Below are 55,296 nucleotides of genomic sequence, written 5' to 3'. Positions count from 1 at the left end.
CCGGTGGCCGCCGACGCGAGGATCAGCGCGAGGACCGAGTCGACCAGGCCGAGCGTCGCGAAGCCGACGGTGCGCAGGACGCAGCCGGCGACGATGAGCGGCTTGTAGCCGAACCGGTCGGCGAGCGTGCCGCCGACCAGGAACATGCCCTGCTGGCTGAAGTTGCGCACGCCGAGGACGAGTCCGACGAGCCACCCGGCGAGGCCGAGGCCGCCGGACAGGTGCTGAGCCAGATAGGGCATCAGCATGTAGAAGCCGAGGTTGATGGTGAACTGGTTGGCCAGGAGCAGTTGGACGCTGCGCTCGTAGGAACGGAACTGTGTGAAGGTCGTCCTCATCGTGCCTCTCCCTCGGCGCCCCGGTCCGCCGTCGACGCGAGCAGCGGGTCGTGGACGGTGGCGCAGCGCGTCCAGCGGGTGACCTCCTTCTCGTCGGGTCGGCCCACGACATCCGGCTCCGGTGCCGGGGTGTGGCCCAACAGGCCGTGCGCGGCGCAGTATTCGTCGTCGTACACGGTCTCCAGATAGCGCTGGGGGCCGTCGGGGAAGACCGCGGCGACGCGGGTGTCGCGCGGCAGCGTCCGGACGAGCCAGCCGGCCACGAGGGCGACCGCGCCGACGCTCCAGCCGCCGGTCGCGTAGTGGGAGGCGGCCAGTTGGCGGCAGGCCCAGACGGATTCCGCGGGCGAGACCCAGTGGACCTCGCTGAAGTCGCCGTACGCGACGTTGCGCGGGTAGATGCTCGATCCGAGCCCGCGCATCAGGCGGGGCCGGGCGGGCTGGCCGAAGATGGTCGAGCCGACGGTGTCCACGCCGACCAGGCGCAGTTCGGGGTAGAGCTGGCGCAGGACGCGGGAGATGCCCGCGGAGTGCCCGCCGGTGCCGACACTGCACACGAGGACGTCGATGTGGCCCAGCTGCGCGGCCAGTTCGAGGGCGAGCGGGGTGTAGGCGGTGACGTTGTCGGGGTTGCCGTACTGGTCGGGGCACCACGATCCGGGGTGCTCGGCGAGGAGTTCGGCGACGCGGTCGCGCCGGGCCTGCTGCCAGCCGCCGTCGGGGTGCGGCTCGGGCACCATGTCGACGGTGGCGCCGTAGGCGGCCAGCAGGCGGGTCATGGAGGGTTCGAGTCCCGGGTCGGTGACGAGGGTGACCGGATGTCCGTGGACCATCCCGGCCAGCGCGAGGCCGAGGCCGAGGGTGCCGCTCGTCGACTCCACGATGCGTCGGCCGGGCCGCAAGTCGCCGCGGGCGCGGGCCCGTTCGACCATGTGCAGTCCGGGGCGGTCCTTGATGCCGCCGGGGTTGAAGCCCTCCAGCTTGGCCCAGAATCCCCGGCCGGAGGGGGTGAAGGGCCGGGAGACGTGCAGGACGGGGGTGTTGCCGACGAGGCCGGGAAGGGTGGACCCGGCGGGGGTGGGATCGTGCGCGGTCGGAGAGTTCATCTCTTCGTCTCTTCGCTCTCTTTCGGGGGCGGGAGGCGTGCGGAGCTCGTCCTGCACGCCGCCGCTTGGACAGCACGTGAGCGGCCGGCGCGGGGGCCGGACCGCGGGGCTGCCCTATATGCGCCACCGGCACAGGGAGTTCAGAGCGGATCTGCCGCCGCCCGGTACGCCCGCGGGCAGGGCGTCCGGGGTGCGGAGCGTGCGGCCGTCCGGGGCGTCCGCCGACGGCCGCGCGCAGACGCCGGGGGCCGCGACGGCAAGGACGCGGGCCGACGACTGCACGGCGGGGCCGGGGCCCGCTTCGTGACAGTGGTCCGGGGAGGCGGGCGCTTCGAGGACGACGCGTTGCGCGCCGTGGCGCTCCGACGGTGAGTGGAGTTGCCCGCTGAAGCACGCGAGCACCATGAACAACAGGGCGTACGACGTCGTACGCACCAACAGCCGAGGCAGCACAGATCCTCCGCGCGGTGACCGCCGTCGGGGGCGCACGGCGCACCGAGCACGGGCTCGGCACGTCGGCGGCCGGGGCGGAAGGGGGTGGGGGGGTGGGTGACGGTGCCGTCCACCCTCGCCGCGTCGCGCGAACGCGTCGTCGCGCGCGGGAGGCCGGACGCCGTGAACCAGCCGTCGGGCACGGGTCGGGACCCGGCCCGGCCAGGGGCCGAGGCGGTCAACCGCCGTGGTACGGAAGCTGGTTCGGAGGGGGCGTCGGCCTACACGCGCAGGATCGTGGTGTCCGCCGCATGCGCTATCGGGACCACGAAGTCCCGTCCGGCCAGATACGGGGCGCGGGTCAGCGCGGGAGCGCCGTCATTCCCTTCCGGGGCCAGCGGCGAGAGGCAGGGCCCGTCCACATCGGGCCCCTGCGGAGGCTGGCCGAGGGCGCATTCCTCGACGGTGTGCTGCCGGTGGTCGTGGTGGTGTTCGTCCGACGCGCCGGAGGCGGGCAGGGCACCCGGTACGGCGGCGTGCCGCTCAGAGGTGCTGTCGCCGTCGGTCCCGGTGAGACCGGATGCCGCGCTGTCGGCGACCAGGTGACGGCCTGTGACATCCGGGGCGGCCGCGTGGGAGAACACCAGGCAGAAGAGAAAAAGACCCAACCCCACAACCCGCCACAGAACCGCCGTAGAGCGGCTCCGTTGTGCACCGGGAGGAGACCAGGCCGTAATCACCCCGTGATCCTAACCCGATCTCCCGGGCCCCGACATCCCGACCCACACGAACACAGCGTGAACAAGCCAGCCTCACACGTCACTTCCCCCCACCCGCGGGGCAGTCACCCGAGAGCCGCACGCTCAGGCGGAGGCAGAGCCCCAGGATCTGCCGCAGGAGCACCACTTCGGCGGCGCCGACCCCGCAGACCCTGGAGCAGGGGCGCGAGGCCCCACCGAGAGCGATCTCCTTGCCGATGATTCCCATGCCCCACACTATACCCCCTAGGGGTATAGGAATCGCGAGGGAAACGAGAATCCCTAGGGGTACGCGTAGCCCGCACCCAGGCTGTCGTACGGGTCGAGGGTGAACACGTGCTCGCCGGTGCGGTGGGCGCTGCCCGTCACCTCGGTGACGAGACCGCCCGCCGCGTCGGCACCGGGAACGACCCTGCCGGTGAACACCGTTCCCATCACGGACTCATGAGTGAGTGTCAGCTCGCCGTCCACGCCCAGCCGGCCCTCGTCGGCGAGCAGCGCGAGCCGCGCGGACGTGCCCGAGCCGCAGGGGGAACGGTCGATCTGGCCGTCGGCGAACACGGTGACGTTGCGCTGGCGGAGGCCGTCGGGGATGTCCGGAAGCTCCTCGTGGAGGATCACGCCGTAGACCCCCGAGAGCAGAGGGCCGTCCGGGTGCCGGGTGGCGGGGTGACCCGCCAGCGCGGCACGGATCTCGCGCCCCGCCCGCAGCAGCGCGGGCAGCGCGTCCCGGTCCACGGTCAGCCCCAGGTCGCGGGCCGCCAGCGAGGCGTAGCAGGCACCGGCGTACGCGAGGTCGACCTCGACGGCGCCCAGGCTCGTGGTCACGGGCACCCTGCGGGCGGTGACCCGGGCGGGAACGTTGCGGAAGGTGACGCCGGTGGTGCGGCCCGCCGAGCGGTGCACCGTCGCGGTGACGCGCCCGGACGGCACGTCGACGCGGACCTGGACGTCACCCTCGTCGGGGGCGCCGACGAGGCCGGAGTCCACCGCCCAGGCGCCGAGGGCCATCGTGCCGTGGCCGCAGGCGGTCGAGTAGCCGTCCTTGTGCCAGAACAGGACGCCCAGGTGCGCCCCGTCGTCGTCCGGCGGCACGACGAACCCGCCGTACATGCCCGCGTGCCCCCGCGGCTCCTGGACGAGGAACCTGCGCACCTCGTCCAGGGGGCCGGGGCGCGGGGCGGTGGCGGAGCCCCGGGGGCCGATGACGGTGGCGCGCCGCTCGGCCACGCCGTCGCCGGGGACCGGCGGCAACCCGGCGTCGGACATGTCGACGATGCGGAAGGGCTCCCCCGCCGCGTGGTAGTCGGTGGTCCGCACGGTCGTGACGGCGGGCACGGTGGTGGCGCTGTTCACGGGACGGCTCGCGGGGCTGTTCACGGGACGGCTCGCGAGATTGTTCACGGGGCTGTTCACGGGGCTGTTCACGGCAGGAACCCTCCGGGACGGCGATCGCGTGACAGTAATATGTCACATTCTCCAGAGGGTTCCCGGCCGGACGGCACCGGTGGGCGGGGCCCGCTACGAGACGAAGCCCCGGGTGACGTGCGTGCCCGAACCGTCGTTCTCCGCGCGGTAGTTGGACTCCCCGACGCAGTCGCTGTACTCGTAGTTGGCGCGGGAGGTGCCGCTCAGACCGCCCCCGTCGGTGGACGTGGGTCCGCCGAAGACGACGTCGGACCTGGGCATGTCGGCGCAGCTGGGGATGCCCAGGTAGTACTCCACGAACCCGCCCTGGGAGCCTCGCAGACCGCCGCTGCCCGCCGGCAGCGTCCACGTCCCCAGATGGGTCTCCTTGCCGTTGACCGTGTCCCGGGCGGTGCCGGTCCAGGTGTCGCTCCCGGACTTCTGGACCCTGATGTCGTACCGGTGGCCGTAGACGGCGTCGAAGTCCACGGCGCAGGTCACGCCGGGGCCGCCGTCGGCGCCCTCGTGGCAGAGCGGGTCGGACGTCGTCGTGCCCGCGACGAAGCTGGAGAAGCGGGCGGAGAGTCTTTCCTTGCCGCCGCTGTTCGGGCGCGGCTGGAGGCCGGTGTAACCGACGTCGGGGGCGTTGCTGAAGCCGAACTGCTGGGCGAAGTAGATGCCGCTCTTGTGGGCCGTCGCGGTGTTCACGGTGATGGGGAAGGTGAGGTTGCTCAGCCCGGCCGCCGGGGCGCCGGACACCTGCCAGCTCACCGAGACGTTGCCGCCTCCGACGTCCGCGTGCGCGGACCCGGCCATGGCCATGAACAATCCCGTGGCCGCGGCGACCGCGGCGCAGCGGCGAAAGGCCTTGAAGGACATGTGCTGTTCCTCTCTGTGGGGGGGGGAACTGCTGCTCTGTGGAGGGAACTGCTGCCGAACAGGTTGTACGCACGCACGGCCCGCGCCGCCATGGACGATCGCGCGAACGGACTTGGACTCTTGACGGCCCCGCCGGTCGATGCTGGCCTGAGGTCCGCGACCGGCCCCGGTTCGCCACCGGTCCGCGGCCGCGGGCGGCCCGGGGTGCACGACCGGACCGCGCCCGTGCCCGGCCCGGGGCTTCGCACGTCTCCGCTCTTCGCAGGAGGTACCGATGAGGATGCTGATCAACGTCGCCGAGACCGTCGTCACCGACGCGCTGCGCGGGATGGCCGCCGCGCATCCCGAGCTCATCGTCGACGTCGAGAACCGCGTGATCGTACGCAGGGACGCACCCGTCGCCGGGAAGGTCGCCCTCGTCTCGGGCGGCGGGTCCGGGCACGAGCCGCTGCACGGCGGGTTCGTGGGACCCGGCATGCTGTCGGCCGCCTGCCCCGGCGAGGTCTTCACCTCACCGGTGCCGGACCAGATGGTGCGGGCCGCGGCCGCCGTGGACAGCGGCGAGGGCGTGCTGTTCGTCGTGAAGAACTACACCGGCGACGTGCTCAACTTCGACATGGCCGCCGAACTCGCCGAGGACGAGGGCATCCGGGTGGCCAAAGTGCTCGTCGACGACGACGTGGCCGTCAACGACAGCCTCTACACGGCCGGGCGACGCGGCACCGGCGGCACGCTCTTCGTGGAGAAGATCGCCGGGGCCGCCGCCGACGCGGGCATGCCGCTGGAGCGGGTCGAGTCCCTCGCGCGCCGGGTCAACGAGAACACCCGCAGCTTCGGCGTCGCGCTCAGCGCGTGCAGCACCCCGGCCAAGGGCAGCCCGACCTTTGAACTCCCTTCAGGAGAGCTGGAGTTGGGCATCGGCATTCATGGCGAGCCGGGGCGCGAGCGGCGCCCGATGATGACCTCCGGCGAGATCGCCGACTTCGCGGTGGACGCCGTCCTGGAGGATCTCGAACCGCGCGATCCGGTGCTCCTGCTCGTCAACGGCATGGGGGCCACTCCCCTGCTGGAGCTGTACGGCTTCAACGCCGAGGTCCAGCGCGTGCTCGTGGAGCGCGGTGTGCCCGTGGCCCGCACGCTCGTCGGCAACTACGTGACCTCGCTGGACATGTCCGGGGCCTCGGTGACGCTGTGTCAGATCGACGAGGATCTGCTGCGGCTGTGGGACGCGCCGGTCCGCACAGCGGGGCTGCGCTGGGGCATGTGACCGCCCGCTCCCCCTCGCACCGGGCCCGCGCCCACCCCTACGACGACGCTAGGAGAACCTGTGCTCGACGCCGACTTCTTCCGCCGCTGGCTGACGGCCACCGCCGCGGCCGTCGACCGCGAGGCGGACCGGCTCACCGAGTTGGACTCGCCCATCGGCGACGCCGACCACGGCAGCAATCTGCGGCGCGGCTTCACCGCCGTCGCGACCGCGCTGGAGAACGAGGGGCCCGACACGCCCGGGGCCGTACTGACCCTGGCGGGACGGCAGTTGATCTCGACGGTCGGCGGGGCAGCGGGCCCGCTCTACGGCACGCTGCTGCGCCGTACGGGCAAGGCGCTGGGCGAGGCCGCCGAGGTCGACGAGGCCGGATTCGCCGAGGCGCTGCGCACCGGCGTCGACGCGGTGGCCGCGCTCGGCGGTGCCGCGCCCGGCGACAAGACGATGCTGGACGCGCTCTACCCCGGCCTCGACGCTCTCACCGAGTCCTTCGGCGCGGCCCGGGCGGCGGCGCTCGACGGCGCTCTCGCCACGACCCCGCTGCGGGCCCGCAAGGGCCGCGCGAGCTATCTGGGCGAGCGCAGCGTCGGGCACCAGGACCCCGGCGCGACGTCCTCGGCGCTGCTCTTCGCGGCGCTCGCCGAGACCGCGCGGGACGGCGGGGCGGGCAACGGCGGGGCGCGGGAGGGCGGCCATGGCTGAGGGACGGCTGGTCGGCATCGTGCTCGTGTCGCACAGCGGTCCCGTCGCCGAGGCGGTCGTCGCGCTCGCCGCGGGCCTCGCGGGCGGCGGCGCCACCGCGCCCGTCGCCGCGGCGGGCGGTACGGCGGACGGCGGGCTCGGCACCAGCGCGGAGCTGATCGCGGCGGCCGCCGCGCAGGTCGACCGCGGCGCGGGCGTCGCGCTCCTGACCGACCTCGGCAGCGCGGTCCTCACCGTGAAGGCACTGCTTGCCGACGGCGACGAACTCCCGGACGGCGCGCGCCTGGTGGACGCCCCGTTCGTGGAGGGCGCGGTCGCGGCCGTGGTGACCGCGTCGGCCGGTGCCGACCTGGCCGCCGTGGAGGCGGCGGCCACGGAGGCGTACGCCTACCGGAAGGTGTGAGGCCGCAGGCGAGTCGCCGCTACTTCCGCCGGACGAACTGCCGGGCCAGCGCGTCGCCGCGTGCGACGGCGGCCCGGTGGCTCTCGATCGGGGTCGCCTTGGGCCCCTTGAACAGGATGTACGTGACGCCGGGGCCCGCGCCGCCCGTCCTCGGGTCGGGCCGGATGCCGAGCGCCTTGGCCGTCGCGTACGACGCCTCGCCGATCAGGTCGGTGGGGCCGGTGTCGCCGACGACGGCGTACTGGACCCGGTCGCGGTGGATCACGGCGGCGACGGTGCCGCCGGTGATGCCGTGCCCGGCATGGTTCCAGCGCCGGCTCGCGCCGGGCACGACGACGTAGGGCAGGCGTGCGGCGTCGAGCTGCCGGCCGTCGGACTGCTGGAAGGCCGTGGCGTGGAGGAAGAGCGGGTCGGTGCGGCGGTTGCAGGCCTTCGTCGGCCGCCCGTCGCAGTCGATGTCCATGTCGGCCTTCCAGAAGACCGCGCCGCGCGTCCCGCAGACGGGGACGTCCGCGCGGGCACCGTCGTCCGTGCGGAACTTGCCGTGCGAGATCTGCTTGCAGGACCGCGTCCTGGCCAGCAGGTCGGCGGCCCGCACGGAGCCCTCCTGGACGGCGGGGACAGCGGGGCCGGCGGGGTCGGCAGGTGCGGTGGAGTCGGCGGGCACCACGGGGGCGACCTGCGCGGCCGGAGCCCCCGGCCGTCCCGGGGCACCCGGAGCGCCCGGAGCGCCCGCAAGGCCTCCCGGCGCCTCCGCGCCGCCCCGCGCGTCCGAGCCACTCCACCCCGCCGCACCAGGCTGCCCGGCCGAAGCGCCCTGTCCCGCCGGACCGCCCGCCCCTTCCGAACCGCTCCCCGCCCCTGAACCATCCCTCGGATCAGGCGATCTGACGGCCGGTCCGGCCGACGGCGGCTGCGCCGCGGCGGGGCAGGAGGCGGGGGCCAGCAGGGCGGCTCCGGCAGCGACGGCCAGAGCCGCCGTTCTGGTACGCACGTGAAAGAACCCTTCGTGGGGGATGACTGACGGCTTGTAGGCCAGATATCCCGATCTGCGCCCAGACGTACCCCGACTGCGCCGTTCGGGGGATGGACCCTCCGCCACTAACCCCTTGATGTGCCCCCGTCAGCTGTGTCAAATAGGTCCGGACCAATGCCGACGAGTGGAAGGCAGCACCCCGTGCGACGGACCCCCCATCTGTCCACCCCACTGGCCCTGCTGACCGTCATGGCCGCGACCGCGGTCACGCTCGGCGGCTGCGGGTGGGGCGGCGAGGACACCAAGGACACCAGCCCTCCCGCCGCACCCCGGGGCCTGACCGTGCAGGCGGGCAGCGCCACCACCGCCCACGTCATGTGGAACCAGGCCACCGACAACACCGGCGTCACCGCCTACGAGGTCTACCGCGACGCCAAGAAGGTCAAGGAGGTGCCGAGCAGCCGCCACATGGTGGACGTCGTCGGACTCAAGGCCTCCACCACGTACACCTTCACCGTCCGCGCCCGCGACGCCGAGGGGAACGTCAGCGAGGACAGCAGGAAGCTCACCGTCACGACGCCCAAGGCCGCCGCCGCGGACCGCGAGGCACCGACCCGCCCCGCGCACCTGAAGGGCGAGGCCGAGGGCAGTCGCGCGGCGATGCTCTCCTGGGGCAGGTCGACGGACGACAAGGCCGTGGCCTCGTACGAGATCTACCAGGGCGGTTCGAAGATCCACAGCGTGGGCGGCGGGCAGACCGCGACGCTGGTCACCGGATTGCGGCCCGGCACCGACTACACCTTCACGGTCAAGGCGCGCGACGCCGCCGACAACTTCTCGCCCGCGAGCGCCGAGGTCCGGCTCACGACAGCGCCGGGCAAGGACTCGGGGCGCGCCACGGCGCCCACCGGCTTCCGCGCGGCGACGCACCGCAAGGACGGCGCGTACTACATCGACCTGACGTGGACGCCGCCGCGCACCGGCGGCGCCGTGGCGGAGTATCAGATCCAACTGGACGGCCGCACCGTCACCTCGCTCGTCTTCGGCGGCACCGCGCCCGAGGACAAGGCCGAGCACAGCTTCTACATCGGCAGGCAGGACGGGGAGCGGCACCGCGTCCGGATCCGCCCCAAGCTGCCGGACGGGACCTGGGGCAGCTACTCCCCCGAGCGGACGGTCACCACGGGCGAGTGACCGGGGCTCCTCCCGCGCTCATCCGCTTCCCCGCGCGGCGGCCGCCCGTTCACTCAGCAGGGCCGCCGCGCGCCGGCACCAGTCGCGGGTCTCCCGTTCGAAGGAGAGCCCGCGCAGACAGGTCAGATAGGGGCCGACGCGCTCGCCGGTGCGCAGGAACTCCGCCTCGTCGGCGCCGCCCCGCAGCTTCACGAGGAGCTTGTCCAGGACCTCGATCTTCGCGTCGGCGACCGCGGCCCGCTCCGTGAGCTGCTCGATCACCGGCGCCGCGGCGACGCCGTCGACCGCCTGCACCTTGACCAGCAGGTCGTCGCGGATGAACGACGGCTTCGCGGCGCGGGCGGCGAACCGCTCCATCTCGGCGAGGCCCGCGTCGGTGACCCGGAACAGCCGCTTGTTCGGACGCCCCTCCTGGACCACCTCCCGGCCCGCGACCAGGCCCTCCGTCTCCAGCTTGGCCAGCTCGGCGTAGAGCTGCTGGGGCAGCGCGTGCCAGAAGTTGGCCACGCCGATGTCGAAGCCCTTGGCCAGCTGATAGCCGCTGTACTCGCCGTCCAGCAGCGCCGCGAGCACCGCGTGCCGCAGAGCCATCGCCGGACCCCCTTCCCTTTCGCCGTCGCGTACCCCCATCATAGTCATCAATCTGAGTAGTCAGATTGATGACTATGAAAACCCGGCCACGAGCGGCGGCGCGCCCCTCGTGCCGCCGACCGTCCGGGAGGACCCATGACGCACCCCACCGCCGCCCGCTTCCGCGACATCGTCGAGAAGCGCGACCTCTCCGCCCTTGCGGAACTGTTCACTCCGGACGTGCGGTTCTACAGCCCGGTGAAGTTCACCCCGTTCGAGGGCCGGCCGATGGTGCTCGGACTCTTCGGCGTACTGCTGCGCACGTTCGAGGACTTCCGGTACGTCGGCTCCTACACCGGCGAGGCGCAGACGAGCGCCGACGGCGGCGAGGCCGAGTCGGACGTCCTGCTCTTCCGTACGACCGTGAACGGCAAGGAGATCCACGGCATCGACCTGCTGCACTTCGACGAGGAGGGCCGGATCAAGGAGTTCACCGTGATGGTCCGCCCGCAGTCGGCGGTCCAGACGCTCGGACAGGCGGTGTACGAGGGCCTGGTCGCCGACGGCCTCGTCCCCGCGCCGTGAGGAGCCGGGGCGCGGCCCCGTACGCCGGGTGACGGTCCGGCAGGTCCGGCTGACGGTCCGACAGGTCCCGTGAGCGCCCGCGGCACCCGCCCGAAGTGACGGCCGATCAGGTAGCGGTCTGAGCCGGACGAAGGATTCCGTCACCTGCCCGGCGGCCCTCCGCATGCGGCGCGCGGTCGCGGCGCGTTGGCTCTTCGTCAGGTAGCACGGGCGTTTCCCCGACATGCGGCGGCGCATGGGTTGTTCCGCCTCCCGTGCCACCGGAGGGCAGTCTCATGCGTACTACTCAGATATGTGTCCGGGCCGGCCTGACCGTCTCCGCCGCGGCACTGCCGCTGATCCTCGGTGCACCTTCGGCTTCCGCGGGCGGCGGGATCAATGTGACCGCCACCGGATCCACCGTGCAGGTCACCACCTCCGCCTGTGTCAACGGCGGCACGGCCTCGCTCATGGGCGGCGCCAACGCCAGCTTCGCCGGCGGCCAACAGGTGGACGTGACCAATGGGAGCGGTACCTGGCGGAATGTCAGCGCCGGCACCTACACGGTGCTCGTCACCTGCAAGGACGGCTCGTCCGTCGGGCCTCGGACCGTCACCGTCGGCACCACGCCGACGGCCTCCTCGACCACCGCGCCCGCGCGCGGCGTGCGGGGTGGACTCGGGGGCGGTACCGAGGACCGGGGCACGCTCACGCTCGTCACGGGCGGGGCCCTGGTGGCCGCGGCCGCCGGCGGGGGCTTCTGGTACCTGCGGCGCCGAGGAGCCGCGGGCCGGACCTGAACACGGGCACGGCGACAAGAGCACCACCGACCGCCGCCCCGCCGCCGACACGGCGGCCGGGCGGCGGTTCTCTGCGCTCCCGCACCACCCCGCACGACCACCCCACCCTCCCCGGGCACCCTTGCCCGCCCCACCGAACCGACTTACGGTCCTCCCAGCCGACAGGGAGGGCGCGTCCATGACACGACCGCTCAGCGTTCAGCTCTACAGCGTGCGCGACCAGCTCGCCGCCGACCGGGAGGGGACGCTGCGCCGCCTCGCCTCCCTCGGGTACGGCGCGGTGGAGGCGTACGACGTCCTCGACGACGCCAAGGGGCTGCGGCGGATCGTCGACGCTCTCGGCCTCACCGTGTCCGGCGCGCACGTGATGCAGCTGCTCGGCCCCGAGCCGGGTCCCGTCCTCGACGCGGTGGCCACGCTCGGCACCGACCTCGCGATCGTCCCTGCGGGCGTCCCGCACGAGGAGTTCACCTCGCGCGACGGCCTCGCGCGGACCGCCGAGCGGCTCAACTCCCTCGCCAAGAAGGCGGAACGGCACGGACTGCGCGTCGGCTACCACAACCACTGGTGGGAGATCGAGCCCCGCTTCGACGCCGCGGACGGAGCGGCCGACGAAGCCCGGCCGCACGCCGTCGAGATCCTCGCCGGACTCCTCGACCCCGCCGTGTTCCTGGAGGTCGACACCTACTGGGCGGCCGTCGGCGGCGCCGAGGTGCCGGGGCTGCTGCGCCGCCTCGGCGACCGCGTACGGGCCCTGCACCTCAAGGACGGGCCCGGCACCAAGGAGGACCCGAACGTGGCGGTCGGCGGCGGCACCATGCCGGTGCCGGAGATCCTCGCCGCCGCGCCCCACGCCTGGCGGATCGTCGAGTTCGACTCCTGCGCGGGCTCCGCGGACACCCTCTTCGACGAGCTGAAGGCCAGCCACACCTATCTCACCTCCTTGGAGGCGGCGTGAGTTCACCCTCCACGGGCTCGGGTCCCGTCGGCGTCGCCGTCGTCGGCGCGGGCGTCATCAGCGCCCAGTACCTGCGTACGCTCGGCCGGTTCCCGGACGTCCGGGTGGTGGCCGTCGCCGACCTCGACGAGGAGCGGGCCGCCACCGTGGCCCGCGCCCACGGCATACCGGTGTCGGGCGACGTGGCGACGGTGCTCGCCCTGCCGGAGGTCGAACTCGTCGTCAACCTCACCGTGCCCGCCGCGCACGCGCAGGTGGCGACGGCCGCGCTGCGCGCCGACAAGCACGTCTACGGCGAGAAGCCGATCACGCTCGCGCCCGCCGAGGCCGAGAAGCTGCTCGCCGAGGCGGCCGAGCGGGGACTGCTCGTGGGCAACGCCCCGGACACCTTCCTCGGCGCGGGCCTGCAGTCGGCGCTGCGGGCCGTGGCGGCCGGACACATCGGCGTGCCCGTGGCGGCGACGACCGTGACGCAGAGTCTGGGACCGGAGGGCTGGCACCCCGATCCGGCGTTCTTCTACCAGCCGGGCGCGGGACCGCTCTTCGACCTCGGCCCCTACTATCTGACCTCGCTCGTCGCCCTGTTCGGCGGCGTGTCGCGGGTCGCGGCGACGGCGGCACGCGCGCGCACGGAGCGCACCGTCGGGTCGGGCCCGAAGGCCGGGCAGGTCTTCCCCGTCGACGTGCCGACGCACGTGTCGGCGCTCGTCGAGTTCGCGTCCGGGGTACGGGCCGCCTCGACGTTCAGCTTCGACTCGGCGCTGCCCCGCATCCGCTTCGAGGTGACCGGGACCGAGGGCACGCTCGCGGTGCCCGACCCGAACACGTTCGGCGGCCCGCTGCGGCTGCTGCCCAACGGAGCCGAGGAGTGGCGCGAACTGCCCGTGCGGGGGCGGACGGACGGCCGCGGCCTCGGTGTGGTCGACATGGCGCGCGCCGTGCGCGGCGGCACCGCCCACCGCGCCTCCGGCGCGCTCGCCCTGCACGTCCTGCAGACCATGACGGCGATCACGCGCGCGGCCGAGCGTTCGGAGTTCACCGCACCGGCGACGCGAGTCGTACCGCCGGAGCCGCTGCCCACCGACTGGGATCCCGGGGCAGCCACCCTCGGCTGAGCCGCCTGCCGGGCCACCGGAACGGAAGGGCCGCACATCGGTCAGCTCGACGCGTCGGGTTCCCCCGTGGCCCCGACACCGGCGGTCTTGCCGGTCCTGTCGGTCTTGCCGGTCCCGTCGGTCTTGCCGGTCTTGTCGGTCCCGGCCGTCTCGTCGGTCCCGTCGATCTCCTCGATCGCCCGCGCGAGCCACTGCGTCCAGAAGGTCTCCAGGTCGATGCCCGCGCGCAGCACCACGTGCCGCAGCCGGTCCTCGACGGCATCCTTCCCGGGCGGGAAGTCCCGCCGCTCGATCTCCTCGTACTCCGCCAACTGCCCTTGGTGCAGCTCCAGATGGCGGCGCAGGTCCGCCAGGATGCCGTCCGTGCCGACGACGGCGGCGGCACGCAGGCGCAGCAGGAGGGTGTCGCGCAGGGGCTTGGGGTCCTGGCTCGCGGCCGTCCAGCGGGCCAGTTCGGCGCGGCCCGCCGGCAGGACCTCGTACTCCTTCTTCTGTCCGCGCGTCGCCCCCTGCCGGGGCAGCGCGCGGATCGCCCCCTCGCGCTCCAGCCTGCCCAGCTCGCGGTAGATCTGCTGGTGCGTGGCCGACCAGAAGTAGCCGATCGACTTGTCGAACCTGCGCGTCAGCTCCAGGCCCGACGACGGCTTCTCCAGCAGGGCGGTGAGGATGGCGTGCGGGAGTGACATGCGGGCCATCCTAAGGACACCTCACCCGGGGCGCCGTCGCCCCGGGCGGGCGGGTCACAGGGCGGCGGCCAGCTCCGTGCCCTGCTTGATCGCGCGCTTGGCATCCAGCTCGGCGGCGATGTCCGCGCCGCCGATCAGGTGGGCCTCCACACCCGCCGCGGTGAGCTCCTCGTACAGGCCGCGGCGGGGTTCCTGCCCCGAGCAGACGACGACCGTGTCGACCGGGATGACGGAGGACTCGCCGTCGACGGTGATGTGCAGGCCCGCGTCGTCGATCAGGTCGTACTGGACGCCCGCGACCATGGCGACGCCCCGGTGGCGCAGTTCGGTGCGGTGGATCCAGCCCGTCGTCTTGCCGAGGTTCTGGCCGACCTTGGACGTCTTGCGCTGGAGGAGGTGGACGGTGCGCGGCGGCGCCGGGCGCTCGGGCGCGGTCAGGCCGCCGCGCTCGCGGTAGTCCATGTCGACGCCCCACTGCCGGAAGTACGTCGCCGGGTCCAGACTCGCCTTCTCGCCGCCGTCGGTGAGGTACTCGGCGACGTCGAAGCCGATGCCGCCCGCGCCGATGATCGCGACCCGCTCCCCCACGGGCGCGCCGTCGCGCAGCACGTCGAGGTAGCCGACGACGCTGGGGTGGTCGATGCCGGGGATCTCGGGGGTGCGGGGCGTGACGCCGGTGGCGAGCACCACCTCGTCGTACGCCGCCTCCGTGAGCTGCTCGGCCGTGACGACCGTGTCCAACCGCACGTCCACGCCGTGCAGTTCGAGCTGGGTGCGGTAGTAGCGCAGCGTCTCGTCGAACTCCTCCTTGCCCGGGACCTTGCGGGCGACGTTGAGCTGGCCGCCGATCTCGGGGGCGGCGTCGAAGAGCGTGACGTCGTGGCCGCGCTCGGCCGCGGAGACGGCGAAGGCGAGCCCGGCGGGGCCCGCGCCGACGACGGCCAGGCGCTTCTTGGTGCGGGTCGGCGAGAGGACCAGCTCGGTCTCGTGGCAGGCGCGCGGGTTCACCAGGCAGGAGGTGATCTGCAGGTTGAAGGTGTGGTCCAGGCAGGCCTGGTTGCAGCCGATACAGGTGTTGATCGCCTCGGACCGCTCCGCCTGCGCCTTGGCGACGAAGTCGGGGTCGGCGAGCAGCGGGCGGGCGAGCGACACCATGTCGGCCGCGCCGTCGGCGAGCAACTGCTCGGCGATCTCGGGGGTGTTGATGCGGTTGGTGGTGACGAGCGGGACGGAGACCTCGCCCATGACCTTCTTGGTGACGAAGGTGTACGCACCGCGCGGCACCGACGTCGCGATGGTGGGGATGCGTGCCTCGTGCCAGCCGATGCCGGTGTTGATGATGGTCGCGCCCGCCGCCTCGATCTCCTTGGCGAGGTGGACGACCTCCTCCAGGGTGGAGCCGCCGGGGACGAGGTCCAGCATGGACAGGCGGTAGATGATGATGAAGTCCGCGCCGACGCGCTCGCGGGTGCGGCGGACGATCTCGACGGGGAACCGGATGCGGTTCTCGTAGGCGCCGCCCCAGCGGTCGGTGCGCTGGTTGGTGGGGGCCGCGATGAACTCGTTGATCAGGTAGCCCTCGGAGCCCATGACCTCGACGCCGTCGTACCCGGCGAGCTTGGCGAGCTCGGCGGCGCGCACGAAGTCCTCGATGGTCTGCTCGACCTCGTCGTCGGTGAGCTCGCGCGGCACGAAGGGGCTGATCGGCGCCTGGAGCGGGCTCGGGGCGACCAGCTTGTCGTGGTAGGCGTACCGCCCGAAGTGCAGGATCTGCATCGCGATCCGGCCGCCCTCGGCGTGCACGGCCGCGGTCACCCCGGCGTGCTTCTCGGCCTCCGCCTCCGTGGTCAGCTTGGCGCCGCCGTCCCAGGGGCGGCCGACCTCGTTCGGTGCGATGCCGCCGGTGACGATGAGGCCGACGCCGCCGCGCGCGCGGGTCGCGTAGAACTCGGCCATCCGCTCGAAGCCGTTCGGCGCCTCTTCGAGGCCCACGTGCATGGAACCCATCAGGACCCGGTTGGGCAGGGTGGTGAATCCCAGGTCGAGCGGGTTGAGCAGGTTCGGGTATCGGCTCATGCGGCCCCTCCGTACGCGATGTCCACAGGACAGTTGTAGACCAGGCGCGAACCCTTGTGCAACTAGTTGCATAAGGCGTGACCGGGGTCTCTCCCGAGTGTCGGCACGGTCCCTGCAGGTTCAGCGCGATGTCCGAATCCCGCCAGCCGCGCTCACGCGCGCGACGCAGACTTGACCTCGTCAAGCTCGCGACCGAGGCCTCCGGCCCCGGGGACCACGCACCATCGAGGAGAGTCCGATGACCGTCTACACGACGACCGACAGCCCGCTGGGCGAGCTGCTGCTGGTGGGCGAGGCCTCGGCCACCGCCAAGGGCGGCACCGCGCTGGCCTCGCTGTCCATGCCCGGCCAGAAGGGCGGCGCCGTCGTCCGGGACGGCTGGGTCCGCGACGACGAGGCGTTCGACGCCATCACCGCGCAGCTGCGCGCGTACTTCGCCGGGAGCCTGACCCACTTCGACATCGAGTACGCGACCGGGGCGGGCACGGAGTTCCAGCGCAAGGTCTGGGACGCCCTGGACTCGGTGCCCTACGGCACCACGACCACCTACGGGCGGCTCGCCGAGGGGCTCGGCCTCTCCCGCGCCGCGGTCCGCGCCCTGGGCACCGCCATCGGCCGCAATCCGCTGCTCGTCGTCCGCCCCTGCCACCGCGTGATCGGCGCCGACGGGTCCCTGACCGGGTACGCGGGCGGCCTGGAGCGCAAGCAGCGGCTCCTCGACCTGGAGGCGGCATGACCACCACCAGGACCCCGGCCGCGGCGGTCGACGCGGCCGACTGGCCGGCGCTGGCCGCCGAACTCGACGCGCACGGCTGCGCGCTCACGCCCCGGCTCCTCGGCCCGGACGAGTGCCGAGCGATCGCGGCCCTCTACGACGACCTCACGCTGTTCCGCTCCACGGTCGACATGGCACGGCACCGCTTCGGCTCCGGGCGGTACCGCTACTTCACGCACGACCTGCCGGAGCCCGTCGCGCGGCTGCGGGCGGCGCTCTATCCGCACCTGCTGACCGTCGCCCGCGACTGGGCGGCCCGGCTGGGCCGCCCGGCACCGTGGCCCGACTCCCTGGAGGAGTGGCTCGACCAGTGCCACGCGGCGGGCCAGACCCGGTCGGCGCAGATCCTCCTGCGCTACGAGGAGGGCGACTGGAACGCCCTGCACCGCGACCTCTTCGGGGACATGGTCTTCCCGCTCCAGGTCGTCATCGGTCTCGACGAGCCGGGCACCGACTACACGGGCGGCGAGTTCCTCCTGGTCGAACAGCGGCCGCGGGCGCAGTCGCGCGGCACGTCGACGGTCCTGGAGCAGGGGCACGGCCTGGTCTTCACCACCCGCGACCGTCCCGTCCGCTCGACCCGCGGCTGGTCGGCGGGGCCGGTGCGGCACGGCGTGAGCACGGTGCGCTCAGGACTGCGGAGGTCACTGGGGCTGGTGTTCCACGACGCGTCCTGAGGGGTGCTCTCCGCCGGGCGTCCTGGGGCGCGCCCTGAGGGGCGTCCTGAGGGGCGTTCTCCGCCACGCGCCCCGAGAGGTGTCCCCCGGCCACCGAAAAGCCGTTGATCGGGCCCGGCCGCCGGCGCTACGCTCACCGCACTCTAAAGATCACGCTCTCTCGAACCACGCCGCAGAACGGGAGCGAGCCCGCGCACAACAGCGCGGAGCCACGGAGGGGCGGCACCTGTATTCGGTATGCCCTCCGGAGGAATTCCCATGAAGATCGGTCTCGGTCTCCCCGTCGACGATCCCGCCCTGCTGCTGACCTGGGCCCGGCGCGCCGACGCCGGCCCCTTCACCACGCTCGGTCTGCTCGACCGGCTCGTCTACGACAACCCCGAACCGCTCGTCGCCCTCGCGGCGCTGGCCGGTGCCACCTCCCGCATCCGCCTCCAGACCGAGGTGCTGATCGCGCCCGTGCACGGCACGGCGCTGCTCGCCAAGCAGGCCGCGACGCTCGACCGCATGTCGGGCGGCCGGTTCACGCTCGGCATCGGCGTCGGCGGCCGCGAGGACGACTGCCTGGCCGCCGGCATCGACCTCCACCGCCGGGGCCGCCGCCTCGACGAACAGCTGCCCCTGCTGCGCCGGACCTGGCGGGGCGAGTCGTACGGCGCAGGCGTCGGGCCCATCGGTCCCGCGCCCACGACGCCCGGCGGCCCGGAGGTGCTGTTCGGCGGCTTCGCCCCGGCGGCGCTCGAACGGGTCGGCCGGTTCGGCGACGGCTTCCTCGGCGCCGCGCTGCCCGCCCCGCTCATGGACGGACTGTTCCGCGACGTCGAGGCGGCCTGGGAGAAGCACGACCGCCCCGGCAGGCCGCGCCTGGTCGCCCAGGTGAACACGGCCCTCGGCCCGCCGGCCACCGTCGAGCGGGCCCGCCGCAACCTCCTGGACTACTACGCGTTCAGCGGTCGCGCCGACCACATGGCGGACGGTCTCCTCACCACGCCCGACACGCTCCGCCGTGCGGTCCACGACTTCATCGGCATCGGCGCCGACGAGGTCATGCTCTACTGCTGGTCCTCGGACGTCGACCAGATCGACCGCCTCGCCGACGCACTGTTCTGAGCGGTCCGGCGAACGGGCCCCGCCCTCACGCCGCGTCGGTCAGTCCGCTCACCCGCAGCGTGATGTTCAGCCGCCCGGTCAGCCCCAGACCGGGCGGCGCGGTGCCGGGGAGCACGCGCGGCACCCCGTGGTAGGCGAGGCGGGACGGCCCGCCGAAGACGACCAGGTCGCCGCTGCGCAGCTCGACGTCCGTGTACGGCTTCGCGCGCGTGCTCGTGTTGCCGAAGCGGAAGACGCACGTGTCGCCGAGGCTCAGCGACACCACCGGGGCGTCGGACTTCTCGTCGCTGTCGCGGTGCATGCCCATGCGCGCGTCGGAATCGTAGAAATTGACGAGCGCGATGTCGTACACCTCCTCGCCCCCGTGACCGGCCGCCTCGGCCGCCGCGCGCCCCAGGTCGGCGAGCCACGACGGCATCGGCTTCACCGGGGCACCGTCGCCGTCGACCGCGCTGCGCGCGTACCCGTACGGATACCAGTGCCAGCCGAGGCCGAACTGCCGGGCCGTCATGGTCCCGCCGCCCGGCGTCCTGACCAGGCGCAGCCCGGCGGGCGGCCTGGCCCACGCGCGGCACGCGTCCAGCAGCCGCCGCTGCGCCCGGGGCGGGAGCCAGTCCGGAAGGTGCACGGCCCCCGGCCCCAGGGTGGTGCGGGTCCGGGGGAAGAGCTCGTCAGCCGTCGGCATGCGCGTCCTCACGGGTCCCCTGCCAGTAGGTGACCTCGGCGTCGGACTCCTCGTACTCGGTGGCGCGGGGCAGCGCGACCGTCACCCACGGCCCCGCGGCGGCGCGTCCCCGGGCGTCGGCGGCGAAGGACAGGGAGACGCGCCGCACGGTGACGAAGTCGTCGGGCTCCCAGGCGGTGAGGATCCCCGCGTAGGCGGACCGGCCGGGGGCGAGCGTCACCGGTGCGTCCGGCCTGGTGGCGGTCACCGGAGTGGTGACCGTCCGCGAGCTCCCGAACCTCAGCCGGGGTGCCCCGAGGGCGACGCAGGGCTCCTTGCCCGTGTTGGTGACCGTCAGCATGAGGTCTCCTTCCGGGTCCTCGCCGACGCTCGCCCGCGTGCCGGCGGTCGTGCAGGGGGCGAAGTCGCCCGTGGGAGCAGGCGCGGGGGTGCCGGACGGGGAGGGAGCGGGGGAGCCGCCCGGGGACCCGGTCGGTGACGGCGAAGGGCGCGGCTCGCCCTTCGCCGTGGCGTCGCCGCCGCTCCCCGAGCAGCCCGTCGTGGTCAGCACTGCCGCGAGAGCCAGCCCCACGGCACCCCGCACCGCCCGCCGCACATGCCCCGTACGCATCGCGCCCCCCTGCCGCACCGTCGTCACGCACAGCGCGTGATCCTTCTCCTCACACCGTGCCACAGGGGTCCGACAACGGCCTCAGTACGGCCACGCCCACGCGGCGACCTCGGGCAGGTCCGTGCCGTGTTCGCGGATCCAGGCGTGGTGACGGGTCCGGGCGTCGGCCATCGCCTGCCGGACGGCCGTGGCGCGCACGGCGAGGCCCGGGACGCGGTCGATGACGTCCATGACGAGCCGGTACCGGTCCAGGTCGTTGCGGACGACCATGTCGAACGGCGTGGTCGTCGTGCCCGCCTCCTTGTAGCCGCGCACGTGGAGATGGGGGTGGCCGGTGCGGCGGTACGCGAGACGGTGGATCAGCCACGGATAGCCGTGATAGGCGAAGATCACCGGCTGGTCGCGGGTGAACAGCGCGTCATACTCGAAGTCGGCCATGCCGTGCGGGTGTTCCTCGCGCGGCAGCAGCCGGGCGATGTCCACGACGTTGACCACCCGGACGGCGAGTTCTGGCAGGTGGTCGCGCAACAGGCCCGCCGCGGCGAGGACTTCCTGGGTCGGCACGTCGCCCGCGCAGGCCAGGACCACGTCGGGGTCGCGGGTGCCGTCGTCCGTCCCGGCCCACTCCCAGATGCCCGCCCCGCGCGCGCAGTGGGCACGGGCCTCGTCCAGACCGAGCCAGTCGAAGCAGGGCTGCTTGCCCGCGACGACGACGTTGACGTAGTCACGGCTGTGCAGGACGTGCTCGGCCACGGACAGCAGCGTGTTGGCGTCCGGCGGCAGATAGACGCGTACGACGTCGGGGCTCTTGTTGAGCACGTGGTCCACGAAGCCGGGATCCTGGTGCGAGAAGCCGTTGTGGTCCTGGCGCCACACGTGCGAGGTCAGCAGGTAGTTGAGCGACGGCACAGGTGCGCGCCAGGGCAGTGCGCGCGCGGTCCGCAGCCACTTGATGTGCTGGTTGACCATCGAGTCGACGATGTGGACGAACGCCTCGTAGCAGGAGAACAGGCCGTGCCTGCCGGTGAGGGTGTAGCCCTCCAGCCAGCCCTGGCAGAGGTGTTCGGAGAGGACCTCCATGACGCGCCCGCCGGGGGAAAGGTGCTCGTCCGATTCGAGGGTGCGGTCCTGCCAGGCCTTCCCGGTGGCGCCGAAGAGCGCGGCGAGCCGGTTCGACTCGGTCTCGTCCGGCCCCATGACACGGAAGTCGCGCCTGCGGGCCGTGTCGGCCATGACCTGGGCGAGCAGCCCGCCGGCCACCCTGGTCGGCTCGTGCAGGGTCGTGCCCGGCTTGTCGACGGTGACGGCGAACCGCTCCAGCTGCGGCACGGGCAGCGGGCGCGTGAGCAGCCCGCCGTTGGCGTACGGACTCGCACCCAGCCGGTGCGCTCCCTCGGGGACGCAGGAGAGCACCTGCGCGGTGGGCCGGCCGTGCGCGTCGAACAGCTCGTGGGGGCGGTAGGAGCGCAGCCAGTTCTCCAGCTGCGCCAGATGGTCGGGGTTCTCGCGCACTCCGGCGAGCGGCACCTGGTGTGCGCGCCACGTGCCCTCGACCGGCAGACCGTCCACGACCGCGGGGCCGGTCCATCCCTTGGGCGTGCGCAGCACGATCAAGGGCCAGCGGGGGCGGACGTGTGTGCCGCCGCGCCGCGCGGACTGCCGGACGGCGGCGATGCGGTCGAGGGCGTGGTCCAGCGCGCGTGCCATCGCCTGGTGCACCTTGCGCGGATCGTCGCCGCTCACGTACAGCGGCTCGTGGCCGAACCCCGTGAGCAGCGCGTCGAGTTCGTCCTCGGGCAGCCGGGCGAGCACCGTCGGGTTGGCGATCTTGTAGCCGTTGAGGTGGAGGATCGGCAGGACCGCGCCGTCGTGCACGGGGTCGAGGAACTTGTTGGCGTGCCAGGAACCGGCCAGCGGGCCGGTCTCGGCCTCGCCGTCACCCACCACACAGGCGACCAGGAGGTCGGGACGGTCGAAGGCGGCGCCGTAGGCGTGCGCGAGGGAGTAGCCGAGCTCGCCGCCCTCGTGGATCGAGCCCGGTGTCTCCGGGGCGACGTGGCTGGGCACTCCGCCCGGGAAGGAGAACTGCCGGAACAGCTTCGCCATGCCCTCCGCGTCACGGGTGACATCGGGGTAGATCTCGCTGTACGAGCCCTCCAGCCAGGAGTTGGCGAGCACGGCGGGCCCGCCGTGCCCCGGGCCCCACACGCAGAGGGCCTCCTGTCCGCGTTCCTTGACGACGCGGTCGAGGTGGGTGTGGACGAGGTTGAGGCCGGGCGAGGTGCCCCAGTGGCCGAGCAGGCGCGGCTTGATGTGCTCGGGCCGCAGCGGCTCGGTCAGCAACGGGTTGTCCATCAGGTAGATCTGGCCGACGGCCAGATAGTTGGCGGCGCGCCAGTGGGCGTCGAGTGCCGCCAGGTGATCCTTCGCCAGGGGTGCCATGGAGGTCTCCTCCGTCTCCTCGCAAGGGTCGGGGCGTACGACAGGGTGCCGCGCGGGTTCCACGGGCGCGGCACGTCAGTCGTGAGGTGGCCGTGCGTCAGTCGTACGGTCGGTCGTGCGGTCGGACGTGCGGTTCCCGCGGCCGTGGGGCCCATGGCGGACGCGGGGTCGTCCGTGCGGGGCGAGCGCCACCGGGCAGGCATGTGCGGCCGGCCGCCACGTACAGGACCCGCGGCGCGGGCCCCGGGCAGTCTCTGTCGACGCTGCCATCGCACGCGTACGTACGGGAGTGCCGAACAGGCCCTTGGAGAGGGCCACTTGGCCCCTGCCCGTGAGGGGCTCTTGGCCCGATCCTGTCCATGGCACACGCGTTGACCACGACCGGACGGCAGGCTGGGGGAGGCTCGCGCGGGGCGGTGTCCGCCAGGAGCACCGGAGGGGAGTCTTCCTGTCCGCCACCGCCCGTCCCGAGCCGCCGTCCGCCCCGCCCGCCCGTCAGCGATCCACCGTCAGGAGGCCGTCATGCCGGACCAGCGCGAACCGTCGGCCGACGACCCCATCCGGGTCTTCCTCCTCGACGACCACGAAGTCGTCCGCCGGGGACTGCGCGACCTGCTGGACGCCGAGCCCGACATCGTGGTGTCCGGGGAGGCCGCGACCGGCGAGGAGGCGCTGATCCGCGGGCCCGCGCTCCGTCCGGACGTGGCCGTCCTGGACGTACGGCTGCCGGACGGCGACGGCATCACGGTCTGCCGTGAACTGCGCTCGCGCGTCCCCGAGGTGGCCTGTCTGATGCTGACGTCGTTCGACGACGACGACGCCCTGCTCGACGCGATCATGGCGGGGGCGGCCGGCTATGTACTGAAGCAGATCAAGGGATCGGACCTCGTCTCGGCCGTCCGCACGGTCGCCGCCGGACGGTCGATGCTCGATCCCGCGACGACGGCGAGACTGATGTCCACGCTGCGCGGACCGGAGGTGCCCGAGGACGGCGGCCCCGGGGAGCGACGGCTCGCCGCGCTGTCCGCGCGCGAGCACGAGATCCTCGCCCTCATCGGCGAGGGCCGCACCAACCGGCAGATCGGCCGCACCCTCTATCTCTCCGAGAAGACCGTCAAGAACGCCATCTCCCGGCTGCTCGCCAAGCTCGGCGTGGAGCGCCGGATCCAGGCCGCCGTGATGGCCGCGCAGTTCACCCCGCCGGGAAAGGACCCCCACTGAGTGGCGGCAGCCGATCCCCTCACCCCGCGCCGCCCGGAAGAAGGGCCCCTTCCCGACACTCCCGCGATGGGAAGGGGCCCTCAGCGGCCCGAAGGACCCGAAAGCTCCGAGAAGCCCTGAGAGCCCGACAGCCCCGACAGCCCCGACAGCCCCGACAGCCCCGACGAGAGCACACCTCAGGAGACGCACCTCAGGAGACGCACCTCAGGAAGCGCCCCTCAGGAAAGCGGCACCTTCCACTCCAGAAGCGTGCCGCCCTCCTCCCGTGTCCGTACGAGGAGTTCGCCGCCCAGGCGCTCGGCCCGCTCCGCGAGGTTCCGCAGCCCGCTGCGCCGCCCTTCGTCGATGCCGATGCCGATCCCGTCGTCCGCCACGGACACCGTCAGCCGGCCCTTCCGGACGACCAGGGCGACCTCCACCGACGACGCACGCGCGTGCCGCCCCACGTTCGCCAGGCCCTCGCCGAGGACGGCCACCACGTCGTCGGCGACGGCGGCCGGCACATCGACGTCGATCAGCCCCTCCATGCGCAGGGCGGGCGTGAAGCCGAGCACCGGCACCGCGTCCTCCACGGACCGCACCGCCCGCACCCGCAGGCCGGGCCCGGCGGGCATCGCCTCGTGGGCGCGCAGGCCGAAGATGGTCGACCGAATGATCTTGATGGTGCTGTCGAGGTCGTCGACGGCCCGGCCCAGCCGCTCGGCGGCCTGCGGGTGCGTGACGAACCGCTGGGCGCTCTGCAGCGTCATGCCCGTCGCGAACAGCCGCTGTATCGCCAGGTCGTGCAGGTCACGGGCGATGCGGTCGCGGTCCTCCAGCACGGTCATCTGCTCGGCGTCCCGTCGGCGGTCCGCGAGTTCGAGCGCGACCGCCGCCTGCGCGGCGAAGCCGGGCAACGGCGCCGTCTCCACCGCGCTGAACGGCACCCGGCCCTCCTTGCGCGCCAGGAGCAGCACGCCGCGCAGCCCGCCGCTGGTGCCCAAGGGCACGGCGACGGCGGGCCCGAGGCCCGCCCAGCGCTCGGGCACGTACGTCACCCGCGGGTCCTTGCGCACGTCCGCCGTGGACACCAGCCTCCCCGCGCGCAGGGCCGCCCCCACGAACGTGCCGTCCCTGGGCAGCACGACCCCCTGGTGCTTCTCGGCGCCCTGCCCCTGGGCCAGCGCCCCGCGCAGCTCCTTGCCGCCCTCGGCGAGGAGGTCCACCACGCCGAGGTCGGCGGAGGTGATCTCGCGGGCCCGCGCCACCATCACGTCCAGGACCTGCGATTCGGGGACCCCCGACAGCAGACCACTGGTGACCTCGGCACTCGCCGCCAGCCAGCGCTCGCGCAACCGGACCTCTTCGAAGAGCCTGGCGTTCTCGACGGCGACCCCGGCGGCCACGGCGAGGGTCGACAGCACCGACTCGTCCTCGGAGTCGAAGGTGCCCCCGCCCCGCTTCTCCGTCATGTACAGGTTCCCGAAGACCTCGTCGCGCACCCTGATCGGCACCCCGAGGAAGGAGTGCATCGGAGGGTGGTGGGCGGGGAACCCGGACGAGGCCGGGTGGGTGGACAGGTCCGCGAGGCGCAGCGGCTCCGGGTGCCGGATCAGCTCGCCCAGCAGACCGTGCCCTGAGGGCAGGTCGCCGATCCGCGCCCGGAGTTCGTCGCTGATGCCGACCGGCAGGAACTCGTCGAGGCGCTGCCCCTGCCCGATCACCCCGAGCGCGCCGTACTCGGCGTCGACGAGCACCACCGCGGCCTCGACGATGCGCCGCAGTACCTGGGGGAGGTCCAGTTCCCGGCCCACCGAGAGCACGGCTTCGAGCAGCCCGTGCAGCCGGTCCCTGGTGCCGCGGACCGCGGCGATGCGCACCTGGAGCTCGTCGAGCAGTTCGTCGAGGCGCAGCTTGGGCAGTTGCCCCGCGCTCCCGGTTCCGTCCTCGCTCATGCAGAACCTCCGCCCGGAGAGCCGACCGCGGCGTTCCCGTGCGCTCCACGGTAGCCGCGCGGCGCGGCGCCCGGACCGGCCTTCGCGCAGGCGGGCTCAGCGGCCGACCTTCACCGCCCGCAGCACCACGAACTTCGGGTCGGCGGCGACGACCTGGGAGTTGCCGAAGAGCTTGCGGAGCTTCACGTGGTAGCCGAGGTGGCGGTTGCCGACGACCCACAGCTCGCCGCCGGGGCGCAGGGCCGATCTGGCGCCGGAGAACATCCGCCACGCGGTCGCGCCGGTGGTGGCCTGGTGGCTGTGGAAGGGCGGGTTGTTCAGGACGAGGTCCACCGTCCCCGGCGGCACGGCCGCGAGCGCGTCACCGGCCACGAAGTGCGCCTTGGCGCCGTCGGCGGCGTTGGCGCGGAAGGTGGCCTCGGCGGAGGCGACGGCCTGGAACGACTCGTCGATGAAGGTGACCGTGGCGTCGGGGTCGGCGACGGAGGCGGCGGTGCCGAGCACGCCGTTGCCGCAGCCCAGGTCGACGACGTGGGCGCCGTCGCGGGCGCGCGGCAGGTGTTTGAGGAAGAAGCGGGTGCCGATGTCGAGGCGGTCGGCGCAGAAGATGCCCGCGTGGTTGACGACGGTCAGGCCCGCACCGGCCCCGGAGTCGGCGGGCAGGACGTAACTGCCGGGCCAGGGGCTCGGTCCGGCCGCGCGCGCCGGGTCCGGGGTGCAGTGGACGAGCCGTGCCTTCTGCCGGGCCAGCGAGGTCCTGGTCGGGCCGATGATCCGCTCGAAGAGCTCCAGCGTGGAGGTGTGGATCTCGGTGACCATGCCGGTGCCGACGACGACCGTGCCCTCGTGCAGGGCGGGCGCGACGCGGTGGAGCTGGTCCTCCAGGAGCGCGAGGCTCTTAGGTACGCGGATCAGCAGGACGTCGACGCGCGCGGGCGGAGCGTCCCGGGTCGTCAGGAGCCGTGCCGCGTCCGGCGCGTGGCCCGCGCGCGCGAGGTTGGCCCGGGTCGCCTGCTGCCCGAGGAAGGAGTCGGTGATCTGCACCGGCACGCGCGCGTGCCCGGCGAGCGAGGTGGTCAGCGCGCCCCACCGGTCGCCGACGACGGCCACGGTGCCGGAGAGGTCGACGGCGTCCGCCTCTTCCTCCCCCGCCAGGTGCCGCAGCAGATAGGCGTCGGCCGCCGACCAGGCGCGCAGCTGGTCGCGGGGGTCCTCCGGGAAGCGGGTGAGGTCGTACGCACCCCATGACGTGCTCAAACGGTTCATCGTGCCCTCAGGCTAACGGAGAGCGGGCGGGGCGCGGGGCTCAGCCCACGAGCCGCACCGCGGCCGTCAGGAGCGCCGCGAGCACGACGCCCGTCACAAGCACGTGGGCGCCGGCCGGCAGCCCGCGCGCGGGCCCCTCGGCGGTGTGCGCCGCCGTGTCGTCGAGCCGCTGCGCGCGGGCGAGCCACACTCGCGGCGGATCGTTCGGGACGACGACCCGCCAGGGCTGTTCCGGGTCGTACTCGACGACGGCCCTGTTCCTGTGCAGCAGTCCCTGTACGTCCAGGGGGTGGCGCACCACGACGCGGTAGGCGGGGGCGTCCTCGGGCACGACGGTGAGGTCGAAGGCGAAGACGCTGCTCTGTGCCCGGCCGTCCGCGACGGCGGCCCCGCTCCGCTTGTGCACGGCGCGCACCGAGTGGACGACGGCGGGCGCGTGGGCGCGCGGCCCGCCGGAGCGCAGGCCGGACGCCGTGCCGGGGCCGTGCCCGGTGTCGGCGAAATCGCCCAGGACGGCGAGGACGAGGGCGGTGCCGGTGAGGCCGACGAACAGGACCCACGTGGTGCCGCCGAGGATGCCCTGCGCCAGCGTGGCGAGCGCGGCGGCCACGACCACCGCGCCCAGGAGGACGGGCGGCGCGAGGAACCGGCGGACGAGCCGGCGCGGCGGACGTGTCGAGGTGGTCATGAGAGGCGAAGCAGTCTCTTCCGGGGAACGGCGACCCGGGTGCGGTCGGGGTCGCCGGGGCGGGCCGCGTCGTACACGGCGAGGACGGGGCGGTCCAGGGCGATGCGCTCGACCACGGCCGGCACCCGGTGCCGTACGCCCCTGATGTCCTGGAAGGCGACGACGACTTCGCCGCGGGAGCGGCCGACCGCCCGCCATCCCTCCAGGGTGGCCTCGGCGGTGGCGTACCGCCGGGAGATCCTGCGCAGCACGGCGGTGCGGCGGACGCTGACCGCGGCGCCCCAGCACGCGGCGAGGAATCCGGCGCCCGCCACGGCCCACAGGACGATCAGCCAGTCCGCCACGGACAGGCCCTGGATCGGCACGACCAGATGGAAGTCGGTGACGGTGCCCTGGCCGACGCGGCCCGCGGCGACGGCGTCGTACCAGCCGACGGCGGCGGCCACGGCGCTGAGCATGACCACCGCGCCGGCCGTCGCGCGCTGGAGGTAGCGCGCGCACAGGAAGCCGAGCAGCACCGTGGAGGGGATGCCGACGAACGGCGCCAGGCCCGCGAACTGTTCGGTGCCGCAGCCGTCGTCGCCGTAGCAGCTCCACCGCACCGTCGACGCGTCGTAGGTGCTGGTGTGCCACACCAGCCAGACCTGCCAGGCCATCAGGGCGCAGGCGAGCCCACGCAGGGTCTGTGCGTGGACCCGGTGCGTCATCTGCCGGCCTCGGCCGGCTCGAACCAGGTGGGTCCGTCCGCGAGCGCCTGCTTGATCCGGGACTTCGAGAACTCGTGCAGATCGGGCAGGGCGTCCACGGCGAACCAGGCGACCTCCAGCGACTCGTCGTCGTTGACGCGCGCCTCGCCGCCGACGGCGCGGCACCGCAGGGTGACGTCCATGTACTGGCACGTATCACCGTTGGGGTACGTGACCGGTTCGAGCGCCTGCACCAGGACCACGCGTTCGACGACGCAGCGCACCGCCGTCTCCTCGTACACCTCGCGCACCGCGCACTCGGCGGGCTGCTCCCCCGGGTCCGGGATTCCCCCGATCACCGACCACCTGCCGTTGTCGGAGCGGCGCCCGAGGAGCACCCTGCTCTCGTCGTCGAAGACGACGGCGGTGACTCCCGGGAGCCAGAGCAGCTGCTGGCCGGCGTCGGCCCGGATCGCGCGGATGAAATCAGGAGTAGCCATGACCCGACCCTAACGGTGCCGGGTCATCGCCCTTGTCCAGGTGGGGTGTTACTGCCCGGCCGTCCGCCGCGCCCGCGTGGCCGACGTCACGGCCCAGCCGAGTCCGCCGGCGGCGATCAGCACCAGGATGCCCTCGGGCAGGACGCCGAGGCGGGTGGCGGGCGTCCGTGACGAGCGCAGCGGCACCTCCTCGACGAGCGAGTCGGCGGTGAACCACGTGGTCTTCGCGACCACCTCGCCGTCCGGCATGATCACGGCACTGACCCCGCTGGTGACCGGGACGGCGACGGCGCGGCTGTGCTCGACGGCGCGGATCCGGGACATCGCGAGCTGCTGGTACGTCATCTCGCTGCGGTCGAAGGTGGCGTTGTTGCTGGGCACCGAGAGGATCTGCGCGCCGTTGGTGACGGTGTCGCGCACCGCCCAGTCGAAGGCGGCCTCGTAGCAGGTCGCGATGCCCACCTTGGTGCCCGCCATGGTGAAGACGCCGGGCTCGCTGCCGCGGCTGAAGTCCTGGCGGACCTTCTCGATGTCGCTGCTGAGCATCCCGATGAAGCCCCGCAACGGGATGTACTCGCCGAACGGCTGGATCTGCCGCTTGTCGTAGGTGTCCGTGGGTCCCTTCTTCGGGTCCCAGAGGATCTGCTCGTTGTAGAGCTTGCCGTTCCTCTTCTCGACGACGCCACCGACCGAGACGGGTACGCCGATGGCCTTGACCGCCTCCTCGATCTCCTGGCGGGCGTCGGGGTTGGTGAACGGGTCGATGTCGGAGGAGTTCTCCGGCCACAGGACCAGGTCGGGCCGCTCGACCTTGCCGGCCTTCACCTCGGCGGCCAGGCGCTTGGTCTCGCGCACGTGGTGGTCGAGGACGGCGCGGCGCTGCGCGTTGAAGCCGAGTCCCGCGCGCGGGACGTTGCCCTGGATCGCGGCGACCGTCGTGGTGCCGTCCTCCGCCGCGTCGCTGACGAGCGGGCGCGCCGCGAAGGCGGCGGTCAGGGGTGCGACGACGGCGAGCACCGCGACGGCCGCGGCCCCCCGGCGCACCGTCCCCGTCACCCGGGCGGCGCGGATCTGCCGGACGGCCTCGTAGAGCCCGAAGCCGCACAGCACGACCGCGAAGCCGAGCACAGGGGTGCCGCCGAGCGCGGCGAGCGGCAGGAACACGCCGTCCGCCTGGCCGAAGGCGACCTTGCCCCAGGGGAATCCGTTGAACGGCACGCGCGCGCGTGCCGCCTCGCCCGCGACCCACAGGGCCGCCGCCCACAGGGGGAATCCGGGCAGTCTCGAGACGGCCGCGATGCCCGCGCCCACCAGCGCGACGAAGAGCGCCTCGACGGCGGCCAGCGCCAGCCAGGGGCCGGGGCCGACCTCGACGCCGGTCCACACGAGGAGCGGCAGCAGGAAACCGAGGCCGAACAGGTAGCCGAGGCCGAGCCCGGCCTTCCAGGTGCGGCCGTGCAGACACCAGGCGAGTCCCGCGAACGCGGGCAGCGCGAGCCACCAGAGGGTGCGGGGCGGGAAGCTGACGTAGAGCAGCACTCCGAAGAGGGCCGCCGCGGCGGCGGGCACGAGCCGGCGCAGCACGCGCGTGGCCCGGGAGGCCTGCGCGGGCTGCGGATCGAGCTGTTCCGGCTCGTCCACGGGAGTGGTGGTGGCGGTCACTCGGGGAGTGTACGGCGCGTCTTCAGGCCACCGACAGCGTGGTCGGCCGGGCGCCCGGGGCCCGGCGCGAGGGCCTGCGCCGTATCGTTCCTGCACAACGGGTCCCCCAGCACGGTGCCAGCGGTTAGCGTGTGCCCGAGTCCCCGACGCACGACCGGTTCCACCACAAGGAACCGGCCGGTGCCGTCCGGGGCCCGTCATGTATCGGGGGGCGACGGGTGGGGTCAACGGGTACGGCCGCGGCGGCCGGTCCGGCGGGAGCGCACGAGCGACGCAGTGCGGCCGACGCGACCGGCGGCGCACTCCTTGGCGCGTGCGCCCTGTGGGCACTGATCACCGCCGCGGTGCACGGCGGACACCCCGAGGGCGCTCTCCTCGCGGTCCTCGCCCTGGCCGCCGGCTACGCGGGCGGACGGATCTGCGGGGCGCTGCTCCCGGTCGCCGCCCCGTGCACCGGCGCCCTCGCGGGGCTCGGCCTCGCCGCGGCGGCACCACGTCTGGCGCCCGGACCCGCCTCCGCGCTGGGCCACACCGGCGCCACGGCGGCGCTGCTGATCCTGGCGACGGGCGCGGCCTGCTGCGCGGCCTGGGCGGCCCGGACCCCGGCGGCCCGTCTCGCCCTGCGCCTGCTCGCCGCGGGGATCGCGGCGGCCGCCGCGGCGCTCGGGTCGGCGGCGGGCTTCGCGGGGTGCGCCCTGGTGCTGCTCTGCTCCCTCGCGGTGGCCCGGATGCGCGGCAGGGTGCCGGGCCTCGCGGGGCTCGCGGCCACGGCCGTGCTGGTGACCGGGGTGTCCCTGGCGATCGCCGACGACGCCCTGCCGGACGGTCTGACGGCGCCCCTGGAGGGCCAGCTGGGCCGGCAGCGCGTACTGCTGTGGCGGGACGCGCTGGGCCTCGCCGGGCAGGAGCCCGCGCTGGGCGTGGGCCCGGGGCGGTTCGCGGAGGTCAGCCCGGTGGTCGCCGCGGACTTCCTGTCGGACGGCAAGCCCCACTCGGCGCCGTTGCAGCAGGTCTCGGAGCAGGGCCTCGTGGGGGCGGTGCTGCTGGCCGCGGTGTTCTGCTGGCTGCTGTTCGCGCTCTGGCGCTCGCCGCGCTCCACTCAGGTCGTCCTGTCGGCGGGCGCGGCCCTGACGGCGCTGACGGCCGTGGCGGCGGTGGGCAACGCGCTCAGCGTGACGACGGTGACGACGGGGGTGGGAATCCTGGCGGGGATCGCGACGGCCCGGCCGCTCGGCGACGGTCCGCCGGGGGGTGGGGTACGGCACGGGCAGTGGTGAGGCCGGACGTGCGCCGCACACACCGTGACGGCATCCGGGGCCGAGACCCGTCGGCCCGTGCCCGTGCCCGTCAGACCGTGTTGCCCGAAAGGCCCAGCCGGTGCCGGATCGCGCGGACCGCCGACTCGGCGTCGTCCACCGTCACCGTGAAGACGTGGCCGTCGCCCAGGCGCAGCACCAGGCCCTCGCCGCGCCGGACCACGACGGCGGTGCCCTTCTCGGGCCGCCAGCGATAGCCCCAGCCGCCCCACTGACGGGGAGTGACGGCGGGCGCGAAGTCCGCGCCGACAACGTGGGAGAGCGGAATGTGGCGGCGCGGCAGCCCCAGATGGCCGCAGCGCACCTCCAGGGAGTCCTTGTCGACCTTCACGGCCACATGGACGAAGGCGAGCGTCCCGAAGAGCATCAGGAGGCCGACGGCGATGCACCCCACGACCGACATGGCCAGGGGCGCGATGCCCGAGGTCCACATGGAGTCCACCGCGAGCTCGATGCCGAGCGCCATGCAGGCGGCACCGGCGCACGCCAGCAGCCACTGCACGCGGTTGGTCGCGCGGCCGGTCCAGACGTCGGGCACGCCGTCGTTCGCGGCCCGCTCCTCGGGGGCTTGGTCCGTCATGCCTTCGAGACTACTCAGATTCCGCTGCGAGGGCACCGCGTCGCGGAGCGTCACCACCTGTCCGGGCAACGACGGCCCGCGCATCCCCCGCGGGGGATGCGCGCCGGTGGCTCAGAGCGCCGGGCTGACCGCCGCGAGCATGCGCCCCTCGGCGTACGTGAGGGCCGCCCGCGGCAGCTCCTCCTGGCGCCCGCTGAGCAGGACGGTGAGGCCGGGGGCGACGGCCGCGGCGTCCGCGCCGGGGCGCGTGCCGGTCCTGCGCAGCGCCTGGGCCGCCACCGCACCGGCCGAGCCGTGCAGGACGAGGGGCGGCAGCTCCGGCTGCTGGAGGGCGGCGCGGATGCGCTCGGCGACCAGCTCGTAATGGGTGCAGCCCAGGACGACGGCCCTTACATCGGGCGGGGTGAGGGCCGCGGCGGCGGCGATCGTCTCGTCGATGGCCTTCTCGTCCGCGTACTGCACGGCGTCGGCGAGCCCCGGGCAGGGCACCTCGGTGACGGCGACGCCGTTCGCGAACTCCTCGATGAGGGACCGCTGGTAGGGGCTTCCGGTGGTGGCGGGGGTGGCCCAGATCGCCACGGGTCCGCCGCCCGCGGCGGCGGGCTTGATGGCGGGCACCGTGCCGATGACCGGGATGCCGGGTTCGAGTCGGGCCCGCAGCGTGGGCAGCGCGTGCACGGACGCGGTGTTGCACGCCACGATCAGCGCGTCGGGACGGTGGGCCGCGGCGGCCTCGGCGACGGCGACGGCCCGCTCGGTGAGGTCCTGCGTGGTGCGCGGCCCCCACGGCATGCCGTCCGGGTCGGAGGAGAGCACGAGATCGGCGTCGGGTCGCAGGCGGCGTACCGCGGCCGCCGCGGCGAGCAGTCCGATGCCGGAGTCCATGAGCGCGATCTTCACCCGGTCACCATAGTCGATGGGCCCCACAGGCACTCTCCCGTGGGGCAGACTTCGGCGGATGAGCGCCGTAGCGTGGATCGCCACCGGATCGCTTGCCGCGTGGCTGTGGCTTCTGCTGGGACAGGGCTTCTTCTGGCGTACGGACGTACGCCTGCCACCGCGCCGGGAGCCCGACGCGTGGCCTTCGGTCTGTGTCGTCGTCCCCGCGCGCGACGAGGCGGAGGTGCTGCCCCACAGCCTTCCCTCGCTGCTCGCGCAGGACTATCCGGGGCGGGCCGAGATCTTCCTTGTCGACGACGGCAGTTCGGACGGCACGGGCGACCTGGCCCGCGCCCTGGCCGAGGAGCACGGCGGCCTGCCGCTGACGGTCGGCTCCCCCGGCGAGCCGCCCCCGGGGTGGACGGGCAAGCTCTGGGCGGTGCGGCACGGCGTCGCGCGGGCACGCGCGCGTGAACCCGAGTTCCTGCTCCTGACCGACGCGGACATCGCGCATGAGCCGGACAGCCTGCGGCGGTTGGTGGCGGCCGCGGACGCCGGGGGCTTCGACCTCGTCTCCCAGATGGCCCGGCTGCGGGTGGAGAGCGTGTGGGAGCGCCTGGTGGTCCCGGCGTTCGTCTACTTCTTCGCGCAGCTCTATCCCTTCCGCTGGATCGCCCGGAGGAACGGCCGCACGGCCGCCGCGGCGGGCGGCTGTGTCCTGCTGCGCGCAGAGGCCGCCGAGCGGGCGCGGATTCCCGACGCCATCCGGCACGCGGTGATCGACGACGTGGCGCTCGCGCGGGCGGTGAAGCGCGCCGGGGGCCACATCTGGCTGGGTCTCGCCGAGCGCGTCGACAGCGTACGGCCCTATCCGCGCCTCGCCGACCTGTGGCGGATGGTCTCGCGCAGCGCGTACGCGCAACTGCGGCACAACCCGCTGCTGCTCGTCGGCACGGTCGCCGGACTCGCGCTGGTGTACCTCGCTCCCCCGGTGGCGCTGGTCGTGGGCGTGGTGACGGGCGACGTGGCGGCGACGGCGGCCGGCGGGCTCGCGTGGCTGGTGATGACGGCGACGTATCTGCCGATGCTCCGCCACTACCGCCAGCCGCCGTGGCTCGCCCCGCTGCTGCCGGGCACCGCGTTCCTGTACCTGCTGATGACGGTCGACTCGGCCGTCCAGCACTACCGCGGGCGCGGCGCGGCGTGGAAGGGGCGTACGTACGCCCGTCCCGACACCGCCGCCGAGCCCGCGCCCGAGCGGCGCTGAACCGTCACTTCCTGCCGGGCGTCCAGTTCATGCCCCAGCCGTAGGCGTAGTCGATGGTGCGCTGCGGGCTCACACCGCGTTCCGGCACGAGATAGCGGGCCTCGCGCTGGACGACGAGGTCGCCGCCGTTGTTGGTGATCAGGGCGAGCGCGCACACGGTCGAGGGGACCGTGCACTCGTCGAGCGAGAAGTCCACCGGGGCGCCGTGCTGCGGCTGGAGGGTGACCGTGGCGTTGAGGTCGGCGAAGCTGCGCGCGCCTTCGTAGATCGTCACGAAGATGACGATGCGCCGGAAGTCCTTGATGTGGTCGAGGTTGACGGTGAGGTTCTCGCCGGTGGCCACGGCGCCGGTGCGGTCGTCGCCGTCGAGCAGGATGTACGGCGGCTGGTTCAGCGCGCCGAAGGCGTTGCCGAGCGCCTGGACGACGCCCTTGCGGCCGTCGGAGAGTTCGTAGAGCGCGCAGAGGTCGAGGTCGAGGTCGGCGTGCATGGCGACGGCCCGGCCGAGCTTGGCGCCCCAGCCCTTGAACTGCTTGCGCACCTCCCAGTTGAGGTTCACGCGCATGCCGCCGGATGTGCCGCCCTGCTTCGTCAGGGAGACGGACGGCGCGTCCTTGGTCAAGGTGACCTTGGTGAGCCGTACGGGCGCGGCGGGGGTGGCGGCAGGCGGGGGCGGCGGCGCGGCGGGCGCGGGAGCCATGGGGGCGGGCGGCGCGGGGGCGGCGACGGGCGCGGGCGGGGCCGCCGAGGGCGCCGCCTGCTGCGGCTCGTCGACCGAGATGCCGTAGTCCGTCGCGAGGCCTTCGAGGCCGCTGCCGTAGCCCTGGCCGACGGCCCGGAACTTCCACGCGCCCTGGCGGCGGTAGAGCTCGCCGAGCACGAAGGCGGTCTCCACGGTCGCGTCCGCGCTGTCGTAGCGCGCCAGTTCGGCGCCGCTCGCCGCGTCGAGCACGCGGACGTACAGACCGGGCACCTGTCCGAAGGTGCCGCCGTCGGCCGACGCCGCGAGCACCACGGTCTCGATGTCGGGCTCCACGCGCGCGAGGTCGACGGTCAGCACATCGGTGACACCGGCGCCGGCGCTCTGCTTGCCCTCGTGCCGTACCGCTCCGGAGGAGTGCGCCGGCTGGTTGTAAAAGACGAAGTCCGCGTCCGAGCGGACCTTTCCGGAAGATCCCAACAACAGTGCGGACGCGTCGGCGTCCGGCACCCCGGCCCCCGAACCCCATCCCAATTCGACCCGTACCGCAGGTGCGGGTACGGGAACATTCGATCCTTTAGACATTGTCATGTCCGCCCCCATCGCAAGTCGCCGCGTCCGGCAGGGCCGCCGTTTCCGTTCACGGCCAACCTATTACCCGGACCGCGAAGAGGCCCACGGGCGTGCCCCACGGGCCCCACGGTCAACCCCGGGTAACCCGCCAGGAACGCGGCCTTTACACGATCCGAACACCGTCCGGCGACCGATTTTCCCACGTTCGCTCGGATTGGGGATCCGCAGTCACTGCCGACGCGCAAAACAACCCTCTTATCGGTCTCCCCAACCAGCACATCAAGGGCTTAACTTATGGAGCATGACCTCCCCCCGCTCCACCTATGGCGGCGGTTACTACTCCGCGCCGTCCTTCCCGGACACTCCGATCTACGACTCGCTCGTCGCCGAGCGGGGCACGCCCCAGATCGCCCCGATTCGGGTTCCCTCCGCGTACGACACGGGCAGCCACAGCCATCTGCCCGCGCTGCCGTCGGCCCTGCCCGCGCTGCCGGCCGCCCCGTCCCACCCCAACCCGGCGTACGGCTACCAGGCCCCGCAGCCCGCACCGCTGCAGCAGGCCCCCGCGCCGTACATCCCCCAGCAGACCGCGGGCCCGCGCGGCTACCCGGGCGCCCAGCCCCAGCGGCCGGCCCCCGGCACGGGGTACGAGGCGATGCGCCCGGCCACCCCGCGCCCCGCTCCGGCGACGTACGAGGATCCGTACAACCGCCAGTACCGCGGGTACTGATCCGGCGGCGGGCGGCCCGGGGTCCGACGGCCGCCCGCGCGCACGGCGCCGCGTCGCCGCCGGCCCGCCGCCCGGCGGCGTCTTCGTATGTCCGCGCCCGGCGCACGCCCCTGCCGCCCCGGCGCCCACGCCCCGCGGAATCATTCACATCGGTGATGCCTCCGCCGTCCTCGAATGATCCGTGCCCGACCGGGGAACTCGTTGGCGGGTAACGGACGTTGAGGCTCGTGGACGCGAAGGGTGATTTCGCTCTCTCTTCTCGCCACCCGCTCGTGGGCCGGTCCGTTCCCGGTTAAGACGGACGCGGAAGGGGGTGCAGGGCAGTGCGAGCAATCGTCGGGCTGTGGCGGTGGCGGCACAATCCACTGCGCCGCGGGACCGACCTCGCCGAGGCCTGGCTTGCCCTGGCCGCCCTGGTGTTGATCCTCGTGGCCGTCCCCGTCCTCGGCGCGCTCACCGCGAGCCTGTCCCGGGACGCCCTCCTCGACTCGGTCCGCCAGCAGCGGCAGGAGCGCCACGCGGTCACGGGCACCGTCGTGCGCCAGGTCGCCTCGCCTCCCGTCGACCCCGACCCCGAGACCTCCTCGGCGCGCGACGCCCACACCCGCGTACACGCGCGCTGGACGGCGCCCGACGGCAGCGAGCACTCCGGTGTCGTCATGTCCGACCTCAAGTCCCCCGACCCCGGCGACCACTTCAGGCTCTGGACCGACGAGCGGGGCCGGCTCGTGGGCCGCCCGCTGGACGGCGCCACCGCGACGACCCACGCGGTCCTGGCCGGATTCGGCGCGGCCGCGGCGGGTGCCGGGCTCATCGAGGGCACCCGCAGGCTCCTCCTGTGGCGCATCGTGCGGGGGCGGCACGCCCGGCTGGACCAGGCCTGGGACCGGGTGGGACCCGACTGGGGCAAGGCCGGCACCGGTTCCTGACCGGTCCGCCGTCCGGCCCCGCAGGTGGGAGCCTGGCCATCGGGTCAACTCCCCGAGCCCGCGCGCGCTACGGTGGTCCGGCCGAACTCTTCGGCTCCTTGCGCATCGACACGGCACATCGACGCAAGATCCCGCGTACGACGAGGTGGGGGCAGAGCAACTCCATGGCACAGGGCACGGTCCAGGTGACGCACACCGGCACGTCGCGGTGGCGGCGCCGCACCGGCGAATACGCATCGCTCGCCGCCGCCTTGGAGGCCGCGGGCGACGGAGACATACTGACCGTCGCCGCGGGGACCTACCGCGAGAACCTCGTCGTCCAGCGCGCGGTGACGCTGCGCGGGCCCGAGGGTTCCCCCGGCTCCGTGCGCATCGCGCCGTCCGACGGTGTGCCGCTCACCGTCCGCGCCTCCGCCGTCGTACAGGACCTGCACATCGAGGGCCAGGACTCCTCCGCGCCCGCGCTGCTCGTCGAGGACGGTGCCCCCGAGCTCGCCGACATCCGTGTCGTGACGCGGTCGGCGGCCGGCATCGAGGTGCGCGGCGGCGCGCGCCCGACCGTCCGCCGCTGCACCGTCGACAACCCTGGCGGCATCGGCATCGCGGTCCTCGACGGCGGCGGCGGTGTCTACGAGGAATGCGAGATCGTCGCGGCGGGCCAGTCCGGCGTCGCGGTGCGCGGCGGCGCGCACCCCCGCCTGGAGCGCTGCCGGGTCCACCACGCCTCGGGCGCCGGGCTCGCGGTGGCCGGTGAGCACACCGGCCTCGAGGCCATCGGCTGCGAGGTGTACGAGGTCAAGGGCTCGGGCGTGCAGGTCACCGGGCGGGCCGCGGCGCATCTGACCGACTGCGACGTGCACCGCACCACCTCCGACGGCGTCACGCTCGACACGGACGCCGTGCTCACGCTCGCCGACTGCCGGATCCACGACATCCCGGAGAACGCGATCGACCTGCGCTCGCGCTCCGTGCTCACGCTGACCCGCTCCACGGTCAGCCGGTTCGGGCGCAACGGCCTGTCGGTGTGGGACCCGGGCACGCGCGTGGACGCCAACCAGTGCGAGATCCACGACAGCACGGGCGACTACCCGGCGGTCTGGGTCAGCGACGGCGCGACCGCCGTCCTGGAGTCGTGCCGGGTGCACGACGTGCCGGACGCGCTGTTCGTCCTGGACCGGGGCTCGCGCGTCGACGTCGTCGACAGCGATCTCTCGCAGGTGCGCAACACCGCGGTGTCGGTGAGCGACGGCGCGACCGCCCAGCTCGACGACTGCCGCATCCGCGAGGTCGCCACGGGCGCGTGGTTCCGCGACCACGGCAGCGGCGGCACCCTGGCGAGCTGCACGGTCGACACCGTGCAGACGGGCGTGATCGTCACCAAGGGCGCGGACCCCACCATCGAGCGCTGCACGGTCACTTCGCCCGCCGAGGCCGGTTTCTACGTCTCCGCGGGCGGCCGCGGCAGCTTCCACGGCTGCCGGGTCACCGGCAGCGGCGGTTACGGCTTCCACGTCATCGACGGCTGTCGTACGACGCTCAAGAAGTGCCGTACCGAGCGGTGCGCGCGCGGCGGCTTCGAGTTCGCGGAGGAGGGGCCGCTCGTCGAGGACTGCGCGAGCGACGAGAGCGGCGGCCTGCGCACGCCCTCGCCCGCGCCGCAGGAGACGCCCGCCCCGCAGACGGCCACGCAGACCGTCGGGCTGCTCGGCGCCGTGCCCGCCCAGCCTGCCCAGCAGCCCTCCGCGCCCGCCCCGGCGCCCGCGGCCGAGAAGTCCGCCCGCGCCTCCCAGGAGGTACTCGGCGAACTCGACGCCCTGGTCGGCCTCGACAGCGTCAAGCGCGAGGTGCGGGCCCTCACCGACATGATCGAGGTGGGCCGCCGCAGGCAGCAGGCCGGCCTCAAGGCCGCCTCCGTCCGTCGCCACCTGGTCTTCACCGGCTCCCCCGGCACCGGCAAGACGACCGTCGCCCGGCTCTACGGCGAGATCCTCGCCTCCCTCGGCGTCCTGGAGAGCGGCCACCTCGTCGAGGTGTCCCGCGTCGACCTGGTCGGCGAGCACATCGGCTCGACGGCGATCCGCACCCAGGAGGCCTTCGACCGGGCGCGCGGCGGTGTGCTGTTCATCGACGAGGCGTACGCCCTCTCGCCCGAGGACTCCGGGCGCGACTTCGGCCGTGAGGCCATCGACACGCTCGTGAAGCTGATGGAGGACCACCGCGAGGCCGTCGTGGTGATCGTCGCGGGCTACACCGCGGAGATGCAGCGCTTCCTGTCCGTCAACCCCGGTGTGGCGTCCCGCTTCTCACGGACCATCACCTTCAGCGACTACGTGCCGGAGGAGCTGCTGCACATCGTGGAGCAGCAGGCCGACGAGCACGAGTACCGCCTCGGCACGGGCACCTCCGAGGCGCTCCTGAAGTACTTCACGGTCCTGCCCAAGGGGCCCGCGTTCGGCAACGGCCGCACCGCGCGCCAGACGTTCGAGGCGATGGTGGAGCGGCACGCGGGCCGGGTCGCCCAGTTCGGCGAGCCGAGCACGGACGACCTCACGCTGCTGTATCCGGAGGATCTGCCGGACCTGGTGTGACCGGCTCCGCCGCCGAGGGGCGCGGGGAGGGCACGCCCGGCTTCAGACGGGCGAGGAGCCGTGCGCGCTCCTCGGCGAAGGCCGGGTCGGCCTGGTAGTCGCTGTGCCCGAGGATCGGGGCGGGCAGCGGGTGCTCCTCCGTACGCCCGTAGGCGAGGGGGTCCTTGAGGGCGGGGCGGTCGACCTGCGGGCCGCAGTCGCCGGGCAGCTGGATGGGGCCGCCGATCGGGTCGGTGACGCGGTACAGATTGCGCCAGCAGTCGACCTCGCGGTGCAGGGACATCAGGGCCGCCGGGCCGAAGTGCGCGGGGAACCAGCGGCCGTAGAGACGTTCCAGGGGCGAGCCGTAGGTGAGCAGGGCGACGCGCCTGCGGACCGAGGGGCGCAGCTGCCAGGCGGCGGCCGCCGCGAGGACGCTGCCCTGCGAGTGGCCGGAGAGGACGAGGCGGCCGCCGGTGGCCTGTGTCGCGCGCGTCCAGGCGGCCATGCGCCAGGTCAGGTCGGGCACCGCGCGCTCGGCGTAGCAGGGCGGGGCGAAGGGGTGGGCGGCGCGCGGCCAGAACGTGCCGACGTCCCAGAGGATGCCGATGGTGCGGCGGGCCGAGGGGTCCTTGTAGGCGCGGCGGCCCCAGGTGACGAACAGTATGAAGCCGAAGCCGATCAGCCAGGAGCCGAGCGCCTGCGCGGTCTCCGCGGCGCCTTCCACGACGTCGGGGGTGCCCTGGGCGGTCTGCTCCGGCGTCCGGCCCGTCAGCCACGCGCCGGTGAGGGCCGCGGCGCCGAGCAGCAGCGTCACAGCGGAGATGATGCCGACGAGCAGGGGCGCGCGGTCGGTCAGGGCGGCACGCGCGCGGGTGCCGGCGATGCGGCGGGTGCGTGTGGAGTCCGTGGGCTCGTCGGGGTAGTCCAGCGGGATCCGTGTCATCTCGCGGCGCTTGCGGCGCACCGTCTGCACCCCGAACCAGGCGCAGAGCACCGCGACGACCACCAGGAGCGGCGGGATCACGGATGCCTGCCAGGTGAGCAGCACGGGCGGCCCGTCGATCGAGCCCTGGGTGCCGTCCAGCCAGTCGGCGACGCGCTGGGCGCCCCCGCCGGACATCACTCCGCCGAGCGCGCAGGACAGCATGGCGACGGCGGGGCCGCCGAAGCCGCGGATGGCGGTGCGGGCGTCGGGCGAGGTGCGGTGCAGGAGGTGGGCGACCACCGCGAGGCCGACGACCAGCAGGCCCTGGACGAGCGCGATGCCGCCGAACGTGGCGTCGCCCGGCAGCCTGCCCTCGGAGCGCCACTCGGGGCGTGACCAGCCCGCGTACAGCAGGGTGAGCACGAGCACGACGAGCGCGCCCAGCGGGAGCAGGCGCACCAGCGTCCGGTCCAGCCTGCGGTCGAGCCTGTTCTCGCTGCGCCCCCTGCGGCACACCACCCAGACGACCACGGCGCCGCCCAGGACGAGCGTCGCGTCCAGGGCCCAGCCGAGCACGTCCAGCAGGGCGGGCCCGGAGGGGCGCCGGTCGTGCCGCGCGGCCGAGGTGCCGACCGCCGCGGCGACGGTGAGCAGCCCCGCGGCCGTGTGGGCGGCGCGCAGCCGGGCCACCAGGCGCCGGCCGTACCAGAAGCCGGGCCTGCCGAGCGCGGTGCGGCTCGTCTCCTCCTCCGGGTCGGGCTGGTGGGGCAGCGGCTGCTGGGACTCGTACGCGCTCCAGGTGCGGTGGGAGAGGTACCAGAGCAGGCCGGTGAGCGCGGCGGGCACGGCGGCGGCGAGGGCGAGGCGGCGGCCGGGCTGGGACCACCAGCCGCCCTCTCCGGACGCGTCGGTCGCCAGGAAGCCGAGCCAGGCGCGGTCGGCGGCGCAGGCGGGGGTGCCCGCGCACTGCCAGGCCGTGAGGTCGAGGGCCACCTCGCAGGCGGCGGCGACGAGCAGCACGGTCAGGGTGAGGCCGACCAGGCGCACGAGGAGGCCGTACGTGCGGACGAGGCGTTTGCGGTGGCGCGAGGTGGGCCGCATCCAGTGGGCGAGGTTGACCACCATGAAGGGCAGCAGCAGGAGCCACAGGGCACGGGAGCCGTTGCCCGAGGTGAGGTTGCACCAGACGTAGGCCTCGGGGACCGGTTTGCCGCGGTAGTCGTCGGGGCGCCGCTCGGCGTCGGCGTCCTCGGTGCGGCGGAAGACGGCCGCCGTCTCGTCGCCGGAGACCCGCACGGTGCGCGGATCGTCCAGCATCTTCTCCGGTGTGGTTCCCCCGACTCCGTGGACCAGGAGTTCCAGGGCGGTCTCGTCCTGTGTGGCACGCTCCACTGTTCCGCTTCCCCCGAGCTGCGCGTTGTGAGAGGACAAGGATCTCGGGTCGCGGCCCCGTGCGCACCCCTCGTCACGCAATCTCCCCTTTCCGGGTGGCACGGTTCACCGGATGTGCGGCGGTGCGTCCGGCTCGTGGGCGGTGGCACGACGGGCGGCGGCACATGCGAGGATGAGGCAGCGCGCCGGGCGGGCGCGCGGGGTGTGACGAGGCAGAAGGGCCGGACCGGGCGTGAGCGACAATCAGAACCTCCTCGCCGAGCAGCGCCGTGCCCTGATCCTCGACGAGGTGCGCCGCCGGGGCGGCGTCCGTGTCAACGAACTGACCCGCAAGCTCGGTGTGTCGGACATGACGGTCCGTCGCGACCTCGACGCGCTGGCCCGGCAGGGCGTGCTGGAGAAGGTGCACGGCGGCGCGGTGCCGGTGGTCGAGGCGAGCACGCACGAGCCGGGGTTCGAGGCCAAGTCGGGCCTGGAGCTGAGCGCCAAGGAGGACATCGCGCGGACCGCGGCGACCCTGGTGTCGCCGGGCACGGCGATCGCGCTGTCCGGCGGCACGACGACCTACGCGCTGGCGCACCATCTCCTGGACGTACCGGATCTGACGGTGGTGACGAACTCGGTGCGGGTGGCGGACGTCTTCCACTCCGCGCAGCGCACCTCAGGGCAGCGGCAGGGCGCGGCGACGGTCGTCCTGACCGGTGGCGTGCGCACGCCCTCCGACTCGCTGGTGGGCCCGGTCGCCGACCAGGCGATCGGGGCGCTCCACTTCGACGTGCTCTTCCTCGGTGTGCACGGCATATCGCTGGAGGCGGGCCTCTCGACGCCGAACCTGGCCGAGGCGGAGACGAACCGGCGTCTGGTGCAGTCGGCGCGGCGCGTGGTGGTGGTCGCGGACCACACCAAGTGGGGGACGGTGGGCCTGAGTTCGTTCGCCACGCTCGCGCAGGTCGACACGCTGGTGACCGACGCGGGGCTGCCCGCGGAGGCGCGCGCGGAGATCTCCGAGCACCTCAACCGGCTCGTGGTGACGGGCGAGCGGCCGACGGCAGGGGACGCCGACGGTGCGGCGGGCGTCGACGGCGCCGCGGGCACGGCGCGCCCCGAGGGGGCCAGGGACTCCGGTCCCGTCGCGAACTCCGAGGCCGCCACAGACATCTGACGGTCCGCCAGCTAAGGTGTCGGTGCCCGGTCCGGCGACGGCCGAGGACCGCGGCCGTCCACGTCAACCGTCCCGTTCCGCTGGGGGGCAGAGTTCGATGGCACGCCGACTGAGTCCCGTGGGGCTCGACTTCGTCGAGTCCGCTCCGCTGCGTCTGGTCTTCGCGCGCGAGGTGAGCGCGCCGCCGGAGGCGGTCCACCGCGCGCTCGCCGACGACGTCGTGGGCTGGCCGCAGTGGTTCACCGCCGTCACCCTGTGCCGGCCGACCGACGGCGGCAAGGGCCGCGAAGTCCGCCTCAAGGGCGGCACCCGTTTCCAGGAGTCGATCCTGGCCGACGAGGCACCCGCGCGGTACGCCTACCGCGTCGACGTGACGAACGCACCCGGACCGCGCGCTCTCGTCGAGGAGTGGCGGCTCACCCCGGCCGGCACCGGCACACGCGTCCAGTGGACCTTCGCCGCGGACGGTCCCGCGCTCTTCCGCGGCGCCCTCAGGGTCGGCCGCCCAGAGCTCGGCCGGGCGTTCCGCGACGCCGTCACGGCCCTGGACAAGCGGCTCGCGACGGCGCAGGCCTGAGGGGGGCCGCTCCCGGCCAAGGCCTGAGGGGGCCGCTCCGGCCACCCGGGCCGCTCCCCCGCGGGGCGCGCCGCCGCGACTACCGGGGCCACTCCCCCGTGGCGAGCAGCGTCTCGATCGCCTGCTCATACGGCGCGATGTCCAGACCCTGTTCGGCCAACCACGCGTCCGAGTAGTACTTGTCCAGATAGCGGTCGCCGCCGTCGCAGATCAGCGTGACGACGCTGCCGGTGCGGCCCGCGGCCACCATCTCGGCGACGATCTTCAGGGCGCTCCACAGGCCGGTGCCGGTCGAGCCGCCCGCCTTGCGGCCGATGGCCCCCTCCAGGGCGCGTACGGCGGCGACGGACGCCGCGTCGGGCACCTTCATCATGCGGTCGATCGCGCCGGGCACGAAGCTCGGCTCCATGCGGGGCCTGCCGATCCCCTCGATGCGGGAGCCGCAGTCGCTCGTGGCGTCCGGGTCGTCCTTCGTCCAGCCGTCGAAGAAGCAGGAGTTCTCCGGGTCGGCGACACAGATGCGGGTGTCGTGCTGCATGTAGTGGACGTAGCGCGCGATCGTCGCCGAGGTGCCGCCGGTGCCCGCGGTGGCGACGATCCAGGTGGGCTCGGGGTAGCGCTCCAGCCTCAGCTGCTGGTACATCGATTCGGCGATGTTGTTGTTGCCCCGCCAGTCGGTGGCCCGCTCCGCGTAGGTGAACTGGTCCATGTAGTGGCCGCCGGTCTCGACGGCGAGGCGGGCGGACTCGGCGTACATCGTGCGCGAATCGTCCACGAAGTGGCATCGTCCGCCGTGGAACTCGATCAGTCGGCACTTCTCCGCACTGGTCGTGCGCGGCATCACCGCGATGAAGGGCACACCGATCAGCTTCGCGAAGTACGCCTCGGAGACGGCCGTCGAGCCGCTTGACGCCTCGATCACCGGCCGGTCGGGCCTGATCCAGCCATTGCACAGGCCGTAGAGGAACAGCGAGCGGGCCAGCCGGTGCTTGAGGCTGCCGGTGGGGTGGGTCGACTCGTCCTTGAGGTACAGGTCGATCCCCCACTGTTCGGGCAGGGGGAAGCGCAGCAGGTGCGTATCGGCGGAACGGTTGGCGTCGGCCTGGACTTTTCGGACGGCTTCCTTGAGCCAGGCGCGGTACTCGGCGTCGCTGCGGTCTACGTCGAGTGTGGGCATCGGCTCGTCGGCCCGATCCTGCTGTGTGGTGCTCACGGCGGGGCTCCTTCGCGTCGTGCCGGACGCGATTCGACGCGGCCGTACACCTCGATCTTAAACACCCTCCGCACGCTTCTCACCTGCATAAACACACCTTTGAGCACCTCAAAGACACTGCTGGCGCAGGCCCTGTACGAGCGCCCTGGCGAGCCTTCGTGCGCCGGTCCGCACGCCGGGGCGGCGTCTACATGCGCACTGGTGCTCGACGCCCGGTGCGTGCAGACTGCACCGCACGGGACGCCGGTCCCGATCGGACCGGCGCACACGAGCGCAAGGGGGCAGAGCGTCATGGCGGAGCCGGAATTCACGGCTACGGGCGTACGGATCGGGCGGCGGCTGCGTTCTCTGACACGGGCCGGGCAGGTCCGTATCACCGACGGCCGGCTGGAGTTGCTCACCAGCTACGGCACGGAGATCGACAGCGCGCCGGTACAGGCCGTGCGCGCGGGAAAACCGTGGTTCGCCGCAGATGACCGGGCCCTCGCCGACGTGAACGGCACGCGTTACCTGCTCACCCTCGGCGATCACGATCCGGGTCCCGGCGAGACCGGCCCTCCGACGGTGCGCCGGTTCATCGAGGCGGTGCGCAGCGCCTCGGAACACAGCCGTCCGCGAGGCTGAAGCGGGCCCACGGCGCCCGGCGCGACTTGCACGCCCGCACCCCCTGGGCCACTCTGGTCTCACATCACTCTGGGTTTACCGGCGATGACGCTGCGAACCAGCCCGCCGGCCATACAGCAGGCGGCAGACCACGCGGCCCCTGCTGGATCCGAACGTCGTCTTCTTCCGGACCTCATTTCGGGGAGTCGCAACCGTGATCAGCCAGCCAAGCAGGCATTGCACGGTAGAGCTCCAAGCCCTGCCGTCGCGGATCGGCCAGGTCCGCAGAATCGTATCTGCGCAGTTGCGCTACTGGCATCTGGATCCCTTGATAGACCAGGCAGCGCTCGGTGTCACCGAGTTGCTCACCAATGTTCACCGCCATGCCAAGCCGGACAAGATGTGCACCGTGGAGATCGAGCTGCTGCTCGACCGGCTCACCGTCTCCGTGCACGACCACGATCCCCGGCTCCCCCAGCTCCACGACGCGGACCCCTTCGCCACCTGCGGACGGGGGCTCGCGATGGTCGCGGCGGTCAGCGAGAGCTGGGGAGTGCGCCCGCAGGGCGACGCGGGAAAGACCGTCTGGTTCACGCTGCCCGCCCCCTGCCCCGCGGTGGCCCTGCCCTCGTATCCCGTGTGCGGGGCGATCGCGAAGACTCCCGCCCGGTCGGCCGTTGTCGGCTGACCGGGCGGTGACGTGTCCCGTGCCGCTCGCGCGGTACGCCGCGTCGTCGTGCGGCACTACGTCGTACGGCACTACGTCGTACGGCACTACGTCGTACGGCACTTCGCTGTACGTCATTCGGTGGCGATGGCCCGCAGCACATCGAGGCGCGCCGCCCGCCGAGCCGGACGCAGGCCCGCCAAGGCGCCCGCGGCCAGGCCCACCAGGGCGACCACCACGAGCTGCACCGGCGGGACGGCGAACGCGAAGGAGCTCTCGCTCGTCCCGTCGGACGCCTTGACGAGCACCCAGCCGAGGAACCCGCCGAGCACGAGCCCGCCCGCCGTGCCGAAGGCGGCGACGAGCACCGACTCCCAGCGGACCATGGCCCTCAGCTGCGCCCTGGTCTGGCCGACGGCCCGCAACAGGCCCAGTTCCCGGGTCCGTTCGTGGATCGCGAGGGTCAGCGTGTTGGCGATGCCGAGCAGGGCGATGAGCACCGCGAGGGCGAGCAGGGCGTAGACGAGGGTGAGCATCATGTCGATGCCGCCCGCCGCCGACCGCGCGTACTCGCCGCGCGTCTGCACGTCCGGATTGCCGTAGTCCCGCGCGGTCCTGGCCACGGCCGCCTTGCCGTCCGCCGTGCCGACGCCGTCCTTGAAGGTGACGGAGACCAGGCTGTCGGCGTCCTGGGCGCGGTGCGGCGCCCAGGCCGCGCGGCTGATGACGTAGTCGCCCGCGAGCTCCGAGCGGCCGTAGACGGCGCGGACCGTGAAAGTCTCCTTCTTGCCGTCGGTGAAGGCCAGTCGGGCCCGGGAACCGACCTCGAGACCCTGCTTCTCCGCCTCGGAGCGGGTGATCGCGATGCCGTCGTCGCCCAGCGCGTCGAGAGAGCCCTCGACCCTGCCGAGCTCGAAGGAGTCGGCGAAGGGAGCGGGGTCGGTGACGGTCAGGGCGCGGCCCTCGCCGTTGACCCGCGCGGCGCCCTTGCCGAGGCCGACGGCGGTCTCGACCTCGGGGCGTTCGGCCAGCGCGGGGGCCAGCTTCGGGCTGAGGCCGCTGCCGCCCGCGCCGAAGCCGGGGGTGCTGACCGCGACGTCGCCCGCGAAGGAGCGGTTCACCGTCTGGTCCATCGTGGCCTTCAGCGAGGCACCGAAGACCGTGAAGAGGCAGACGACGGCCACGCCGATCATCAGCGCGCTCGCGGTGGCGGCCGTCCGCCTGGGGCTGCGCAGGGCGTTGCGCCGCGCGAGACCGCCGGTGACGCCGCGCAGCCGGTCCAGCGGGCCGCCGAGGACGCGTACGGCATGCGTGGAGGCGACCGGGCCGAGCACCACGAACGAGGCGAGGGCGAGGACCGCCCCGGTGCCGGCCAGCCAGATCGACGGGGTGAGGAGGACACCGGCCAGGGCGAGCCCCACGGCCGTCAGCGCGAGGGCGACCCCCGCGACGGCGCGCCGCCGGGAGGCGCCCGAGTGGTCGACCGCGGTCTCGCGCAGCGCGGCGAGCGGCGCGGTGCGGCCGGCCCGGACGGCGGGCAGCAGCGCCGAGCCCAGGCAGACCAGCACGCCGACGGCGAGCGGCAGCAGCATGGACAGCGCACTGATCACCAAGTCGCCCTCGGGGAAGGGGAATCCGATCGCCGGGAAGAGCGCCTGCAGGCCCGCCGCGATGCCGATGCCGCCGGCGAGGCCCGCGGCCGACGCCACCACGGCGACGGCGCTCGCCTCGACGAGGGTGGCCGCGGTGACCTGGCGGCGCGAGGCGCCGAGCGCGCGCAGCAGGGCGTTCTCGCGGGTGCGCTGGGCGACGACGATGGCGAAGGTGTTGTGGATGCTGAAGGTGGCGACGAGCAGCGCCACTCCGGAGAACACCAGCAGGAAGCCGGTGAACAGCGTCAGGAACTGGCCGGAGATGTTGTCGGTGTTCTCCGCCGCCGACGCCTCACCGGTGATGGCCTCGACTCCCTTGGGGAGAACGGGAGTCAGCGCGTCGACGAGTTCCCGCTGGCTGACGCCGGGACCCGCCCGCACCTGGATGGTCGCGGCCTCGCCGGGCTTCGGGGTGAGGTACTTCTCGGCGTCCGCCTGGGTCATGCCGGTGAAGGTGGTCTGCGCCATGCCGTCCGCGCCGCCGAACGTCGCGAGGCCGACGATCCTCACCTCGACCGGGTCGGGCGTGCGCAACGTCGTCGTGTCGCCGATCTTGAGGTCGCCGGTCTTCGCGGCGCCGCGGTTGACGACGACCTCGCCGGACTTCTCCGGGGCGCGGCCCTCGGCGAGTCGGTACGCGTTCAGGTCGGTGTCGTCGATCCAGTTGCCGGCGAGGGTGGGCGGGCCCTTCCCGCCGATGGGCTCGCCGTCCTTGCCGAGGAGCTGGCCCGCGCCCTGGATGGCGGGCGCGGCGGCGGCGACCGCGTCGGACTTCTCGATCGTCTCGACGAGGTCGGTGCTGACGGGCTCGCGCGTGCCCTGGCTGTCGTCGGGGGTGGTGATGCTGTCGGCGCTGCGCACGACGGCGTCGGTGCCGCGGGTCGCGTCGCCGAACATCGTGTCGAAGCCGGCGCGCAGCGTGTCGCCCATCACGAGGGTGCCCGCCAGGAAGGCGACGCCGAGCATGACGGCGAGGAAGGTGCCCGCGAAGCGGCGCTTGTGGCCGCGCAGCGAGGACAGGCTGATGCGTGCGGAGGCCCTCAGGGAGCTCATGACGACGGTTCCTTCCGGTGGGGCCGCGAACCGGGCCGTACGCCGGGACGCGTGCCGGGTCCCGTGTCGGGGCCGGTGGCGGAGTGGGCGCCGGTGTCCGCGTCGGCGTCGGTCCCCGGGTGCTGGGGGGACGGCCGCGCGTCGAACGCCTTCAGGCGGTCCAGGACCCGGTCCGCCGTCGGTGACTCCATGCGGTCCACCAGGCGCCCGTCGGCGAGGAAGACGACCTCGTCGGCGTGGGCGGCGGCCACCGGGTCGTGGGTGACCATGACGACGGTGCGGCCCATCCGGCGCACGGCGCGGCCGAGCAGGTTCAGCACCTCCTCGCCGGAGCGCGAGTCGAGGTTGCCGGTCGGCTCGTCGGCGAAGACGACGTCGGGCCGGCCCGCGAACGCCCGCGCCACGGCGACGCGTTGCTGCTGTCCGCCGGAGAGTTCGGCGGGCCGGTGGTGGAGCCGGTCGCGCAGCCCGACGACGTCGACGAGGGCGTCCGTCCACGCACGGTCGCCCCGGACGCCCGCGAGGTCCATGGGCAGGGTGATGTTCTCGGCCACGGTGAGCGTCGGCACCAGGTTGAAGGCCTGGAAGACGAAGCCGACGCGGTCGCGGCGCAGCAGCGTCAGGCGCCGGTCGTCCAGCGCGCCGAGGTCGGTGTCGCCGATGAAGGCGGCGCCCGAGGTGAGCGTGTCCAGGCCCGCCGCGCAGTGCATGAGGGTGGACTTGCCCGAGCCCGACGGGCCCATGATCGCGGTGAAGCGTCCGGCGGGAAAGCCGACGCTCACCCCGTCCAGGGCCCGTACGGCGGTGCTCCCGGTGCCGTAGACCTTCACGGCGTCGGTGACGCGGGCTGCGGCGGTGCGGGCGGTCCGGGTGGTGGGTCCGGTCGCGGTGCTCATGCGGCACCGCCCTTGGGCGTACGGCCGAACTGCTCGTCGAGGACGGTCAGTCGGCGCCAGTACTCGTCCTCGTCGATCTCGCCGGAGGCGAAGCGGTGGCCGAGCACGGCGATGGGCGAGTTCGCGTCGACACCGGTGGCCGTGTCGGCTCCGGCGCGGAACGGTCCGCGCCGGCCGCGCCACACGGTGCGGCGGAGCAGGGTGACCGCGCCGATCACGACGGCGGCCCAGATCAGCGGGAAGAAGAGGATCCACGGGCCGGGCCCGCCGTCCCATTGCGCCAGGGTGTGCATCTGAGGTCATCTCCTTCGAAGCGGTTTCCGCGATGCCTCCAACCTCGCCCCGGCACCCCCCTGACGTCGTCGTACAGCCAGCGGCACCCCGCGTACCACCTCGGGAGTACGTACGGCGCACCCGACTGCTCCCACCCGCCTGGATCTCTGTACCTACTAGTATGTACAGTGAGCGCATGAGCACTTCGGAGCGCCTGATCGAGTCCACCCGCGAGCTGCTGTGGGAGCGGGGTTACGTCGGTACGAGCCCCAAGGCCATCCAGCAGCTCTCGGGCGTGGGGCAGGGCAGCATGTACCACCACTTCGCCGGCGGGAAGCCCGACCTCGCGCTCGCCGCGATCCGCCGCACGGCCGAGGAGCTGCGCGCCACCATGGAGGACACCCTGGGCGGCGCGGGATCGGCGTACGCCCGCATCGAGGCGTATCTGCTGCGCGAGCGCGATGTGCTGAAGGGCTGCCCGGTCGGGCGGCTCACGATGGACCCGGACGTCATGGCGAGCGACGACCTGCGCGCGCCCGTCACCGAGACCATCGACTGGCTGCGCGAGCGGCTCGCCGCGATCGTCGAAGAGGGCCGCGCCCAGGGCGAGTTCACGCAGGCACTCGATCCGCGGGAGACCGCTTCGACGATCGTCGCGACGGTGCAGGGCGGCTATGTCCTGGCCCGCTCGTCGGGCTCGCCCGCGGCGTTCGACACGGCGGCGCGCGGGCTGCTCGCGCTGCTCGCCGCCGTGCGCACCACCGGCTAGGTCACCTCCGCCCCCGACCAGCCCGCCACGACCACGACTCCCGAAGAGGACACGTACGTTGCACATCACCAGGAACCGTCCCGACAGCGCGCGGGGCCCCGCGGAGCACTTCACCGGAACCGTCTGGCTCGACGAGATCGCCGCTCCCCCGGCCCCGTCCCGACTGCGCATGTTCAGCGTCCACTTCGCCCCCGGCGCCCGCACCGCCTGGCACAGTCACCCGCACGGCCAGGTCCTGCACGTCACCGAGGGCGAGGGGCTCGTGCAGCGCGCGGGCGGCCCGGTGGAGCCGATCCGCGCGGGCGACACCGTCTGGATCGAGCCCGGCGAGGCGCACTGGCACGGCGCGGGGCCGCGCTCGTTCATGACGCACCTGGCGACGGTCGAGGCCGCCGAGGACGGCACGACCGTCGACTGGGACGCGCACGTGGACGCCGACACCTACCCCAACTGACCCTGCGCCCAAGGAAGTACGCCATGCATGCCATGCAGTACGAGATGACCCTGCCCGCCGACTACGACATGGGGATCATCCGCCGCCGTGTCGCGTCGAAGGGCCACCTGCTGGACGAGTTCCCCGGGCTCGGGTTCAAGGCCTACCTGATGCGCGAGCGGGGCAGGGACGGCTCGCCCGTGAACCAGTACGCGCCGTTCTACCTCTGGAACACGCCCGGGGGCATGAACTCCTTCCTCTGGGGGCCCGGCTTCCAGGGGCTCAGCGACGACTTCGGGCGCCCGGAGGTGCGGCACTGGACGGTGCTCGCGTACGAGGAGGGGGACGCGGCCGGGTCCGTGCCGCGGGCGGCCGTCCGGCACCGCCGGAGCGTTCCCGTCTCGGCGCGGCTCCCGGAATTCGCCGCCGAACTCGCCGACGAAGCAGTCCGGTTGGCGGAGCGGAGTGGGTCGGTGGGCGCCCTGACCGCCGTGGATCCGCACACCTGGGAGGCCGTGACCTTCTCCCTCTGGGACCACGAGTCGCCCGTGGGCACCGGTGACGTCTTCCAGGTGCTGCATGTGTCGTCGCCGGAGCGGGCCGAGCTGGGGCGGGGACGACAGTGGTGAGCCACGCGAACCCCTCACCCTCGCCCTCTGCTTCCCCGGCACCGGCATCGGCATCAGCATCGGCACCGGCGAACCATCCTGAGCCCCGGAATGTCCCGGCACCCTCCGCGACCGTGCGGACGGTACTCGGCGACATCGACCCGGCGGACCTCGGCCTCTGTGATGCCCACGACCATCTCTTCATCCGCAGTCCACAACTCCCGGGCCAGGAAATGGACTCGGCGGACGCGGCGGCCGGCGAGCTGGCCGCGTTCCGCGCGGCGGGCGGGCGGAGCGTCATCCAGTGGACCCCGCACGGCATGGGGCGCCACGCCGAGCGGCTGCCCGAGCTGTCACGCGCTGCGGGGGTGCACCTGGTCGCCTCGACGGGCCTGCACCAAGCCGCGCACTACACGCAGGAGCTGCTCGACCGGCTGCGTGCGCGAGGCCTGGCGGACCTGTTCGTACGCGAACTGACCGAAGGCATCGGGGATTCGGGCGTACGCGCCGGGATGATCAAGGTCGCGGGCGGCTTCCACGGACTCGACGCCCACGCCCGCTGGACCATGACGGCGGCGGCCGAGGCGCACCACGCGACAGGCGCGCCGATCGCCGTCCACCTGGAGCTGGGTACGGGGGCGCTGGACGTACTCGACCTGCTCTGCGACGAGTTGGGCGTGCCCGCGCATCGCGTGATCCTCGGCCACCTCAACCGCTGCCCCGACCTCGCCACCCACCACCAGGCCGCGCGGTCGGGCGCCCACCTCGCCTTCGACGGCCCCTCGCGCGCCCATCACGCGACGGACTGGCGCATGCCGGACGCGGTGCGCGCGCTGACGGAGGCGGGCTTCGGCGATCGCGTGCTGCTCGGCGGCGACACGACGACGTCGGCGGCGCGGTCGGTGCACGGCGGCCCCGGAATGCCGCATCTGCTGCGCAGGGTGCGCCCGCGCCTCGAACTCGCCGTGGGCGAGGAGGCGGTGGCGCGGATCCTGACGGTGAATCCGGGACGGGCGTTCGGGGTGGAGTGGCCGTAGACCCCGGGGACCGCGTCAGTCGACCTGCCACTGGCCGGTGTCGGCGGAGAAGCCCGAGTCGGGCGTCCACTGCACGCTGGTGACGACGGATGCCTGGGGGACCTCGAAGGTCACCCAGCCGCGCGCCGCCTCACCGGACGGGATCTTCACGGGGGTGGCCATCGCCGGTCCCGCCGTGACCTCCCCGATGACCCCGGGGAAGCGCTGGCCGGTCTTGTCGGCGACCTGGGCTCCGTTGATCGGCGCGTCCTCGTAGACCTTGGCACCCTTGTTGACCAGCTTGAGCCGGGCGGCGACCCACTTCTTGCCCGCGGCCGGCTTGAGCACGGCGTTCGCGGGCTTCGCCGGGTCGACGAAATCCTCGACGGTCGCGTCGATCCGCGAGCCGCGCTTGAGGCCCTTCAGCGAGACGGTGTCGCCGACCGCGGCCTTGCCCGCGTCCGGCTCGCCTCCCCCGCCGTCGGGCTTCGCGGACGTCGAACTGTCCTTGGCAGCCGGGGTCTTGCTCTTCGGCTTCGTGACGACATCGCCGTCGTCACCACCGCACGCGACCGTGGTGCCGAGCGTCAGGACCGAGAGGACGACGGCTGCGATGAGTCGACGCATCGTGGCCTCCTCCGAAGTGCCAGTGGGAGGAGGTACATGGTGAACCCGCACGGCATCACGGGAAGACCCCGCGCACACATCGTGCGACAACCGCCGCCGGAACGCCCCCGGCATGTGACCTTCCGCCGCTCTCGTCCGGCCCGGCCCCGCCGGGGCCACTCGGTCATGTGCCGTACCGGCGCTCGTTCCTGTGCCGTACCGGACGGCGGTGTTACTAGTACTCCAACTTAACCGGTAACGCCGATCTTCTTATTGCACCGCTCGTTCCAAAACAGGTACGGTACCGACATGGCCCGACCGAGGACTTTCGACGAGGAGCGGGCCCTGGACGCGGCGATGCGCGCTTTCTGGGCGAACGGCTACGAGGCCACCTCGACCCAGGACCTGTGCGAAGCCACCGGCCTGGGCCGCAGCAGCATCTACAACACGTTCAGCAGCAAGCACGACCTTTTCAGGCGTGCCCTGGCCCGCTACATGACCATGATGAACACCGGCCAGATCGAGATCCTGGAGGACGTGGAGCGGTCGGCCACGGACCGGCTGCGCGCGCTGTTCACCCGTGTCATCGACGGGGAGTTCGAGATGCGCCGCGACGGCCACAGCATCGGCTGCCTCACGGTCAACACGACCGTCGAGCTCGCCGGGCGCGACCCCGAGGCCACCGGGATGCTGGAGCGCGACCTCGCGGCCCGGCTCGCCGCACTGGGCGCCACGATCCGGTCCGGCCAGCGGGACGGCGACATCACGTCGAAGCGGGACGCGGACACCCTCGCCCGCTACCTCAACGCCGTCATCGGCGGCATGCGCGTCTCCGCACAGGGCGGCGCCGACCGCGCCGCCCTGGAAGCCATCGCGGAGACCGCTCTCGACGCACTGGCCTGAACCGGCCGCGCCACCGCCCTTTCACCCCCCTCCCGGGCCGCACCTGTCGGCCCCGGCGTACCCCTGCACGCCCTTTTTTTGTACTGATCCATCCAATACTCGTCCCCACAGGAGCCCACCCATGCCCCGCGCCGTCTACGTACTGGCCCTCGGCATCTTCGCCATGGTGACCAGCGAATTCGTGGTCGCAGGACTGATGCCGCAGATGGCCGACGGACTCGACGCCACCATTCCCGAGGTCGGCTACCTCATCACCGCCTTCGCGGCGGCGATGGCCCTCGGCGGCCCCTTCCTCACAGTGGCCGTACTGAAGCTCCGTCAGAAGACCGCCCTGATGGTGCTGTTCGGCATCTTCCTCGCGGGCAACGTGCTCGCCGCCCTCGCGCCGGACTACCCCACCATGCTGGTCGCCCGCGTCCTCACCGGCATCGCCTCGCAGGCCTTCTTCGGCGTCTCCATCTCGCTCGCCTCCCGCCTCACCCGGCCCGAAGTCCGCGGCCGCGCCGTCGCGGTGGCG

General features: G+C 73.3%; 55 protein-coding genes and 1 pseudogene (2 of these 56 cut by a window edge). 27 read left to right on the top strand and 29 right to left on the bottom strand.

The window, feature by feature from the left end; translation table 11 throughout:
- The 7 genes from AB0L89_RS16755 to AB0L89_RS16725 all read right to left on the bottom strand — a co-directional run.
- On the bottom strand, positions 1–338 hold the start of the coding sequence (locus tag AB0L89_RS16755) for an MFS transporter (RefSeq protein WP_365141027.1). It extends 955 nt beyond the left edge of the window; the window shows 338 of its 1,293 coding nt (coding positions 1–338); its start codon is at positions 336–338; its stop codon lies off the left edge, out of view.
- Positions 335–1,444, bottom strand: coding sequence for a PLP-dependent cysteine synthase family protein (locus AB0L89_RS16750; protein ID WP_365141024.1), 1,110 nt, complete (start codon positions 1,442–1,444; stop codon positions 335–337). Before AB0L89_RS16750 ends, AB0L89_RS16755 begins: the two co-directional genes overlap by 4 nt.
- A gap of 114 nt (positions 1,445–1,558) precedes the next feature.
- Positions 1,559–1,897: a hypothetical protein gene (locus AB0L89_RS16745; protein ID WP_365141021.1), complete on the bottom strand. Its 339-nt coding sequence runs from the start codon at positions 1,895–1,897 to the stop codon at positions 1,559–1,561.
- Positions 1,898–2,157: 260 nt separating this feature from the next.
- Complete coding sequence (locus AB0L89_RS16740) at positions 2,158–2,520, bottom strand: hypothetical protein (protein WP_365141018.1); 363 nt, start codon at positions 2,518–2,520, stop codon at positions 2,158–2,160.
- 175 nt (positions 2,521–2,695) lie between these two features.
- Positions 2,696–2,863, bottom strand: coding sequence for a hypothetical protein (locus AB0L89_RS16735; protein ID WP_365141015.1), 168 nt, complete (start codon positions 2,861–2,863; stop codon positions 2,696–2,698).
- 53 nt (positions 2,864–2,916) lie between these two features.
- Complete coding sequence (locus AB0L89_RS16730; protein ID WP_365141094.1) at positions 2,917–3,972, bottom strand: proline racemase family protein; 1,056 nt, start codon at positions 3,970–3,972, stop codon at positions 2,917–2,919.
- Positions 3,973–4,155: 183 nt separating this feature from the next.
- A complete protein-coding gene (locus AB0L89_RS16725; RefSeq protein WP_365141012.1) occupies positions 4,156–4,920 on the bottom strand; it encodes a hypothetical protein in 765 nt (254 codons plus the stop codon).
- 274 nt (positions 4,921–5,194) lie between these two features.
- Here AB0L89_RS16725 and dhaK point away from each other — a divergent pair, with 274 nt between their 5' ends.
- From dhaK to AB0L89_RS16710, 3 genes are read left to right on the top strand one after another with little or no spacing between them, the layout of a single operon-like run.
- A complete protein-coding gene (gene dhaK, locus AB0L89_RS16720) occupies positions 5,195–6,187 on the top strand; it encodes a dihydroxyacetone kinase subunit DhaK (protein WP_365141009.1) in 993 nt (330 codons plus the stop codon).
- Between the two features lie 60 nt (positions 6,188–6,247).
- Positions 6,248–6,889, top strand: coding sequence for a dihydroxyacetone kinase subunit DhaL (gene dhaL, locus AB0L89_RS16715; RefSeq protein ID WP_365141006.1), 642 nt, complete (start codon positions 6,248–6,250; stop codon positions 6,887–6,889).
- Positions 6,882–7,292, top strand: a complete 411-nt coding sequence (locus AB0L89_RS16710) for a PTS fructose transporter subunit IIA (protein WP_365141003.1) — start codon at positions 6,882–6,884, stop codon at positions 7,290–7,292. The genes dhaL and AB0L89_RS16710 overlap by 8 nt, the downstream gene beginning before the upstream one ends.
- Positions 7,293–7,311: 19 nt before the next feature.
- Here AB0L89_RS16710 and AB0L89_RS16705 read toward each other — a convergent pair whose 3' ends face one another.
- Positions 7,312–7,962 (bottom strand): glycoside hydrolase family 75 protein, encoded by a 651-nt coding sequence (locus AB0L89_RS16705; protein ID WP_365141000.1) that lies wholly within the window; start codon positions 7,960–7,962, stop codon positions 7,312–7,314.
- 555 nt (positions 7,963–8,517) lie between these two features.
- On the opposite strand from AB0L89_RS16705, the gene AB0L89_RS16700 reads away from it, so the two are divergent.
- Positions 8,518–9,462 (top strand): fibronectin type III domain-containing protein, encoded by a 945-nt coding sequence (locus tag AB0L89_RS16700; protein WP_365141091.1) that lies wholly within the window; start codon positions 8,518–8,520, stop codon positions 9,460–9,462.
- An 18-nt stretch (positions 9,463–9,480) separates the two neighbouring features.
- Here the strand turns inward: AB0L89_RS16700 and AB0L89_RS16695 are convergent, their stop codons facing one another.
- On the bottom strand, positions 9,481–10,053 hold the full coding sequence (locus tag AB0L89_RS16695; protein ID WP_365140997.1) for a PadR family transcriptional regulator: 573 nt from the start codon (positions 10,051–10,053) through the stop codon (positions 9,481–9,483).
- Between the two features lie 135 nt (positions 10,054–10,188).
- On the opposite strand from AB0L89_RS16695, the gene AB0L89_RS16690 reads away from it, so the two are divergent.
- The 4 genes from AB0L89_RS16690 to AB0L89_RS16675 all read left to right on the top strand — a co-directional run bounded on the left by AB0L89_RS16690 (position 10,189) and on the right by AB0L89_RS16675 (position 13,469).
- Positions 10,189–10,617, top strand: a complete 429-nt coding sequence (locus AB0L89_RS16690; protein ID WP_365140994.1) for a nuclear transport factor 2 family protein — start codon at positions 10,189–10,191, stop codon at positions 10,615–10,617.
- A 275-nt stretch (positions 10,618–10,892) separates the two neighbouring features.
- Positions 10,893–11,396 (top strand): hypothetical protein, encoded by a 504-nt coding sequence (locus AB0L89_RS16685; RefSeq protein ID WP_365140992.1) that lies wholly within the window; start codon positions 10,893–10,895, stop codon positions 11,394–11,396.
- Between the two features lie 178 nt (positions 11,397–11,574).
- Positions 11,575–12,354 carry a sugar phosphate isomerase/epimerase gene (locus AB0L89_RS16680; RefSeq protein ID WP_365140989.1) on the top strand — a complete coding sequence of 260 codons (780 nt, stop codon included), beginning with the start codon at positions 11,575–11,577 and terminating at the stop codon, positions 12,352–12,354.
- Positions 12,351–13,469 (top strand): Gfo/Idh/MocA family oxidoreductase, encoded by a 1,119-nt coding sequence (locus tag AB0L89_RS16675; protein ID WP_365140986.1) that lies wholly within the window; start codon positions 12,351–12,353, stop codon positions 13,467–13,469. Before AB0L89_RS16680 ends, AB0L89_RS16675 begins: the two co-directional genes overlap by 4 nt.
- A gap of 41 nt (positions 13,470–13,510) precedes the next feature.
- On the opposite strand, the gene AB0L89_RS16670 is transcribed toward AB0L89_RS16675, so the two are convergent.
- Together AB0L89_RS16670 and AB0L89_RS16665 are read right to left on the bottom strand one after the other, a co-directional pair.
- A complete protein-coding gene (locus AB0L89_RS16670; RefSeq protein WP_365140983.1) occupies positions 13,511–14,155 on the bottom strand; it encodes a PadR family transcriptional regulator in 645 nt (214 codons plus the stop codon).
- Between the two features lie 54 nt (positions 14,156–14,209).
- A complete protein-coding gene (locus tag AB0L89_RS16665; RefSeq protein ID WP_365140980.1) occupies positions 14,210–16,231 on the bottom strand; it encodes an NADPH-dependent 2,4-dienoyl-CoA reductase in 2,022 nt (673 codons plus the stop codon).
- A 238-nt stretch (positions 16,232–16,469) separates the two neighbouring features.
- Here AB0L89_RS16665 and AB0L89_RS16660 point away from each other — a divergent pair, with 238 nt between their 5' ends.
- From AB0L89_RS16660 to AB0L89_RS16650, 3 genes are all read left to right on the top strand, one after another.
- Positions 16,470–16,967 carry a methylated-DNA--[protein]-cysteine S-methyltransferase gene (locus AB0L89_RS16660; RefSeq protein ID WP_365140977.1) on the top strand — a complete coding sequence of 166 codons (498 nt, stop codon included), beginning with the start codon at positions 16,470–16,472 and terminating at the stop codon, positions 16,965–16,967.
- The gene (locus AB0L89_RS16655) at positions 16,964–17,683 is read left to right on the top strand and encodes a 2OG-Fe(II) oxygenase (RefSeq protein WP_365140974.1); all 720 of its coding nucleotides are present in this window, start codon (positions 16,964–16,966) and stop codon (positions 17,681–17,683) included. Before AB0L89_RS16660 ends, AB0L89_RS16655 begins: the two co-directional genes overlap by 4 nt.
- A 258-nt stretch (positions 17,684–17,941) precedes the next feature.
- Entirely contained in the window at positions 17,942–18,793 is an 852-nt protein-coding gene (locus tag AB0L89_RS16650; protein ID WP_365140971.1) for an LLM class flavin-dependent oxidoreductase, read from the top strand.
- 25 nt (positions 18,794–18,818) lie between these two features.
- On the opposite strand, the gene AB0L89_RS16645 is transcribed toward AB0L89_RS16650, so the two are convergent.
- From AB0L89_RS16645 to AB0L89_RS16635, 3 genes are all read right to left on the bottom strand, one after another.
- Entirely contained in the window at positions 18,819–19,478 is a 660-nt protein-coding gene (locus AB0L89_RS16645) for an alpha-ketoglutarate-dependent dioxygenase AlkB (RefSeq protein ID WP_365140968.1), read from the bottom strand.
- Positions 19,465–20,088: a DUF4232 domain-containing protein gene (locus tag AB0L89_RS16640; protein ID WP_365140965.1), complete on the bottom strand. Its 624-nt coding sequence runs from the start codon at positions 20,086–20,088 to the stop codon at positions 19,465–19,467. The genes AB0L89_RS16645 and AB0L89_RS16640 overlap by 14 nt, the downstream gene beginning before the upstream one ends.
- An 81-nt stretch (positions 20,089–20,169) precedes the next feature.
- Positions 20,170–22,593 carry a phosphoketolase family protein gene (locus AB0L89_RS16635; protein WP_365140962.1) on the bottom strand — a complete coding sequence of 808 codons (2,424 nt, stop codon included), beginning with the start codon at positions 22,591–22,593 and terminating at the stop codon, positions 20,170–20,172.
- A gap of 459 nt (positions 22,594–23,052) precedes the next feature.
- Between AB0L89_RS16635 and AB0L89_RS16630 the strand changes: the two genes are divergently transcribed.
- Complete coding sequence (locus AB0L89_RS16630) at positions 23,053–23,751, top strand: response regulator transcription factor (protein WP_365140959.1); 699 nt, start codon at positions 23,053–23,055, stop codon at positions 23,749–23,751.
- Positions 23,752–23,969: 218 nt separating this feature from the next.
- Here AB0L89_RS16630 and AB0L89_RS16625 read toward each other — a convergent pair whose 3' ends face one another.
- The 6 genes from AB0L89_RS16625 to lnt form a co-directional block, all read right to left on the bottom strand.
- Entirely contained in the window at positions 23,970–25,685 is a 1,716-nt protein-coding gene (locus tag AB0L89_RS16625; protein ID WP_365140956.1) for a GAF domain-containing protein, read from the bottom strand.
- Positions 25,686–25,781: 96 nt separating this feature from the next.
- On the bottom strand, positions 25,782–26,951 hold the full coding sequence (locus AB0L89_RS16620; RefSeq protein ID WP_365140954.1) for a methyltransferase: 1,170 nt from the start codon (positions 26,949–26,951) through the stop codon (positions 25,782–25,784).
- A 40-nt stretch (positions 26,952–26,991) separates the two neighbouring features.
- Positions 26,992–27,639 (bottom strand): hypothetical protein, encoded by a 648-nt coding sequence (locus AB0L89_RS16615; RefSeq protein WP_365140951.1) that lies wholly within the window; start codon positions 27,637–27,639, stop codon positions 26,992–26,994.
- Positions 27,636–28,346 (bottom strand): hypothetical protein, encoded by a 711-nt coding sequence (locus tag AB0L89_RS16610; RefSeq protein ID WP_365140948.1) that lies wholly within the window; start codon positions 28,344–28,346, stop codon positions 27,636–27,638. Before AB0L89_RS16610 ends, AB0L89_RS16615 begins: the two co-directional genes overlap by 4 nt.
- The gene (locus AB0L89_RS16605) at positions 28,343–28,825 is read right to left on the bottom strand and encodes an NUDIX domain-containing protein (protein WP_365140945.1); all 483 of its coding nucleotides are present in this window, start codon (positions 28,823–28,825) and stop codon (positions 28,343–28,345) included. The genes AB0L89_RS16610 and AB0L89_RS16605 overlap by 4 nt, the downstream gene beginning before the upstream one ends.
- A gap of 48 nt (positions 28,826–28,873) precedes the next feature.
- On the bottom strand, positions 28,874–30,487 hold the full coding sequence (gene lnt, locus AB0L89_RS16600) for an apolipoprotein N-acyltransferase (RefSeq protein WP_365140942.1): 1,614 nt from the start codon (positions 30,485–30,487) through the stop codon (positions 28,874–28,876).
- A gap of 218 nt (positions 30,488–30,705) precedes the next feature.
- Here lnt and AB0L89_RS16595 point away from each other — a divergent pair, with 218 nt between their 5' ends.
- Positions 30,706–31,764, top strand: coding sequence for an O-antigen ligase family protein (locus tag AB0L89_RS16595; RefSeq protein ID WP_365140939.1), 1,059 nt, complete (start codon positions 30,706–30,708; stop codon positions 31,762–31,764).
- Positions 31,765–31,834: 70 nt separating this feature from the next.
- Here AB0L89_RS16595 and AB0L89_RS16590 read toward each other — a convergent pair whose 3' ends face one another.
- Together AB0L89_RS16590 and AB0L89_RS16585 are read right to left on the bottom strand one after the other, a co-directional pair.
- On the bottom strand, positions 31,835–32,383 hold the full coding sequence (locus tag AB0L89_RS16590; RefSeq protein ID WP_365140937.1) for a hypothetical protein: 549 nt from the start codon (positions 32,381–32,383) through the stop codon (positions 31,835–31,837).
- A 111-nt stretch (positions 32,384–32,494) separates the two neighbouring features.
- Positions 32,495–33,283, bottom strand: coding sequence for an aspartate/glutamate racemase family protein (locus AB0L89_RS16585; RefSeq protein WP_365140935.1), 789 nt, complete (start codon positions 33,281–33,283; stop codon positions 32,495–32,497).
- A 58-nt stretch (positions 33,284–33,341) separates the two neighbouring features.
- Here AB0L89_RS16585 and AB0L89_RS16580 point away from each other — a divergent pair, with 58 nt between their 5' ends.
- Positions 33,342–34,529, top strand: a complete 1,188-nt coding sequence (locus AB0L89_RS16580) for a glycosyltransferase (RefSeq protein WP_365140932.1) — start codon at positions 33,342–33,344, stop codon at positions 34,527–34,529.
- Between the two features lie 4 nt (positions 34,530–34,533).
- On the opposite strand, the gene AB0L89_RS16575 is transcribed toward AB0L89_RS16580, so the two are convergent.
- Entirely contained in the window at positions 34,534–35,832 is a 1,299-nt protein-coding gene (locus AB0L89_RS16575) for a TerD family protein (RefSeq protein WP_365140929.1), read from the bottom strand.
- A gap of 271 nt (positions 35,833–36,103) precedes the next feature.
- Between AB0L89_RS16575 and AB0L89_RS16570 the strand changes: the two genes are divergently transcribed.
- From AB0L89_RS16570 to AB0L89_RS16560, 3 genes are all read left to right on the top strand, one after another.
- Positions 36,104–36,532: a DUF6643 family protein gene (locus AB0L89_RS16570; protein WP_365140926.1), complete on the top strand. Its 429-nt coding sequence runs from the start codon at positions 36,104–36,106 to the stop codon at positions 36,530–36,532.
- A gap of 323 nt (positions 36,533–36,855) precedes the next feature.
- Complete coding sequence (locus AB0L89_RS16565; protein ID WP_365140923.1) at positions 36,856–37,461, top strand: hypothetical protein; 606 nt, start codon at positions 36,856–36,858, stop codon at positions 37,459–37,461.
- A 164-nt stretch (positions 37,462–37,625) separates the two neighbouring features.
- Positions 37,626–40,049 (top strand): right-handed parallel beta-helix repeat-containing protein, encoded by a 2,424-nt coding sequence (locus tag AB0L89_RS16560; protein WP_365140921.1) that lies wholly within the window; start codon positions 37,626–37,628, stop codon positions 40,047–40,049.
- Here AB0L89_RS16560 and AB0L89_RS16555 read toward each other — a convergent pair.
- Complete coding sequence (locus tag AB0L89_RS16555; protein WP_365141089.1) at positions 40,009–42,273, bottom strand: hypothetical protein; 2,265 nt, start codon at positions 42,271–42,273, stop codon at positions 40,009–40,011. The two genes, AB0L89_RS16560 and AB0L89_RS16555, sit on opposite strands and share 41 nt — an antisense overlap.
- 307 nt (positions 42,274–42,580) lie before the next feature.
- Here AB0L89_RS16555 and AB0L89_RS16550 point away from each other — a divergent pair, with 307 nt between their 5' ends.
- On the top strand, positions 42,581–43,510 hold the full coding sequence (locus tag AB0L89_RS16550) for a DeoR/GlpR family DNA-binding transcription regulator (RefSeq protein WP_365140918.1): 930 nt from the start codon (positions 42,581–42,583) through the stop codon (positions 43,508–43,510).
- 97 nt (positions 43,511–43,607) lie between these two features.
- Positions 43,608–44,087: an SRPBCC family protein gene (locus AB0L89_RS16545; RefSeq protein ID WP_365140915.1), complete on the top strand. Its 480-nt coding sequence runs from the start codon at positions 43,608–43,610 to the stop codon at positions 44,085–44,087.
- 79 nt (positions 44,088–44,166) lie between these two features.
- Here the strand turns inward: AB0L89_RS16545 and AB0L89_RS16540 are convergent, their stop codons facing one another.
- Positions 44,167–45,264 (bottom strand): PLP-dependent cysteine synthase family protein, encoded by a 1,098-nt coding sequence (locus AB0L89_RS16540; protein ID WP_365141086.1) that lies wholly within the window; start codon positions 45,262–45,264, stop codon positions 44,167–44,169.
- A 327-nt stretch (positions 45,265–45,591) separates the two neighbouring features.
- On the opposite strand from AB0L89_RS16540, the gene AB0L89_RS16535 reads away from it, so the two are divergent.
- The gene (locus tag AB0L89_RS16535) at positions 45,592–45,924 is read left to right on the top strand and encodes a hypothetical protein (RefSeq protein WP_365140912.1); all 333 of its coding nucleotides are present in this window, start codon (positions 45,592–45,594) and stop codon (positions 45,922–45,924) included.
- 193 nt (positions 45,925–46,117) lie between these two features.
- Positions 46,118–46,507 (top strand): annotated as a pseudogene (locus tag AB0L89_RS16530) (ATP-binding protein); the annotation flags it as partial.
- A 197-nt stretch (positions 46,508–46,704) separates the two neighbouring features.
- Here the strand turns inward: AB0L89_RS16530 and AB0L89_RS16525 are convergent.
- From AB0L89_RS16525 to AB0L89_RS16515, 3 genes are read right to left on the bottom strand one after another with little or no spacing between them, the layout of a single operon-like run.
- Entirely contained in the window at positions 46,705–49,266 is a 2,562-nt protein-coding gene (locus AB0L89_RS16525) for an ABC transporter permease (protein WP_365141083.1), read from the bottom strand.
- Positions 49,267–49,271: 5 nt separating this feature from the next.
- Positions 49,272–50,171 carry an ABC transporter ATP-binding protein gene (locus AB0L89_RS16520; RefSeq protein ID WP_365140909.1) on the bottom strand — a complete coding sequence of 300 codons (900 nt, stop codon included), beginning with the start codon at positions 50,169–50,171 and terminating at the stop codon, positions 49,272–49,274.
- Positions 50,168–50,464: an SHOCT domain-containing protein gene (locus AB0L89_RS16515; protein ID WP_365140906.1), complete on the bottom strand. Its 297-nt coding sequence runs from the start codon at positions 50,462–50,464 to the stop codon at positions 50,168–50,170. The genes AB0L89_RS16520 and AB0L89_RS16515 overlap by 4 nt, the downstream gene beginning before the upstream one ends.
- A gap of 161 nt (positions 50,465–50,625) precedes the next feature.
- On the opposite strand from AB0L89_RS16515, the gene AB0L89_RS16510 reads away from it, so the two are divergent.
- From AB0L89_RS16510 to AB0L89_RS16495, 4 genes are all read left to right on the top strand, one after another.
- On the top strand, positions 50,626–51,213 hold the full coding sequence (locus tag AB0L89_RS16510) for a TetR/AcrR family transcriptional regulator (protein ID WP_365140902.1): 588 nt from the start codon (positions 50,626–50,628) through the stop codon (positions 51,211–51,213).
- Between the two features lie 58 nt (positions 51,214–51,271).
- Positions 51,272–51,667 (top strand): cupin domain-containing protein, encoded by a 396-nt coding sequence (locus tag AB0L89_RS16505; protein WP_365140899.1) that lies wholly within the window; start codon positions 51,272–51,274, stop codon positions 51,665–51,667.
- Between the two features lie 23 nt (positions 51,668–51,690).
- A complete protein-coding gene (locus AB0L89_RS16500) occupies positions 51,691–52,275 on the top strand; it encodes a DUF4865 family protein (RefSeq protein ID WP_365140896.1) in 585 nt (194 codons plus the stop codon).
- 113 nt (positions 52,276–52,388) lie between these two features.
- On the top strand, positions 52,389–53,291 hold the full coding sequence (locus AB0L89_RS16495) for a phosphotriesterase (RefSeq protein WP_365140893.1): 903 nt from the start codon (positions 52,389–52,391) through the stop codon (positions 53,289–53,291).
- A 15-nt stretch (positions 53,292–53,306) separates the two neighbouring features.
- On the opposite strand, the gene AB0L89_RS16490 is transcribed toward AB0L89_RS16495, so the two are convergent.
- Positions 53,307–53,897, bottom strand: a complete 591-nt coding sequence (locus AB0L89_RS16490) for a DUF4352 domain-containing protein (protein ID WP_365140890.1) — start codon at positions 53,895–53,897, stop codon at positions 53,307–53,309.
- A gap of 288 nt (positions 53,898–54,185) precedes the next feature.
- Here AB0L89_RS16490 and AB0L89_RS16485 point away from each other — a divergent pair, with 288 nt between their 5' ends.
- Entirely contained in the window at positions 54,186–54,779 is a 594-nt protein-coding gene (locus AB0L89_RS16485) for a TetR/AcrR family transcriptional regulator (protein WP_365140887.1), read from the top strand.
- Positions 54,780–54,900: 121 nt separating this feature from the next.
- Positions 54,901–55,296 carry the beginning of an MFS transporter gene (locus tag AB0L89_RS16480; RefSeq protein ID WP_365140884.1) on the top strand. It continues 819 nt past the right edge of the window, so the window shows 396 of its 1,215 coding nt (coding positions 1–396); the start codon lies at positions 54,901–54,903; the stop codon falls past the right edge of the window.

The sequence above is a fragment of the Streptomyces sp. NPDC052114 genome, assembly GCF_040680155.1.
GTDB lineage: Bacteria > Actinomycetota > Actinomycetes > Streptomycetales > Streptomycetaceae > Streptomyces.
The sequence above is the reverse complement of the archived record's forward strand: the minus strand, read 5'-3'. Positions and strand labels throughout refer to the sequence as shown.

Coding starts and splice junctions, on each gene's coding strand:
- AB0L89_RS16540 (WP_365141086.1), bottom strand. CDS start 45,264: ATGCCCACACTCGACGTAGACCGCAGCGACGCCGAGTACCGCGCCTGG.
- AB0L89_RS16520 (WP_365140909.1), bottom strand. CDS start 50,171: ATGAGCACCGCGACCGGACCCACCACCCGGACCGCCCGCACCGCCGCA.
- AB0L89_RS16645 (WP_365140968.1), bottom strand. CDS start 19,478: ATGCCGACGGCTGACGAGCTCTTCCCCCGGACCCGCACCACCCTGGGG.
- AB0L89_RS16665 (WP_365140980.1), bottom strand. CDS start 16,231: ATGAGCCGATACCCGAACCTGCTCAACCCGCTCGACCTGGGATTCACC.
- AB0L89_RS16515 (WP_365140906.1), bottom strand. CDS start 50,464: ATGCACACCCTGGCGCAATGGGACGGCGGGCCCGGCCCGTGGATCCTC.
- AB0L89_RS16695 (WP_365140997.1), bottom strand. CDS start 10,053: ATGGCTCTGCGGCACGCGGTGCTCGCGGCGCTGCTGGACGGCGAGTAC.
- AB0L89_RS16725 (WP_365141012.1), bottom strand. CDS start 4,920: ATGTCCTTCAAGGCCTTTCGCCGCTGCGCCGCGGTCGCCGCGGCCACG.
- AB0L89_RS16570 (WP_365140926.1), top strand. CDS start 36,104: ATGACCTCCCCCCGCTCCACCTATGGCGGCGGTTACTACTCCGCGCCG.
- AB0L89_RS16630 (WP_365140959.1), top strand. CDS start 23,053: ATGCCGGACCAGCGCGAACCGTCGGCCGACGACCCCATCCGGGTCTTC.
- AB0L89_RS16560 (WP_365140921.1), top strand. CDS start 37,626: ATGGCACAGGGCACGGTCCAGGTGACGCACACCGGCACGTCGCGGTGG.
- AB0L89_RS16660 (WP_365140977.1), top strand. CDS start 16,470: ATGACCGTCTACACGACGACCGACAGCCCGCTGGGCGAGCTGCTGCTG.
- AB0L89_RS16650 (WP_365140971.1), top strand. CDS start 17,942: ATGAAGATCGGTCTCGGTCTCCCCGTCGACGATCCCGCCCTGCTGCTG.
- AB0L89_RS16625 (WP_365140956.1), bottom strand. CDS start 25,685: ATGAGCGAGGACGGAACCGGGAGCGCGGGGCAACTGCCCAAGCTGCGC.
- AB0L89_RS16700 (WP_365141091.1), top strand. CDS start 8,518: ATGGCCGCGACCGCGGTCACGCTCGGCGGCTGCGGGTGGGGCGGCGAG.
- AB0L89_RS16680 (WP_365140989.1), top strand. CDS start 11,575: ATGACACGACCGCTCAGCGTTCAGCTCTACAGCGTGCGCGACCAGCTC.
- AB0L89_RS16670 (WP_365140983.1), bottom strand. CDS start 14,155: ATGTCACTCCCGCACGCCATCCTCACCGCCCTGCTGGAGAAGCCGTCG.
- AB0L89_RS16685 (WP_365140992.1), top strand. CDS start 10,893: ATGCGTACTACTCAGATATGTGTCCGGGCCGGCCTGACCGTCTCCGCC.
- dhaK (WP_365141009.1), top strand. CDS start 5,195: ATGAGGATGCTGATCAACGTCGCCGAGACCGTCGTCACCGACGCGCTG.
- AB0L89_RS16510 (WP_365140902.1), top strand. CDS start 50,626: ATGTACAGTGAGCGCATGAGCACTTCGGAGCGCCTGATCGAGTCCACC.
- AB0L89_RS16640 (WP_365140965.1), bottom strand. CDS start 20,088: ATGCGTACGGGGCATGTGCGGCGGGCGGTGCGGGGTGCCGTGGGGCTG.
- AB0L89_RS16500 (WP_365140896.1), top strand. CDS start 51,691: ATGCATGCCATGCAGTACGAGATGACCCTGCCCGCCGACTACGACATG.
- AB0L89_RS16710 (WP_365141003.1), top strand. CDS start 6,882: ATGGCTGAGGGACGGCTGGTCGGCATCGTGCTCGTGTCGCACAGCGGT.
- AB0L89_RS16590 (WP_365140937.1), bottom strand. CDS start 32,383: ATGACGGACCAAGCCCCCGAGGAGCGGGCCGCGAACGACGGCGTGCCC.
- AB0L89_RS16615 (WP_365140951.1), bottom strand. CDS start 27,639: ATGACCACCTCGACACGTCCGCCGCGCCGGCTCGTCCGCCGGTTCCTC.
- AB0L89_RS16545 (WP_365140915.1), top strand. CDS start 43,608: ATGGCACGCCGACTGAGTCCCGTGGGGCTCGACTTCGTCGAGTCCGCT.
- AB0L89_RS16580 (WP_365140932.1), top strand. CDS start 33,342: ATGAGCGCCGTAGCGTGGATCGCCACCGGATCGCTTGCCGCGTGGCTG.
- AB0L89_RS16535 (WP_365140912.1), top strand. CDS start 45,592: ATGGCGGAGCCGGAATTCACGGCTACGGGCGTACGGATCGGGCGGCGG.
- AB0L89_RS16610 (WP_365140948.1), bottom strand. CDS start 28,346: ATGACGCACCGGGTCCACGCACAGACCCTGCGTGGGCTCGCCTGCGCC.
- AB0L89_RS16485 (WP_365140887.1), top strand. CDS start 54,186: ATGGCCCGACCGAGGACTTTCGACGAGGAGCGGGCCCTGGACGCGGCG.
- AB0L89_RS16490 (WP_365140890.1), bottom strand. CDS start 53,897: ATGCGTCGACTCATCGCAGCCGTCGTCCTCTCGGTCCTGACGCTCGGC.
- AB0L89_RS16605 (WP_365140945.1), bottom strand. CDS start 28,825: ATGGCTACTCCTGATTTCATCCGCGCGATCCGGGCCGACGCCGGCCAG.
- AB0L89_RS16690 (WP_365140994.1), top strand. CDS start 10,189: ATGACGCACCCCACCGCCGCCCGCTTCCGCGACATCGTCGAGAAGCGC.
- AB0L89_RS16575 (WP_365140929.1), bottom strand. CDS start 35,832: ATGGGGGCGGACATGACAATGTCTAAAGGATCGAATGTTCCCGTACCC.
- AB0L89_RS16750 (WP_365141024.1), bottom strand. CDS start 1,444: ATGAACTCTCCGACCGCGCACGATCCCACCCCCGCCGGGTCCACCCTT.
- AB0L89_RS16655 (WP_365140974.1), top strand. CDS start 16,964: ATGACCACCACCAGGACCCCGGCCGCGGCGGTCGACGCGGCCGACTGG.
- AB0L89_RS16555 (WP_365141089.1), bottom strand. CDS start 42,273: ATGCTGGACGATCCGCGCACCGTGCGGGTCTCCGGCGACGAGACGGCG.
- AB0L89_RS16620 (WP_365140954.1), bottom strand. CDS start 26,951: ATGAACCGTTTGAGCACGTCATGGGGTGCGTACGACCTCACCCGCTTC.
- AB0L89_RS16735 (WP_365141015.1), bottom strand. CDS start 2,863: ATGGGAATCATCGGCAAGGAGATCGCTCTCGGTGGGGCCTCGCGCCCC.